Raw genomic sequence first — 57,671 nt, 5'->3', positions numbered from 1 at the left:
GATTCACCCTAAAATCTTTATCACTATTTATGGAAGGCACAAATAGTGTTTCATTCATTGAATTGTCTGCACTGTTATAGCACACATATTGTCTAGTTTTCGTTGCAATAGAAAAATTTCTGTTTTTCAGCCGTATAAGCTTTTTTAACATTAATAAAGCATGTCTGGATATACATACTTTAAGTAAAATCAATCTCTCGGCTAGAGAGAATGTCTATTACAAAACATGACGGTTATTCGAAGGGTGATCAAATAATCGCATATAAAACTAAAGGAAGCATTTTTGTTGTTTAATTCACTAAAGTCAAGATTAAAGAAAAGGTTTTTCCATAAAAATTTTTAGCTGCTTCTTTTTTAATCTAAAATTAAATCATAAATTTGGTAGTTCCAATCCCTTTTATTAAAAATAATTATTCTTTTTTATATAAAACCATACATTGTAAATTGCTTATTTATAAACTTTATTTAAATATAGTCAGTTTTTTGGGGAAGATCTGATATGAATTTATCTTATTTAAAAACAAGCTTGTATACAGCAGTAACAACAGTAATTTTAATTTGCTCAAGTCAAAGTCAGGCACAGCAATATTATAAATGGATGGATAAAAGTGGCTCTACACATTACACCACGACTCCGCCACCTAAGAGTGCAAAACATTTGAACAAAGTTTCGACTTACGGCAGCCAACCATCCGTAAAAAATTCGACACCCACCTCAGAACAACAACCTCAAGATAAAACAGATAAAGTAGTGCAAGAAACAGCTAAGGTAGAACAGGAAAAAGGCGTACCCGCTGTACCAGTTCCGCCCGCCCCATCCGCAGCAGCACGGTAACCACAATGAGAGTGGTGAATATTTTCACTACTCTTCTATTATTTAAAATAAAGAAGAATAGATTGAGAAATGTTTATTGCTCATATTAAAAGATAAAATCCTGATCTAAAAACTGACATTTCCCCTTATTTTGCGCTATGCTGTGCAGCAATCTTTCATTTCAATTTTCGTTGTATAGCTTACGTCTATGACTATTTCTCACATTGACCCCGAATATCAAGCAAACACGATTGAACCATCAGTTCAACAAGATTGGGAAAATCGTAAAGTCTTTAAAGTTGCCGACACTGTCGAAGGTAAACATCGCTACATCCTTTCAATGTTTCCTTACCCAAGCGGCAAGCTGCATATGGGGCATGTGCGTAACTATACAATTGGCGATGTAATTAGCCGTTTCTACCGTTTAAAAGGCGAAACCGTGCTACAACCTATGGGTTGGGATGCATTCGGTCTACCTGCTGAAAACGCAGCAATTGCTCATAAAGTTGCTCCAGCAAAATGGACATTTGAAAACATCGCTTACATGCGTGACCAATTAAAAAAATTGGGTCTATCTGTAGACTGGGATCGCGAGTTCGCAACTTGTACACCAGAGTATTATCACTGGGAACAATGGTTATTTGTTCAGCTTTATAAAAAAGGCCTGATCTACCGTAAACTTTCAACAGTAAACTGGGATCCGGTTGACCAAACAGTTTTGGCAAACGAACAAGTTGAAAATGGTCGTGGCTGGCGCTCAGGTGCATTGGTTGAAAAACGCGATATTCCAATGTACTACTTCCGTATTACGGATTATGCACAAGAATTATTAGACGATCTTGACACCCTACAAGATGGCTGGCCTCAACAAGTGTTGACCATGCAACGTAACTGGATCGGTCGCTCTACTGGCATGGAAATTACGTTCCCATCTGCCAATACTGAAATTTATGCTGACGGTTTAACTGTTTATACAACTCGTGCCGACACGCTTATGGGTGTGACTTATGTTGCCGTTGCGGCAGAACACCCGCTTGCACTTAAAGCTGCTGAAACTAACCCTGAATTGGCTGCATTTAATGAAGAATGCCGCATGGGTTCAGTTGCAGAAGCGGACTTGGCGACAGCTGAGAAAAAAGGCATGGCAACAGGCTTGTTTGTAAAACATCCTGTAACTGGTGAAGAGCTTCCTGTTTGGATTGCAAACTACGTATTAATGTCTTATGGCTCTGGCGCTGTTATGGCTGTGCCTGCACATGACGAACGTGATTTTGAATTTGCTAACAAGTTTAATTTATCAATCAAGCAAGTCATTGATGCTAAAGGCGCTGACGATGCAGACTACTCTGCAACCCAGTGGCAAGAATGGTACGGTTCTAAAGAAGGTAAACTTGTTAACTCTGGCGAGTTTGACGGTTTAGAATTCCAAGCTGCTTTTGATGCATTCCTTGCAAAATTAGAACCACAAAATTTGGCAAATTCTAAAGTTCAATTCCGTTTACGTGACTGGGGTGTATCTCGTCAACGTTATTGGGGTTGTCCAATTCCAATGATTAACTGTGACACTTGTGGTCAAGTCACAGTACCTGAAGATCAACTTCCTGTTGTATTACCAACAGACGTTGTACCAGATGGTTCAGGCAATCCGCTTAATAAAATGCCTGAATTCTATGAAACTAAATGTCCTTGTTGTGGCGGCGATGCACGTCGTGAAACAGATACTTTAGATACTTTCGTAGAGTCATCTTGGTACTATGCACGTTATGCTTCTCCAGACTTTACTGGTGGTATGGTTAAACCTGAAGCAGCTCAAAACTGGCTTCCTGTGAACCAATACATCGGTGGTGTTGAGCACGCGATTCTTCACTTACTTTATGCACGTTTCTTCCACAAATTAATGCGTGATGAAGGCGTTGTACAAGGTAATGAACCATTTACCAACTTGTTAACTCAAGGCATGGTGCTTGCAGATACCTTCTACCGTGAAGCAGAAAATGGTAAGAAAACTTGGTTTAACCCAGCTGATATTGAGTTAGAGCGCGATGAAAAAGGTCGTATTCTTTCTGCAAAATATTCAGGTGATGGTCAAGAAGTGGTCATCGGCGGACAAGAAAAAATGTCTAAGTCGAAAAACAACGGTATCGACCCGCAAGCGATTATTGATCAATACGGTGCAGATACTGCTCGTGTATTCATGATGTTTGCTGCACCACCAGATCAATCTTTAGAATGGTCTGATGCAGGTGTTGAAGGTGCAAACCGTTTCTTGAAACGTGTATGGCGTCTTGTAGCAGGCTTCCTTGAAAAAGGAAACTCAACTTCTACAATCGATACTGCAAACTTGTCTAAGGATGCTCAAGATTTACGTCGTAAAACACACGAAACCATTCAAAAGGTAAGTGATGATATTGAACGTCGTCATGCATTCAATACCGCTATTGCTGCTTTAATGGAGTTATTAAATGCGAGCAACAAGTTTGAAGCAAAAGATGACAACGACATTGCGGTAGAACGTGAAGCGATCACTACACTTTTAACTTTGCTCGAACCGTTTGCACCACATTTAAGCCAAACTTTATTGGCTCAATTTGGTACAGATGTTACAGCAGCAACGTTCCCTGAAGTGGATGCTTCTGCGTTAACACGTAATACACAAACGATTGTTGTACAGGTTAACGGTAAACTTCGCGGTAAACTTGAAGTTTCTGTTGATATTTCTAAAGAAGATCTATTAGCTCAAGCTAAAGCTCTACCAGAAGTTCAACAATTCTTAACCGGACCAACAAAAAAAGAAATTGTGGTTCCAAATAAACTAGTTAACCTCGTGGTTTAATTAAAGTTATTAATGAGAGGATCAAGCATGCACTTAGCCAAACGTTTAGCCGCTGTTGTTTTAACCTTAGGCCTTAGTGCAGGCTTAGTCGGGTGTGGATTTCATTTAAAAGGAACCAACCCGACTGCGACTCCGCTTGTTTATAAAAAGTTAAGCCTTGAGTTACCAGCTAAAACTGATGATTTGGAAACGCAGTTAAAAGTGTATTTGGCTGCCAATGGTGTTCAATTCAGTAATGATAGTGATGCCTATGTACTTCGTGTTTTGGAATACACACCACGTCGTCAGCTTTTAAATGGAAAACTGACAGAAGTATTATTACGCCTAACCGTAACCTTCCAGATTGAAGATCGTCAGGGTAATAAAATTACTGAACCACGCTCATTAACTGCATCTCGTAGTTATCAATATGACTTGGCAACAGTCAACACTGAAAATCAGCAAGAAACTTACTTACAACATATTGTGATTGATGATATTGCACAACAAATTACTCGTCAGATTTCAGCAAATCGTTTACCAAAAGCTCAGCCTTAATCTGTATTTTTGCCTGCAATGAAAATTGACTATTTACAAGCCTTAAAACGTACTCCGGAAGCTCGGGGTGCGTGGATTTTGCATGGGCAAGAGCCCTTATTAGAACAAAATTTATTAGATGCCTTTCGCAAAAGCTGGCAACAACAAGAAGTTGAAAGACAGCGCTATGATATTAGTAGCGTGAGCGACTGGAAAAATGTCTTTAACGCACTTAATAGCTTATCTTTATTTTCTCAACAGCTTGCTATTGAAGTACATGGCAATATAAAACCTGATGCGAATGGCTTAAAACAACTTAAAAGTTATATACAACATAATGAACATAATCTGCTGTTAATTGTTTTACCCAAACAAGATAGTAGCAGCTTAAAATCTGCTTTTTTTCAAGTTGTTGAAGCAAATGGTGTTGTTGTTTCCTTAACGGCAAACTACCCACAAGACCGTCAACGTATTTTAAACGTAGAAGCAGAAAAGTTAGAGATCCAACTCGACAATGATGCTTGGCAGTGGTTAATGCAACATCATGAGCACAACTTATTAGCAGCTAAAAACAGCTTGATGCGTGTAAGAGATACTTTCCCAGATCAGAAACTTATTCAAATTGAGCAATTGTATGCTTGTTTACAAGATCAATCTCGTTATACCACCTATGATTTAAGTGATGCCTTATTAGAAGGCAACCTTGGCCAATCTATTAAGATTTTTCAATATTTAATTGCAGCAGGCGAACCAGATAGTCTGATTTTATGGACTTTAAGTAAAGAAATGCGCTTGTTGATGCAATTGTTTGAACAACCTCATAACGCCCTACAGCTTGGTATATGGAAAACAAAGGTTGGTTTATATCAACAAGCCTTAAGAAGACTAAATCCGCAACAGTTTCTAGGCTGGTCTACCCTTCTATTGCAAATTGATGCAGCAATTAAAGGAATGTCGAACGAAAATGCAGAACATTTAATGCAGCAAGCGATTGCTGAATTATGTGGGAAAACACTATTTATACAATAATTCGGCTCAATCATTTTTCATCATTCCTGAAATATCATAAAAATTCACGTTTTATCCTCATTTCGCTTTTATACTAAATTAAATTTTAAACTTTTCGACCTCTCGCCATGCCAAAAATAAAGCCAATCAAACTTGTTATTATCATCGTCTGTATAGTCATTATTGCTGTATTAGCCTGGAAGTTTTTCAAGCCAAAACAGCAGCAGCCACAATATATTACTGCCGAGGTAACGCGCGGGGATATTGAAAATAATGTACTTGCAACGGGTACACTTGATGCAACCAAACTGATTAGTGTCGGTGCACAGGTATCTGGTCAGGTTAAAAAGATGTATGTACAACTAGGCGATCAGGTTAAGCAAGGTCAACTTATTGCGCAAATTGACTCAACGACCCAAGAAAATAGTTTAAAAACTTCTGATGCGAATATTAAGAATTTAGAAGCGCAGCGTCTTCAACAAGTTGCTTCTTTGAATGAAAAACAACTTGAGTACCGCCGTCAGCAACAAATGTATGCGCAAGATGCAACACCACGCGCAGATTTAGAATCAGCTGAAGCAAGCTATAAAACAGCTCAAGCACAAATCAAAGCATTAGATGCGCAAATTGAATCTGCAAAAGTGACTAGATCTACGGCGCAAACCAATATTGGTTATACACGTATTCTTGCTCCAACTGATGGTACGGTTGTCGCAATTGTGACTGAAGAAGGTCAAACGGTAAACGCAAACCAAAGTGCGCCAACAATTGTCAAAATTGCAAAATTACAAAATATGACGATTAAGGCTCAAGTCAGTGAAGCTGACATTATGAAAGTTGAGAAAGGCCAACAGGTTTATTTCACTACCTTAGGTGAAGACACTAAGCGTTACGCAACCTTACGTCAAATTGAGCCTGCTCCAGATTCAATTTCTAGCGAATCAACAAATACCACCAGTTCAACTACAAGCTCAGCCGTTTACTATAATGCTTTGTTTGATGTGCCAAACACGGATGGTAAATTGCGTATTGATATGACTGCACAAGTTTATATCGTATTAAACTCGGCTAAAAATGCCTTGCTCGTTCCTTCATCAGCGCTCAGCTCTAAACAATTTTCAGGTCAAAGAAAATCAGGTCAGTCTTCTGATAAAGCAAGCTCTACACCTGAAGCAGCTAAAAAATCTCAAGGAAATGGGGCTCGTTTAGAGCGTCTTAACCTAACTGCTGAGCAAAAACAGTTAATTGAACAAGGTAAATTAACTTTAAGCGTTGTCCGCATATTACAAGCCGATGGCACAACTAAACCGACTCAGATTTTGGTTGGCATTAACAACCGGGTAAATGCGCAAGTTCTTGCGGGCTTAAAACAAGGTGATCAAGTTGTGATTGCCGATAGTGCAGATACTTCTGCTGCATCAGCAAATAGTAGTAATAACCGTCGCCGTAGTGGCCCAATGGGAATGTAAGCATGACAAAACAAGCTTTGCTTGAAGTCAGCAATCTGGTCCGGGAATTCCCTGCTGGCGAAAGCACAATACAAATTTTAAAAGGCATTGACCTTACCATTTACGAAGGTGAACTGGTTGCCATTGTCGGCCAGTCTGGTTCGGGTAAGTCAACGCTCATGAACATTTTGGGCTGCTTAGACCGCCCTACTAGTGGTAGTTACAAAGTCAGTGGACAAGAGACTGGTAAGTTAGAGCCAGATCAGCTCGCTCGATTACGCCGTGAATATTTTGGTTTTATTTTCCAGCGCTACCATTTGCTTGGTGATTTATCTGCTGAAGGTAACGTTGAGGTTCCAGCAGTTTATGCAGGTGTTACCCCTTCTGAGCGTAAACAACGCGCAACAGCTCTACTTACTGAATTAGGGTTAGGCACTAAAACACTTAATAGACCAAGTCAGCTTTCTGGTGGTCAGCAACAACGTGTTTCTATTGCCCGTGCCCTCATGAATGGTGGAGATGTCATCCTTGCGGATGAACCAACAGGAGCACTCGACTCTCATAGTGGCGTTGAGGTTATGCGTATTTTGCGTGAACTCAATGCTGCTGGTCATACTATTATTCTGGTGACACACGATATGCAAGTTGCAAAAAATGCAACTCGTATTATCGAGATTAGTGACGGAGAAATTATTAGTGACCGTCCTAATATTCCAGATCAAGCAGCCGAACCGATCAAGTCTGATCCTGATGCCGCTCCTGCTTTACAAGGTAAACAGAAGAAAGGCAAAAGTATTTCTGCATGGCGTTCTACTTTAGACCGTTTATCCGAAGCTTTTCAAATGGCTTTACTGTCTATGAATGCTCATCGCATGCGTACTTTTTTAACCATGCTTGGGATCATTATCGGTATTGCATCTGTTGTTACGGTGGTCGCTCTAGGTAAAGGCTCTCAACAACAAATTTTAAGCAATATTAGTAGTCTAGGAACCAATACGATTACCGTATTTCAGGGCCGCGGGTTTGGTGACAACTCTAAAACCGCAAGCTTTAAAACATTGGTTCCTGCCGATGCTGATGCATTAATGACTCAACCTTATGTTAGCGCAGTCAGTCCGATGGTCAGTACATCCAAGACTATGCGCTATCAACAGAATGAAGCAAACGCCACCATTAATGGTGTGAGTAATGATTATTTCGATGTAAAAGGTTTGGTCTTTAAAGATGGGCAAACTTTTGATCAACGTAGTGTGCGTGATCGCTCACAAGATGTGGTGATTGATACCAATACGCAAAAACAATTCTTTGGCGATGGTAGCAATCCAATTGGCCAAGTAGTCCTACTCGGTAGTGTACCAGCGCGCATCATTGGGGTTGTAGAACCGCAAACAAGCGGCATGGGCTCAGACGACACGTTAAATGTCTATATGCCTTATACAACCGTAATGAGCCGTATGTTAGGTCAGTCTAATGTCCGCAATATCGTGGTTCGTATTAATGACAAATATTCAACTACAGCCGCAGAAAACGCGATTGTAAACTTATTAACCCAGCGCCACGGTGCACAAGATATTTTCACTATGAACAGTGACAGTATCCGTCAAACCATTGAGAAAACGACCAGCACAATGACCCTTCTGGTTTCAGCAATTGCTGTAATTTCACTGGTCGTTGGTGGTATTGGGGTAATGAATATTATGCTGGTTTCTGTGACTGAACGTACTCAGGAAATTGGTGTACGTATGGCTGTAGGCGCACGTCAAAGTGATATTTTGCAGCAATTTCTTATTGAAGCAATTTTAGTCTGTTTAATTGGTGGTGTGCTTGGTGTCTTACTATCCCTAGGCCTTGGACAACTTATTAATAAATTTGCTGGCGGTAACTTTAGCGTGGCTTATTCAAGCACTTCTATTATTGCAGCATTTGTGTGTTCAACACTGATTGGTGTCGTTTTTGGTTTCTTACCAGCCAAGAATGCCGCAAAACTCGACCCAGTTGCAGCACTATCACGAGAATAAGGAAAATTGCATGTCTTTCTCTATGACTAAACTTAGCACAGCACTTCTCCTCACAAGCTCTCTTGTTGGATGTGCTGCTGTGGTAAAAACACCTTATGAAACACCTGCGGTACAAGTTCCGGGTAGTTTTCAGTATGACGCCACAAAAGCAAAAACCATGTCTGCCGATCAATATTCTGACCGTTGGTGGACACTTTTTAGTGATGCACAGCTTAATCAGCTCGTAAATAATGTATTAGAACGTAACAGTGACTTAGCTGTCGCAGGGATTACCTTAAAACAAGCACGTTTACAAGCTGACCTAACCGCAAATAAGCAAGGCTTACGTACTAGCTCTAGTGTTTCAACGGGACATTCTTTTGATTTGAACTCAGGAGATGACAGCGCTAAAGGTCTATCAATGAGTGCTGGCGTAAGCTATGAGGTTGATTTGTTTGGTAAGCTTGCACGCCAAACTGAAGCAAGTAAATGGGAAGCTTTAGCGACTGAACAAGACCTACAAGCCACTGGACAAAGTTTAATTGCAACCACGGCTAAATTATATTGGCAACTCGGTTATTTAAATGAACGTTATGCGACTGCTCAGCAGAGTCTAGCAACCTCACAAAAGCTTTATCAACTGGTACAGATTCAGTATAAAGCTGGTGCGGTTTCAGGTGTAGATCTTACTCAAGCAGAACAATCTGTACAAAGTCAAAAAGCGAGCCTAAGCCAGATTGAGCAACAACTGGTTGAAACACGTACTGCCATTGCAGTGCTCTTACATGAACCATTGCAACAGTTAAACATTCAAGAACCCAAACGTTTGCCTCGCAATGCACTACCAGCAATTGGTGCAGGCTTACCTGCCGATATTTTATCGCGCCGTCCCGATTTACAAGCCTCTGAGCTTCGTTTGAAAAAGGCGCTCGCGACTAAAGATGCTACTAAGGCGAGCTACTATCCATCGATTAGCTTAACCAGTAGTTTGGGTTCAACAAGTACATCGTTGACAGAACTGTTACGTAACCCTGCCCTAACTTTAGGTGCAAGTTTAAGCTTACCGTTTTTGCAATATAACGATATGAAAAAAGATATCGCGATTAGCAATCTGGATTATGAAAAAGCGATTATTCAATATCGCCAGACGCTTTATCAGGCTTTTGCTGATGTCGAAAATGCTTTATCAAGCCGGACCGAACTCGACAAACAAGTAGCGTTACAAGAACGTAATGTTGAACTTGCAGAGAAAACTGAGCGTTTAACTGAAGTCCGTTATCGTTATGGTGCTGTCGCATTAAAAACACTTCTTGATGCCCAGCAAACTACACGTACTGCACGCTTAAGCCTTGTTGAAACTAAACAAAGCCAATACAACGCGTATGTCACCCTCATGCAAACTTTAGGTGGTTCACCTGTAAAAGAACTTCCTCAATAACTTGCGCCCAGTAAAAAAGCCGTAGTCCTTCAACTACGGCTTTTTTTATGTCTGAATAAATTTTAAAACTTATTCATCATCCATCATAGATTGGCTCATACCAACAGTATTGAAACCAGCATCTACATATAGAATTTCACCAGTGATACCTGAAGCCCATGGTGAGCAAAGGAATAATGCTGCATTACCCACTTCGTCAATGGTTACATTACGCTTTAACGGTGCAACTTTTTCATTGGCATCTAACATTTTACGGAAAGATTTAATACCAGAAGCAGCCAATGTACGGATTGGACCCGCAGAAATCGCGTTTACACGAATACCGTCAACACCTAAGCTTGATGCCAAGTAACGAACACCTGCTTCTAAAGAAGCTTTTGCCATACCCATAACATTATAGTTAGGCATAACGCGCTCAGAACCTTGGTAAGTCAAAGTCAATAAACAACCTTGGCGAGCTTGTAGTAATGGTTTTGCAGCACGTGCCATCGCAATAAAGCTGTATGCACTGATGTCATGAGCAACTTTAAAACCGTCACGGTCAGTCACGTCAGTAAAATCACCATCAAGTGTATGTGCAGGAGCAAAGCCGATAGAGTGAACTACGCCATCTAGACCATCCCAATGTTTTGCAAGTTCTGCAAATGCATTGTCAATTTCGCTATCAACTGCAACATCACATGGGAACACAAGCTTAGAACCGAATTGCTCAGCAAATTCATCCACACGTTTTTTTAATTTTTCGTTTGGATAAGTAAACGCAAGCTCTGCACCTTCGCGGTGTAATGCTTGGGCAATACCAAAAGCAATTGATAATTTACTAGCAACGCCTGCAATCAAAAAGCGTTTACCTGCTAAAAGTCCTTGTGTCATGCCGATCTCACTCAAAACAATTTAAAGCATAATGCCAATATTCAGCGGTTTTCGAAATTGCATAATGCATCTTTTTTCAAAAATCGCACGAAAAAAAATCGCCCCTCATGAGGAGCGACTTCTAAATGAATATAATTTTAGTCGTCAGATAACAAACCAATCAAACGTAAAAAAGAGATATACATCCAAACTAAAGTTGAGAGTAATGCGATACCACACAACCATTCCATGAATTTTGGAGCACGATAAGCTGCGTTGGTTTCAATTAAATCGAAATCTAAAATCAGGTTAAGTGACGCAATCACCGCAATAAATGCAGCAAAGCCAATGCCTAACCAGTTACTTTCAAAAATATAAGGAACACTAGAACCAAATGCTAAACGCATGATCATCTGCACGATAAACACAAGAAAAATAGCCAGAGATGCAGATATCACAACTGACTTAAATTTTTCTGTTGCACGTACAATCTGAAATTTATATAGACCAAACATCACCAATGTTGTCACGAAAGTGGCAAGTAATGCTTGTAAAGGCACACCTGGGTACTTGATTTGAAAAGTAAATGAAATACCGCCTAAGAATGCACCTTCAAAGAGTGCGTAAGGAATTGCCAAGGTTGGTGCAGTCGTCGGTTTAAATGTGGCAATCAAAGCTAAAACCAGGCCACCAATTGCACCAACAATAGCACCTGCATAGGCAATACCAAAATTTGCAGTAAAAGCTGCGTAGAAAAATAAAGCAATGCCCACAGCCGCTGCAATGACTGTCAGCATAATAGATTTTTGAATCGCACCTTGCACGGTCATTGGTTGACTATAGTCACTGACCGTTTCGACACGCGTCAGTATCGGGTTATTACTTTGCATAAATACTCTCTTTTTATAATAAAAAATTTAAAACATCATTTTAAGCAAAATGAATATGAAAGCCAAATCAGGCTCTCGATATTATTGTAACAATGTCCTTTAAATAATAAAAAAGGAGCAACAGCCCCCCTTTTTATTATTTCGGCAAGGAATTAATCTTTACCATCAGTATTCATAATAAAGAAATATTCACGGTAATATTTCAACTCAGAAATTGAGTCACGAATATCATCCATTGCTAAATGTGATGCATTCTTTTTCAGACCGCTCATGATTTCAGGGCGCCAGCGTTTTGAAAGTTCTTTTACGGTAGACACATCAAGATTACGGTAATGAAAATACTGCTCAAGTTCAGGCATAAGACGATGTAAGAAACGACGATCCTGACAAATCGAGTTACCGCACATCGGTGAAACTTTTGGATTGACCCATTTTTTTAGGAATTCTAAAGTCTGTAGCTCAGCATCACGAGCTGTCAATTTGCTACGACGAACTCGCTCAACCAACCCAGATTGTCCATGTTGGCGGGTATTCCACTCATCCATTGCATTTAAAATACGATCAGGTTGATGGATAGCCAAGACCGGACCTTCGGCAAGTACATTTAAATTATCATCTGTAATAATTGTTGCGATTTCAATGATTTGGTCATTATCGGTATCTAAACCGGTCATTTCCAGATCAATCCAAATTAATCGTGTATTTAAAGTACTGCTCATGTATGTACGTTCTAAAATGCCGTAAAAACATCAATAGTAGCAAATTTCTTGCATCTGCGCTGTAATTCTATAGCCGCTTCATGCTATTTTTGCCATCTTCAAACAGTGGTTTTTTTGGGATATGAATGGCTTTAATTCGTAAGCGTCGTTTAACTGAACAGCAGCAACGTCGTATTGAAAAACAGCACAAAACTCGCCAAGAAGAGGCCGATACTTCACAAGATCTGGACGGACTCGTTGTACAACATTATGGCCGCCAACTCGAAGTACAGGCACTCTCTGTACCTGAGCATCACCCAGAAAAACCTCAAGTTGCCGAAGGAGAGCCAGAACCATTCTGGAAACCTATCGAGCTCAAAAGTGTATGGCGATGTCATACTCGAACTAACCTTGAGTTACTTGTGACTGGTGACTGGGTTAAATGGCAAGCAGACCCGAACACAGGTTTAGGCATTATTACTGCCATTCATCCACGCAACTCATTACTTACCCGTCCAGACCGTTATCACAAGGTTAAACCAGTTGCAGCAAATATCAGTTTGATTGTAATTGTATTTTCTCCCCTTCCTGAGCCAGCTCCGACATTAATCGACCGTTATTTAGTGGCTTGCGCAGACGCTAACATTCCTGCACTTTTAGTCTTAAATAAATCAGATTTACTCACTGAAAATGACCCAATTCTCACGCTATTAGAAGAATATAAAACTTTGGGTTATGAGGTGATGATTTGTCAGTCTAAAAAGGGAGATATCTCTGCTTTATCTGAACGTTTAGATGGTGAAACGGTAGCTTTCGTTGGTCAATCGGGTGTAGGGAAAAGTTCTTTAATTAATGTATTAATTCCAGATGCAGAGCAAAAAACAAATATTATTTCTGAAAACTCTGCACTTGGTCAGCACACAACAACCTCTACACGTTTAATGAATTTCGGTAAAAATGGCGCGTTAATCGACTCACCGGGAATTCGTGAATTTGGGCTTTGGCATCTTGATTTAGAAAAAATTCGTATGGGCTTTCCAGAAATTGAAGCACATTTGGGTTCTTGCCAATTCCGTAATTGCACCCATACTCATGAAAAGAACTGTGGGTTAAAACACGCTGTAGAATCTGGTGAAATTTTACCACGGCGCCTAGATAGCTTTTTGCGTTTAAATGATGAGATTCAAGAAGCACAGCAAAAAAACTAATTTTCTGTCCGCTTTGCACTTGAAGTGGTGATTTTGATCACCATCTATATACGCTATACTCTAGGTCAATTTTGTTTTTAATTTTTTTTAGGTGACTTGTGGAACGCTGGTTAGAGTTTATGGGGAATCACCCCATTTTGTTTGGTACGCTCGGAGTCTTGGTCGTGTTGTTCTTCATTTTTGAAGGTCAACGTAACGGTCGTAAAATTTCACCACAGTCGCTTGGTATTTTAGTGAAAGCGAAAAATGCCATACTGATCGACTTGCGCGATAGTAAAGACTTCCGTGAAGGTCATATTAGTGGCAGCCGCAATATTCCTTTCAGCCAAATTGCAAGTCATGCTGATGAATTAAAAGCAAGTGAGCGCCCATTAGTATTTATTTGCAACCTCGGGCAAGTTGCTGGGAGTGCTTTGCAAAAAGTTGCTCACCATGACAGCTATCGTCTTGATGGTGGTATTAGTAACTGGAAAGCACAAGGCTTACCTCTTGTAAAAAGCAAACCAAAAGCTTAAGGAGAATTATTATGACTGCAAATGTCATTGTTTACTCAACTTCTGTATGCCCGTATTGCGTTCGTGCTAAACAGTTACTTGAGCGTAAAGGTATTGCTTACAAAGAAGTAAATCTTTCTGTTGAAGCACCGGAAGTACGTGTTGAATTAATGCAACGCACGAATCATCGTACTGTCCCACAAATTTTTATTAACGATCAGTTTATTGGCGGTTTTGACCAACTTTATGCTTTAGAGCGTGAAGGTAAACTCGACGAATTATTGGCTTAACATCGCATCCATATTAAGGAAAAAACAATGAGCGAAGAACAACAAGTTCAACCACAATTAGCTTTAGAGCGTATTTATACAAAAGATATTTCTTTTGAGGTTCCAGGGGCGCAGGTTTTTACTAAACAATGGCAACCTGAACTCAATATCAATCTTTCTTCTGCTGCAGAAAAAATTGATCCAACTCATTTTGAAGTTTCTTTAAAAGTTGTGGTACAAGCCGATAACGACAACGAAACAGCGTTCATTGTAGATATCACTCAATCAGGTATTTTCTTGATTGATAACATCGAAGAAGATCGCTTACCGTATATTTTAGGCGCTTATTGCCCAAATATTTTGTTCCCGTTCTTACGTGAAGCGGTAAATGATTTAGTGACTAAAGGTAGCTTCCCACAGTTACTTCTTACTCCAATCAACTTTGATGCAGAGTTCGAAGCAAATATGCAACGTGCTCAAGCTGTTGAAGGTCAAGCTTAATTTTCTAGCTTCTCCTTGAGTAAAAAACCGCGTTTATCGCGGTTTTTTTATGTTTTGAATAATTAAAAATTAATGATCAAGAGAAATAAGCTGAATAGTAGGAAACTGAAAACCGCGGCAAGATAATTCTGAGCGCCATGCCACTGTTAGCATCATATTACCTAGAACGAAGTTTTGATAAGCAAATGTCCCAATAAGTGGATGAGAACATATTCCGCCATTGTCTGTAGGATGTGCTTGAGTATTTAAAGTATTTAAATCTAGCCGTATGCCGAGGCCCGAGGCTTTTAGAACAGCCTCTTTAGTCGTCCAAACTTTAAACCAGTATTCTCTGTCTTGCTCTAAGCTTAACCACGTTTCATATTCATTAGGATGAAATGCATGCTGGGCTAAAGCTTCCAAACGAACTTTACGGTCTAGTTCTTCAACATCTACACCGATATCTTTAACATGCGGGCTCATTGCTAAAGCATAATACTGTTGGCTATGAGAGTGATTGAAATGCAAAGCGTGATTCAACAAATATGGCTTGCCATGCTCATGCTTTGTAAACTCTAAATCCGTTATTGTAATTTGTAATTTCTGTGCTATTAGCTCATTTCTAATGTTATGTATTTGCTGTTTTTTATAATGATTAAATGTACGAAAGTCAGGGAAATCTTGTTTAGATTTTAAAAGAAGCTGGGACAATGTCTGTGTGTAGACTTCAATATTACGCTTAGACATTATCCCGACCTTATTTTAAATTAATTAGAATTTAACCACGTCGCCTTTTAAGGTAACGCCCGCCATCATGGCACCTTTATAGCAATCGTAAGTTGTCGTGCTCGTGGTTTCATTGGCTTTAAAATAACTCACAATATTGGTAACCGCGTTTGCACCTTGTGCTTTAGCATTGTTTTGCATTTGGATGAGCGCTGAACGTAAAACCCAATCACAAGACGTTGCAGCTGACTTACCAAAACCATTGGTCTTTTTATTGGTCACCGCATCTTTTTGAATGACTTTACCACCAGACTTTGTACCCTTTAAATAAAACTTTACTGAACCATCTAAAGTGCCATCTGCAACTGCACGGTCTACAGCTTCTTTAAAATTTAACTGATGTACTTCATCTCCAGCCTGAACAGTGGCAGTAAAACCCGCACTTAGCATTGCTACAAATAAAAGTTTTTTATTTAACATTGTTGTGTTCCTTATTGTTTAACACGTTTAAAAATAAGCGAAGTATTAATTCCGCCAAAAGCAAAGTTATTGCTCATAATAATGTCAGCATCCAGAGTTCTTGGCTGCTGAACGATATAATCCAGATCGCCGCACAGTGGATCGACTTCATCTAGATTTAAAGTTGGAATAAAGCGACTACGATTCATCATTTCAATGCTCAGCCAAGCTTCAATAGCTCCACACGCCCCCAGCGTATGTCCAAAGTAGCTTTTTAAAGAGCTGATCGGCTTACGTCCCAAAACTGCTGCTGTCGCCTGACTTTCTGCTACATCGCCCTGATCAGTTGAGGTGCCATGCGCATTTACATAAGCAATGTCTTTAGCTTCTACAGATGCATCTTTAAGTGCCAATTGCATACAGCGACCCATCATTTCTGACTCGGGGCGAGTGACATGTTGACCATCAGTATTGCTACCGTAGCCAATCACTTCTGCATAGATATGGGCACCTCGAGCTTTGGCATGTTCGTATTCTTCTAAAATTAAACAGCCAGCCCCTTCACCAATCACCAATCCATCTCGCTTAGCATCAAATGGTCGTGGTGTTTTTTCTGGTTGGTCATTCATTCCACTGGTCGCGAACAATACATCAAAAACCGCAGCACCTGCTGCACTGAGTTCTTCTGCACCACCAGCAATCATGACCTGTTGTTTGCCATATTTAATCGCTTCATAGGCTTGCCCAATGGCCATAGAACCAGAGGTACATGCACTTGATGTCGGTAAAGTTAAGCCTTTTAGACCAAAATATACGGTCATGTTCACCGCACTTGTATGGGCCATCATGCGGATATAGGTTGTTGCATTGATTTTACTCATGCTCTGATGAAGCAACATGCTTGCAAACTCACCCACGGCCTCTACGCTACCCGCAGAAGAACCAAAGGCAACCCCCGCTTCACCACTAGACAAAATTTCGTGTCCAAGCAAGCCAGCATTTTGCAAAGCAGTTTCGGCACAGACCACAGACATGAGCGCAACACGGCCCATACCACGGGTGACTTTACGGTTAAAATGTTTTGGAACATTAAAAGTTTCAACAGGTCCAGCAAGCTTGGTCCGAAGGTCAACATATTGCTCCCACTCCGGCATGTAGCGTATACCGCTTTTGGCAGCTTCAAATCGAGCAAAAATCTCATCAGAGGTTTCACCTAAAGAGGTAATCCCAGCCATTCCTGTCACAACCACACGTTTCATCAGATGAGTCCCCCATTCACAGAAATAACCTGTCGGGTCACATAAGAAGCTTCATCTGAACACAAGAATTTCACCACGCTAGCAACTTCATCGACTTGTCCCATGCGTTGTAACGGAATCATTTTAAGTGCATGTTCTTTGACTTCATCTGTCACCATTTCCGTCTCAATCAGACCAGGTGCTACACAGTTCACGGTAATTTTTCGCTTAGCCAATTCCAGTGCCAAGGCCTTGGTCGCACCAATCAATCCTGCTTTTGCAGCACTGTAGTTAACCTGACCACGATTGCCCATAATGCCAGAAACCGAAGATAACGTGACGATACGGCCACCTTTACGCAAATGAATCATTGGCATAACTAATGGTTTTAATACGTTATAAAAACCATCTAAGGAAGTCGAAATAACTTCATCCCAGTCTTGATCTGTTAAAGCTGGGAAAGCACCATCATGGGTAAGACCAGCATTCAATACAACACCATAGAATCCACCATGCTGTTCTACATCTTGTTCTAAAATCTGTTGAACGGTTTGGCGTTCAGTTACATCAAACATTAAATAATGGCTATTTTGTCCTAGCGCTTGAATCTCTTGTACGACTTGTTCTGCATCTGCCTGACGCGAACGGGCATGCACAGTTACATCAAAACCAGCCTTTGCAAGTTGTAATGCAATCGCTTTCCCAATTCCTCGACTTGAACCCGTTACTAAAATTCGTCTTGTCACAATGTATTCCTAATTCTTTGTGGTTATTCAAATGGTGTTTCTGTTGGCTCAAATACACTTAACGTTGCCTGAATGCAGTGTTCAGCATATTGGATTTCACAGGAAAATTGCCCAAGTCCTTCATGAAAATATTGTTGTTCTATTTGAATGATCAATCGAGAACCTAAAGCGAAATAAGGGATCGGTAAATTTAACTTACGTGTTCCCAATAAAAAACCGACTTTTGGCGCTTGTTTTGACTGCTGACCTTGCCAGCCTGAATAAGCGCTGATGGTTTGTGCCATAATTTCAATACTTGCCCATGTCGGCAAGCCTTCTGCTTCACAGAACATGAGCTCGGGTGTAATCGTGAGTTCGGCTTGTGCCCGCCCTTCTGCAACATCAGTTAAATGGTCAATAAAAACCATAGGCTGCTCATGAGGAATATATTGAATTGCATCAAGTTTCATCAGGGCTTCACTCCAAAAACAAGACTAATATTACTTCCCCCAAAAGCGAAAGAATTACTCATGACATAGCGGATGGGTTGTTTTAGCTCGGCATCTCGTACATAGTTTTGGTCAGCCAAATCTGGATCAATCTCAACATTTTGATGCACTGGCAACCAACTTTGATCTTTTAGAATCTGTTCACAAATAAAAGCTTCTATAGCGCCAGCTGCACCGAGGCAATGTCCGGTTTTGTGTTTGGTACTACTTAAAGCAACCTGATAATCACCAAAAACTTGTCGTACTGCCTTAATTTCCATTGCATCATTTTGTGGAGTTGCTGTGCCGTGCAAGTTGATATAACCAATCTCTTGAGCTGAAATATGAGCCATATCTAGTGCACGTTGCATAGCTAAAGTTGCACCTTTGCCTTCAGGATGTGGAGCCGAAATATGCCATGCATCCATCGACTCACCAGCACCCATTAACATCACAGGAGCAGTGGCTTTACTTAATACAAAAAATGCAGCAGCTTCACCAATATTAATGCCATCACGTTTCACGCCGCAGGGTTGGCAAGTCTGTTCAGATAAACTTTCTAGGCTATTAAATCCATTGAGTGTCAACTGACACAAGGTATCGACGCCACCCACCAATACAACATCGGCTAAATCTGCATGAAGTAAACGCTGACCTGCAGCTAATGCTTTCGCGCTTGAAGAGCAAGCGGTCGAAATAGTATATGCAGGTCCTTCCCATCCTAAGTACTGCTGCAATGCTTTTGCTAAGCAGCCCATTTCCTGAGGATAGTGAGATATTGAAAGATCAGTTTTCCCTTGGAAATATTGCTTAAGTAATAATTCATTATCTGCAATACCAGAAGTAGATGTACCTACCACAATGGCCAAACGTTTATTTTCAAAGGATGCCGTATAGTCTCTTAACGCTGCCTCGATTTCGGATAATGCGGTTAATGCAAAACGTAGATTACGTGAATCTACAAACTGTAAGGTGTCTGGTACATTCGAGCATAATGGATGTGTAAATTGCCCCACCCAAACATTACGATCAGCAATTAAATCATCTCGCAAACTTAAGGTTTGCTGTGGCTGTTGTAATGCCTGTTTGATTTGATTAAGTTCGCAACCTAATGCAGATAAACCGACACTTAATTGTATGCCTACTGCCATTGTGGCTGCATTTTCTGAAGGTAAATGTTTCATGGTGTAGGACTTTCTTCTGTCTGCAACGTATTTTCAATCGAACTCAGCGTCATGGTATAAGGGACTTGTTGATTAATCAATTCAATGCTTCCTTGTCCCTGTTTAAGCTGCAACACAGGCTGCTTTTCAATATAGACAACTTGCATGCCAGCTTGTTGTTTCATCTCTACTGCTTGTTGTCCTAAATGTGAAAATTGAGGGTATGTAGCAAACAGAAGATCCCGTACCACAAACTCAAAAGGCAATAAACGCATTTGATCAATACGCTGTTCAACATGAACACGATGTCCATCAAACTGTAACTTAAATAATTGTTGGCCTGTCAGGCTCAAAGCCACCATATCCAGTACAGCACCCTTTTGCTGTTGGTATAACAAGAAGCTAAAACTTTGCTGCTTCCACTGAACTTCAACCTGATCTTGTCGTTGATAAGCTTGTGCCTGCCATAGTGGGCTTTGTAGCCCTTTGGCATGTGGCATGACCTGACAACCATTTAAAAATAAAAAGCTACTGAGTAATATCGTTGCCCATTTGCGTTGCATGATTAGCCCTCAAGTGCCTGTTCTTGCGCCAAGCCTTCACGACAATATTCTGCCAAAGTGGTGAGTCTACGTTTGGCATTTTTATGGATTGGATTTTTTTCATCCCATGCATAACCAGCCAATAATGAAGAAATCATACGGCGAATGCCTTCATTCTGATTTTGCGAGAACACCACATCTTGGAACTCGCCTTCGTACCATGACTCAACATAGGCACGAAACACCTGAATACCGCGACGTAATGGTTTTTCATACTCTTGTAACCAGTCGACTTGCTCACCTTGTAAAACTCGTTCAACCAAAGGAATAGCCAAACTTGAAGATTTAAGAGCAATCGTCACACCTGATGAAAAGACAGGGTCCAAAAACTCACCTGCATTACCTAATAGTGCATAGTTGTTGCCTGCCAAGTGTTTTACATTCGCTGAGTAACCCACCAAGGTGCGCACTGGTGTATCAAATCTTGCACGGTGCAATACATGTGACAAGCTTGGCTCATCGGCTAAAATACGCTTAAACATTGCCTCAGGTTCATTATCTTCAGCATTTTCGACCGTGTATTTGTCAAAAAAATCTTGTTCTGCAACCACACCAAAAGAAGCGCGACCATCTGCAAATGGAATCAGCCAATACCATGCGCGATGATCTTTTTCGTGCACAGTAATTAAAATTTTATTGCGGTCAAATTCAGGATCGTCTGTAATACCATCTTCAATATGAGTAAACAGTGCACGACGTACTGGAAAGTTTGATGGGCTCTCTAAATCTAAAAGCTTCGGTAAAATCCGCCCAAAACCACTCGCATCTAACAAAAACTTGGTTTGAATCTGATAACGCTGTTGTTCTTCATCTAACACAGTGAGTACGGGCTGTTCAGATGCAACATCAACACCTAAGACTTCATGTCCGAAGCGTATATCTGCGCCATAAGCTTGAACTTGCGTTGCAAGCAAATTATCAAAATCTGCACGGCGAACTTGCCAAGTGGTCCCCGGCCCATCAGTAAATTTTTCTGTAAAGTTATAAAAACTGCGTTGTTTACCGCGTAAAAAAGCCGCACCATTTTTAAATTGAAAAGCATATTGATCAACATGCTCACGGACCGTTTCGAGTAAACCAGCCTCTTCTAAAAATGCCATAGACTGCGGTAGCAATGACTCACCAATCGAAAAACGAGGGAAATGCTGTTTTTCAATGACCGTAACGGTATAACCCTTTTTTCGAAGAAGTGCCGCAGCAGAACTACCTGATGGTCCAGCCCCAATAATTACGACGTCAATTTTTTCTATAGTGCTCATAGCACAACTTCCTTTTTAATTTATTCAAATTATGAATGGTCTTGTAAATTCACGATATGTTTTTCATCTGCGGGGGTTAATAAAGTCGCATAGATAAACGAGAAAATAACCCCGAATAAAACCGTTAAACCAAAACAATGAATTGCGTAAGTATGGCTAAATGAAAGTAATCCAAAGCCAAGTAAAGTCGACATCATACATAAAAATAATGCCATTCCAACCACTTGCGGGTGATCATGTCCATGGCGGTAGAAAATTGCATAGTCGACTCCAATCCCGATAATTAGGAAAGTCGCCATAATACTAAACAGATTAATCTCGACACCTAACCATGCCTGAACAGCAAAAGTGCTCAGTAATGCCAAGCTTACAGGCAGAACCAAAGGCACAATCGAACTTAGACCATAAATAAGTGCTAAACCAACCGCCAGACCAATTAAGGCATAAATGAGAAGATGCTGAGCCTGCACTCGATGTTCGGCAAACATTTCCGACATTGCAGTAATCGGTTGCTGGAAGTTTATGTGATCATTCTGAAGCTGCTTCAACACCTCAGGTTGTTTCACCCCTGTCACCATCACTAATCGTTCATTGGCTTGAGGTTGTAAAAAAGCTAAAGGGTGATCTTTAAATACAGCAAAATCTAATAGTGGTTGTGTCGCCAGTTGCTGTTGCCACTGTAAAACATCTGTGACATTTAGCCCCATGCTTTGGGCATATTGCTGTAAAGTCGCTGTTGGAATATTTTTTAAAAGTTGTACATTGTTTTGCTGCTCTGCCAATGGTGGAACCCATTGTCCCAGAGCTTGAAATGCACTGATTTTTCCTTTTGCTTGCAACTGTTGCAATTGTCCAATCAGTTGCTGCTCTTGTTGCTGCATTTCATTTGCAGAGGCTGCTCGTACTACAAAATAATCACTGCTTTGTTGCTGGCCAAATTGTTCACGAACGGCTTGATCCTGCTGTTTCAGACTCACATCCATACCTTGTAAGTTACGGATATCATCGTTACTTTTGAGATAGAAAAGACTCACCGTACCCACTGCTAAAATGGCTGCAATGAAGCCATAACGTATTTTAGCTCGTTGTTGAAACCATAACCGTGCTTGTCCAATCCACGACAGTGCTTTTATTGCTGGCTGAGCATTTAGCGCAGGTAATCTTGGCAATAGCAGTACACTACTGATCCACGCCGCGGTTAATCCTACAATTGAAAAGACCGCAATCTGCTTGAACCCAGGAAATGGAGTAAAACTCAAAAAGATGTAAGCAACCAATGTGGTCATTAAGCCCATGAACAAGCTTGGCAATAGTGGTTTTAAAATTTGAAAACCGCCAAGCTGTCTATGCTGCGATTGCATCGCCATAAAATAAAATGAAAAATCGACACAAACACCAATAAGACTCGCACCAAACACCAATGTCATGAGGTGAATTTCACCAAACATCCAATGCGTGACTGCAAATGCTACAAAGCTTCCGGTCGAAACAGCAATAAATTCGGTTGCCAAAGGTCGCAATGAACGAAAGCCAAACCAAACCAGAAAAATTAAGCCCAATGTAGAGCCAACACCAATGGTTGAGATTTCCTGCTTAGCCGATTGCGTCCCAAAATTTGAAAATAAAATAGTTCCAGTCCAATGAGAATTTAATCCCATTGCCGCTAACTTTTGCTTAGTTTGCTCAATCCAGTTCGCTACCTGTTCTTGATAATCAATATTGTATGGGCTTTGCGTTAACTGTAATACGAAAAGCCGAGAGATACCTTGCTCATGGTGAATGGTCGCAAAGCCCTGCTCCATTTCAATATCTTGTTGTGACGGATTTGCCAGTTGCATGGCATAACGAGGGAACAATAATAGCGGGTCTTGCTTAAGTGACTCAGCAGTGACAGGCATGCCTGGACTCATCATCTGCATCAGGCTTTGTTCAGTCAGTGCAGCATAATCCTTTTTTTGCAATAAGGCTTGATCTTGGACACTCAACAACCCTGCTCGATGTTGATACAACTGCTTTGCAAACTGTTCAAAATCAAGCTGAGGTTTGAGTGGTTGCCATAGCGTACTTTGCTTCGCTTGCGCTGTTAAAAAATTGGTTGCCTGTTGTATCGCAGCTTCATCTTTGGCATCTATAACGACAAATACTTTATTGTTAAGTTGCTCATTCATGTACTGCTGAGTACGTGCAAGTTCTGGGTCTTGCTGAACTTTAGGCAATAACGCAAAAATATTGGTTTGAATATGAATATCTTTATTCAACCACGTCATGCCAAGCCCCACTGCAATAAGCAGCAGAGCAATTAACCAAAGTGCGGTGAACTTATTTTGCCAGTTGGAAAAGCGCATGCTCAGCAGCCGTTAGAGTCGTCGGTTGAGAAGTCTGGTGACTAAAACGAATGGTTGTCAAATTATTGGCTTTTTCAGTAATCACAATTTGATTAACGTACTGTTGCCCTTGCGCATCAACACGCACAAACAGCTTTTTAAATAGACTACTTTTCGGAGTTAAGCTCATGCTCCAACCCGCTGGACTATAGTTCGCACTCACTACATTAAAATTCTTTGCCAAGGCCTGTTCATTACCTGACATTAACTGCAAAAATAAAGTTGCTACAGAACTATAAGGTGATTGATCAACTTGAATTTGGCTAAATGTACGCTGCGTTTTTTGCACTAGCTTCGTTGGGGTAACAATCAAATCTGCTTGTACTGGGCGTTTGATTTGCCATGCCACGCCATAAGATTTAGCAAATAATAACGAGCCGTTCGACACAAATGTTTTATTCAACGACGGCAGTTTTTTTTGCTGTTCGAAATCAGCACGAACCGTAGGAGACTGTGACAATTGCTGAAAAATTTGAGTAATTTGTGCTGGTGCTGCATAGACCACACTTAAACTGCTCATCCAAACAGCAGCACCTAAACCTAAAGTTTTGATGAATTGAGACATCACGCATTCCTCTTCGGTTGAAACTCAGACCACGCATTCAAACGATCAAACAAAACTTGAGGTGACTGGAAACACATTTCACGAGCTTCGATATTCACCGCCACTTGAGTGGTATAACCTTTAGTTAAACGTTTCCCAGACTCAGCATCAAAAATCAGATAATCAATTTTCAAACGGTTTTCCCATTCTTTTAAAACGGCTCGCACTCGAATCTTTTGTTCAAACTCAATACCGTATGCATAGCGAACATGGCTTTCAATCACAGGCCATGCATAGCCTGATTCTTTCATCTGCATATAGTTGTAATGAAATTGATCGAGCAATTTACAGCGCGCAATCTCAAAGTATTTTAAATAGTGTCCATGCCAAACCACATTCATGGTATCGACATCATGAAATGGAATTTCAATGATTACATCTGCATGCATTGGCTCACCTTATCCCATAAATTCTGGTTGATTAAACAATTCAAGTTGGTCTAAACGATCAACAATCTGTTGTAATTCGGTTTGTAATGGTCGGTCTTCTTCGACAAATGCAAAACTTTGTAAGGTCCATTGCATAAATGCCTGCAATGTTGGGCTTAACTGTGCTGTTAAACCTTTTAAATGAATGGCCTGCACACTAGCGCAGCAGAGGGCTGCAACCACTTGTTGGGTTAAGGTGATCACGCGGCTCGCATCACGTGCAGCAATGGTACCCATACTGACTTTGTCTTGGTTATGGCACTCGGTTGAGCGTGAAAAAATCGACGCTGCTAAAGTGTTTTTTAAGGCTTCAGCTGTCCACGCCGACACCCCGATTTGCACAGCTTTAAAGCCGTGATTGAGTGGTAAACGTTCAGCCGTTGCCCCTGTTAAATTACGTGGCAAACCATGATTCATTTTATGATCGACCAATTGTGCAATCTGTCTATCCATCAAGTCAGCAATATTGGCAATCATAATTTTTAAGCTATCCATTGCTTGTGCAATGTGCCCACCGTAAAAATGACCACCATGCAACACACGCATACCTACTGGATCAATCAAGGGATTGTCGTTACTTGAATTCAGTTCATTTTCAATAAACTGACGTAACCATACTTTTGAATCTTCAAACACACCAATAATATGCGGTGCACAACGAAGCGAATAACGATCTTGCAAACGTGGACTTTGATGTGCTGTTTGTACTTCACTGTTCAGCCAGTCACGTAATTGCTTGGCAATTTGCTGCTGCCCTGGATGCGGCTTTTGTGCAAACAGTACTTCATCAAAATGGCTGGGATTACCTTCCAAGGCCAGCACATTTAGAGCTGTAATCAAAGTACTTGCGAGTGCAATCTGCTCTGCTTTTTTATAATTTAAACAAGCAATCGCCGTCATCACGGCAGTGCCGTTCATGAGCGCCAAACCTTCTTTAGGTCTGAGCGTTAATGGTTGCATACCTTTTTCGGCATACACTTGAGCAACAGGGGTAATTTGTCCATCAATATAGACATCACGCTCTCCGATTAACGTTCCAGCAATGTAAGACAACGGCGTTAAATCACCGCTTGCCCCCACCGAACCTTCAGATGGAATGACTGGAATCACATTTTCATTCAACAACCAAACCAATCGTTCAAGCAATGCCAAAGACACACCTGAATAACCACGAGCCAACGAACATAAACGCGTCACCACTACTGCACGTGCAGTGATCACATCTAGGTTTTCACCTAAACCACAACCATGAAAACGTGAAAGATGCAGTGGTAACTCATTGACCTGATGTAATGGCACTTCAACTAAACACGAGTCACCATAACCCGTGGTCACACCGTAAATGACACCTTCTTCTTCAAGTAACTGATCGAGAAAATCAGCACCTTTTTGAATTAGGCCACGCCATGAAGATGACTCAGGTAACGCAACCTGACATTCGCCTCTTGCGACCGAAACGACATCTTCAATACTCAGTGGCTGTTCACCTACGGTTAACACACGCATGTTATTTCGTCCAAAAATTATAAAAATTAAACCATTGATAAGGGGCACGTACACAATGCTGTTCTAATACGGCAACATAAGTTTTGGTCAAGGTTTGCATGCTTTCAATACGATTAGCGCGGGGTAAATTTACCTGCTCGGCAATTGAATGAATATGAACTTGAAACTGTTGTTGCACACGGTAGCAAAATACAGCTATGACAGGTACTTTCAGTAAGTTTGCCAAGATCCATGCGCCTTGTGGAAAGGCTGCTGATTCCCCTAAAAAGTCGACATGCTGTACACGATCTGACTGCACAGGTACACGATCCGCAGCAACAATCACCCACTCACCCTTTTGCATTTTGTCTTGTAAAATCATAGCGGTTTCAATACCCAACTCATCGACAGGCAATAAGCAAACATCAGCCTTATCATTTAGCTTTTTCAAAAACTCATTAAATTTGGTCGCATGTTTTTGATAAACCAGCACATTAATTTTCTGGGGATGTTCTGACTTAATTGCCCGAAGCAATTCAATATTGCCAAAATGGGAAACCACAATCAGCGCCCCTTTTTGGTAGTGCCGAGAAAAGTTTTCATGCCCAAAAACTTCTAGATTTTGCTCTGAGATATGACCTAACCAGCCCTCGATCTTATCTAAAATACATTCACCAAATTGCATTAAATGTGCATAGCTATTTGTCCAATTTGGTTGGTGACTAAATGGAGACTGTGTTCCAGCAAAATGATGCAGTTTTTGTAAATAAAGTAAGGAAGCTTGTCGTGCTGCGGCGGCAAACAGCCAATACCACATAATGACAAAGTACATCACCAACTTGCATAACCAACGTCCACCAAAACGGTAAAACCACAACATGAGCATGAGGGGCAACATGCCTCCTCGCTCTTTAATGTCATTCCATTTTGGTGAAGCTGAATGTGTCATGATTAGTTTTTCAACTTCTGTTTGAGCAATTTTGGCAACCGAATAAGCATACCCATAAACAAAGTTGCATGCGCTTTGCTCAGCCCTAAGTTATCTCGCCAAGCATGAAAATGGGAGATGCCCTGCTCTGGATAAACAACAGGTGTCGGCACATTAATAAATGAGGTATTTTCCCATTTTAAACGCACCAAAATTTCGCTATCAAAACCCATACGTGGTTGAAACTTAGCGCTGTTTAAAACTTTAATGGTGCTTTCGAGTGGATACACTCTAAACCCACACATACTGTCTTTAATTTCAAAAGACAAACTATTAAGCCACACCCAAAAATGGGTAATGTAACGACCATACAACCGTTTTTTAGGAATAGATTCATCAAAGTACGGCTGACCAATCACCATGGCTTTGGGATGTTGCTGGGATTGTTCAATAAATTTAGGAATGTCATCCCAGTGGTGTTGCCCATCGGAATCAAGTTGTAAGGCATGGCTTAAACCCAACTCATGTGCAGCACGCAGTCCTGTAATCACAGCTTGCCCTTTACCTTTATTCACTTCATGTTCAATTAAATGAATTTGGGAATATTGATCGGCCAATGCCCGTAAAATCTGGCTACAAGCATCATCACTTCCATCATTTACCAATACAATCGGCAAATGAAAGCGATCAAGATAGGCAATCAAGTCAGCTAAATAATGGGGATGGTTATAAACGGGGATAACAAAGCCATAGTTGGTCTGCATTTTTAACCCTCTACTTCCGTTTGCAAAGCGAATAATAAACGACCAGAAGCCAAAATTTGTTCTGAATCGCGTAGCTCAAAACTCACTTTATGCTCTTTTCGAGAAAGCTTAAGTTGTACAATTGCATAAGGACGGATCAGATTTTGAAATTTTAGCTGTTCATAACCCTGACACCAATTTAAGTCCGACCAAATTGATCTAGCAAAATGTTGTAAAAAACCTATTTGCCCGACCCCAGGATAAATAGGCTGTGTTGGGAAATGCCCTTTAAAACAAGCTAACTCTGGTGGAAATTCAAGGCTAAAAATATAGTCATCTGAACTTTGAGACTGCGACAAAACCACAGGTTGTAACATAGGCTTAAATAGAGTCTGCAAATAGCTTTTATTGAGTTTAGACTGCGAGTTTTGCGGTAGCTGACTTAAGAAACGCCATTGACGAGGAATTGCTATAGTTTCCAAGCTGTCTTTCAACTGTTGTTTTAAATGACCAACAAAAGCCGACTTACCTAGTTGCTGTAACTGTTCCCTTGCATCTTCTGTTAAAACAACAATACATCCCAATATTTGACGATGCTCATGTTCAAGTACCAATACATGACATTGCTGTACTGCATCTAAAGCTTGAATGCTTTGCTCGATCGCATCTAGACTCAGACGCTTTTCTTCAAGTTTAATAATTCGATCTGTACGCCCCATCAGCTTAAAAGTCTGACATGTTGCATCTGTCCATGCTGCGCCATCACCTGTCGTAATCCAGTCATCCTCATAGGCATGATTACTCTTCACCATGAGCTGTTGATCTTCAATACGAATAGCTACATTGCTAAAAGCAGTCCAAGCATCCTCATCTTTAGCACGATGGGCAATACCACCTGTTTCAGAACTTCCCAAAACTTCAATAATCGGACGATTTAATAAAGGACGAACCCCACTTTCCAGTTTGCCCCCCGAACTAAAAACCACCTGACATTGTTGTAAAATGACATCTGTGGTCCAGCGTTTTAATAATGCCGGACTTGAGATCAAATAATTGCTTAATTCCAATTTTTCTAATTGTTTTTGAGCCTGTACTACATCTTCAGGAAATGCCATTTGAGGGACATAAAAACTTCGACCCGTCGCAAGTGGTAGCAGTAATTTAAATAGTAAACCATAAATATGCTGATGACTGACCGTAGCGATCGCAATTGCGTGCTCATCGAAATTAAAGCTCTGGCTTAATCCTTGAACTTCGTTGAGTAATTGTCTGAGTGTTCTTGGGATTTTTTTAGGCTCCCCCGTTGAACCTGATGTATAAAAATACAGTTGCGCATGTTCTAAAAAGTCATCATCCAAAATTAAAGATAAAGGAACAACTTTTTCAACATCTTGACGCTTTAAAAAATAAATCTGCTGTGCTGCAAAATCTTGTTCTAGTTCACGTACTCGATTTGGTGGTAAAAGTACTTGTTTTTTCGCTAGCAAAGCAGCAAAGAATAAAACCAGAAATTCATAGCTGTCTGCTTCCCATAATGCCCAAGTTAAATTTTCCATTTGAGCAATTGCAGCAGCTTGCAAAGCAACATCCTGCCAAAATTGAGTAAAACTGGTCGAATGTAGAGCAGCATCTATACAAAGTGGCTGAGCTGAATCGATGAATTTTTGAAAATGACAGTGCATAATTTTTAATTAATGATTTGAAGAATGTAAACGCTGATGTCGCTTACGCAAAATAAATTCACCAACGAACAAAATGCCCATTAGTACATACGAAATAAAGCCATTATAAATGACCCAAACCTGAGTCGATGTAAAAAGTACAGTACTTAAAGCAATCAATGCATTACAGAAAAAGAAAATGCACCATACCTTAGTCATCTGTCTGGTCCACTGCACACCAGAAGGAGGTAAATCAGGTTCAACGAGTCGGGCAAAGCGTTCAATCATAGACGGTGGTTTTATCAGTGTCAGTGCAAAAATAACCAATGCACCCAAACTCATGCCAACCGGATATAACTTTAACCAAGCATGATTATGTGACAGCAAGCTAAGACTGCCACAAACAATGGCAAAACCAGTTAAAGGCCATAATAATGAGTTGCCTTTACTAAAAAGTCTGACCACACCTAATCCGATGAGTAACATACTCACCCAAACAAATTGACCGCGTGTCAAACTCCAACCCACAATAAAGGGATACAACACAAAAAGTGCTGTAATCAACCCTTTAATCACGAGCTTCATTCAGCAGTCATATTCCGAATAACCGTCACAACATCCAGTACAGTTCGCACATTTTTAAAATCTTCAGGTTTTACTTGCTTACCCGTTAACTCTTTAATTTTTACAACTAAATCAACTGCATCAATACTGTCTACATCAAGGTCTGAATATAAGTTTGAATCGAGTTGAACAGACTCTGGTTCAATTTCAAACAAATCTTCCATCCATTCGCGGAGTTTAGTTAATACTTGTTCTTGAGATAACATCATCACGCTCCTTATGACTTCTGCTGTGCTTCAACTAAAGCAACTAAACTCTGGATTGATTTAAAATGCTGTTTGGTTTCATCCGACTCCGCATTTAAATGAATGTTGTAACGCTTTTTCAAAGCCAGTCCCAACTCCAGTGCATCAATCGAGTCTAATCCTAAACCTTCTCCAAATAATGGAGCTTCTGTATCAATATCTGCAATAGTGATATCTTCTAGTGCCAAAACATCAATAATCATTTGCTTTAGTTCATCAGCAAGATTGCTCATTTCACGATAACTCTTCATCAAAAATTTTATAAAAACTACGACTTAACTGACGAACTTGTTTAGGTCCTACTGTTAAATCATCTAACAGATCTGAAACTTGTACAGCATCGAGTACTTTCACTTCGATATGAAATGGTCGAGATGGTACGTGGTACCATTTTTCATTCTTGGTTAATGTCGATGGTGTACAGGTAATAATTACTGGGCGAATTGGTACATTTGCACGAATGGCAATGTTGGCTGCACCGCGCTGAAATTCGTTTAGGGTCATCCCTTTTTCAGTACGCGTTCCTTCCGGAAAAATTAAAAGAGAAGCCGCATTATTTTCTTTCAGACGCGTCACACAGTCTTCAACAAATTGCTGAGAGCCTGCGTTCAAAATATAGCCTGCGCTTTGTACGGGTCCTTTGGTAAAGGGATTCGACCAAAGAGACTGCTTCACCACACAATTAGCCTGCTGCATCATACCAATTAGTACTACAACATCAATCAAACTCGGATGATTGGCGATGACTAGCTCTTGGCGACTATTCTGTAGCTTTTCCAAACCGTCTACCGAATAAGTCATGATGCCCAGTTTAACCATCATTTCGGTAAAGCCTTTAAAACTATACTTAATCACATTTTGTGCACGCTGCTGACGCTTTTCAGAGTCAGAGGTTGTTGCTTTTAGTACTGGCGCGATAACTGAAGCAATTGCCATACCGCCCAGCCCAAAACTGGCAAAGCTAAAACCAGTTGCAGCTACACGCCAGCAATAATTACTTTTTTGCTTGAGGTTTTTAAGATTTAGCATTTGTTCCACCCAAATGCAGATGTTAACTGGTCAGCATCCTGCCAAAAATGAGCAAAAGCAGGAGCATCTGCTTCATCTGTATGCGTCCACGCAGTAATTTGTAAATTAGGTTGCTCGAGAGTAACGACCGCAGCCATCGCATAGGCAGGAAAATCGACTGCCTCAGCATAAATATTAGGTAATGGCTCATCATATGCAACGACTAATACCCGCTTGATATCAGTCATTGACTTTAAAAGTGCATAAGCCTCAATCAAACTTTCAGTCCATGAACAGCTTAGGCTTGTAGCGGGAGTATCATCCTGACATAAAATAGAATAAAGCCCAGAAATTGCATTATGAACAGACGTTGAAAATTGTGTGGGTGATGGGGTTTGCTCACTTAAAACGTCTTGCAAGATATTCAACGTTTTACACTCGTCACCATATCGTGATACCCAAACTATATAATCAGCTTTACTGCCATCTAATGCACCAAGCGCACTATTTAAAGCAAGTTTAGCTAATGGCGATAACCGTCTACGCTGCATAGCTGGAATACAGTCAAGGGCTGTATATGAGGGCTGAGCATGTGTAAATGTGAGCTGAGCAAGATGTAATGTTACCATGCTAAAAGTGAACCCTAAGCAGCATTATTCTGTCGAAATATAAATTATTTTATAAAGATGCTGATTATAGCATTCGTTATGAAATTTACAAAAAATTACGTTTATCATTCACACTTTTTCATAACTCTTGGCACATGCTCATTTATTTGCAATAAAAAACCCAAAGAAGACTTTGGGTTTTTGAACTTTAAAAAGCTTAACGTTTAAACTTTTTCTCAGCTTTTTTGAATTTCTGTACATAACGACGTTTACGTGCCGCAACGCGCTCATCCACTTGTGACTTACGTCCTTCAAATGGGTTTTCCGACGTTTTAAAATCGACACGCACTGGCGTTCCTTCCAGTTTGTAAACTTTGCGGAACACATTCTCAAGGTAACGACGATAATCCGCTGGGGTTTTGTCGACTTTATTACCGTGAATTACGATCGTTGGTGGATTTTGTCCACCCATATGCGCATAACGCATTTTAATACGTTTACCACCCACCATTGGCGGTTGATGTGCATCTGTAGCATCATTCAAAATTTGGGTTAATTTCGCAGGTGAAACTTTTAAATGTGATGAGTCATAAGCACGATGGATAGTTGGGTACATTTCCCCTACACCAGTGCCATGCAATGCCGAGATTAAATGGACTTTCGCCCAAGGAATAAAGTCAAAACGGCGATCAACATCCAGCTTACACTGTTTACGATCGTATTCGGTCATGTTGTCCCATTTGTTAATGGCGATCACCATGGCACGACCTGCTTCAAGTGCGTAACCAATCAAATGTAAATCTTGTTCAACCACACCTTCACGGGCATCAAGAACCACCACAATCACATGTGCATCTTTAATGGCTTGTAGCGTTTTCACGATTGAGAATTTCTCAATCATTTCATCAACTTTACCTTTACGACGCACACCCGCTGTATCAATTAAGGTGTACTGACGACCATCACGTTCAAATGGGATATAAATAGAGTCGCGAGTTGTACCAGGTTGGTCAAATGCCACTACACGATCTTCGCCAAGCAATCGATTGACCAAAGTCGATTTACCCACATTTGGACGACCAATAATCGCTAAACGCAAACCTGTTGCTTTGTCATGCTCTTCTGGATTTTCATCTTCAGGTACGTCTACTAAGACATCCTCAAGCATTTGCTGTACACCACGTCCATGGCTGGCAGCAACTTGTAAGGGTTCACCCATACCAAGTTTGTAGAACTCAACCAACGCAGCTTCTGCATGAACACCATCAACTTTATTGGCAACCAAGTAAACTTTTTTACCCAAAGTACGCAGTTCACGGGCGATTTGTTCGTCCGAAGCCAATAAGCCAGCACGCGCATCAACCACAAAAATGATGATATCTGCTTCATTGATCGCTGTTTTTGACTGCTCAGCCATGTAGTTATCAATACCGCCTTCATTTTCACCAATACCGCCAGTATCAACAACAATGAAAGACTTATTCTGATAAGTCGCATCACCATATTTACGGTCACGAGTCAGGCCCGCGAAGTCGGCTACAAGTGCATCACGACTCTTGGTAATCTGGTTAAATAACGTTGATTTTCCGACATTCGGACGACCAATGAGCGCAATAACGGGTTTCATACAATAACCTTAATCCAAGACCAGCCATATCTCATGGCATGAGCATTAAAAACAGTACAGGAGATATATTTTAAGGTCAGAGATGACCATAATAAAAGACGGGGCTTTGAACTGATTTAATTCAAACACCCCGATATTTTTAACAGCGTAATTTGTTAAGCGCTTATTTTAGCACAAGCGAACGAAATTAACGATTCTGCCAAATACTTAAATCACCTTTTCTGGTCGAAACATAAAGTTGGTTCTCGATAACACGTAATGTATTAACTTCACCACTTGTTTTTGAACGACCAATTAATTTACCTGTTGCTGGTTCAACAAGATGTAATACACCATCTAAATCGCCAACAACAAGATCTTGTCCTAGCACAACCGGATTACTTAAATGACGGTTTAACAAACTATCATTTTCCCAGATTTTTTCACCAGACGCTAAATCGTAAGCTGTTAACTTACCATCTGCTGAAGAGACAAATACTTTGTTATCATAAACTTCTGGACGTTTAGTACTGCTCGAATCTTCACTCCAAACTACACGTTGAGAAGCAAGATCGGTAACAGTCACTTGACCTTGGAAACTGGTCGTTACCATAAACTGTCCAGCTACAGTAGGATCACCATCGATATCAATTAAACGTTGAATATCAGAACGACCTTCGCTTACTGCAACACGACGTTGGAAACGTGGAATACCACTAATCGTATCAATTGCATAAACATACGCATTCGCAGATGCAATTAATACAGTACGAGGATCAAGGCTCACCGGTGATGCCTGACCACGTAAACTAAATTGGACATTGGGTAATTTATAAGCCCAAACTTGTTGACCAGAAGCGGCATCATGCGCAAATACAGTACCATCATTTGCAATGGTAATAACGCGTCCAGATTGAACCAATGACGGGCTTAACAATGCACCCGATAACTGTGCAGTCCACTTCTGTTCGCCTGTTGCCTGATCTAGTGCAAAAAGTTGCCCTTTACTATTACCAACAACAACAAGTCCTTCAGCAGCTTCAACACCAGAGCTCAAGCCTAATTTGCTGACTTTTTTCTCCCAAATGCGTTGTTTACCACGATATGCAGCTACTTCGCCTTTTGGATCAAGAGTGAAAACCACACCGTCGCTTGCATCAAGTTGCAAACGTAATGGATCAGCCTTATCAGTAGAAGAAACACTACGCGAAAACACTGGCGTTAAGGTCTTTTTCGACTCGGTCAATTTCGGTAGAGGATTAGGTTTAACTTCTTTTACTTTATTACTCGAACATCCCACCAGTACAGCCGATGCGATTGCAATTGCCAAAGGCAGTTTGAATTTATGATTCATTAAGACTCTTCCACCTGTGTTTCCAAAATTGGGCGCTCAATCTGTGGATCTTCAACTAAAACGCCAACACTTTCGAGTTTAATTTGTAAAATTTGTCGCTCTTGTTTACGTTCTAGTAACGAATTCCAGGCTGCCTGATACGCTTTTTTAGCAGAATCAACATCTTTCTTAGCAACAAAGATATCACCACGTAACTCTTCTACCGTTGCTTTAAATGCTGGATCGACGTTACCAGACAAGGTTTTTAGTGCTTCATCATATTTGTTTTGCGCCAATTGTGCATCTGCTAAACGCAATTTTACAACCTGAATCAAACCTTCATCTTTTACTTTTGAATTTTCAACTTTCTTTAATGCTTTTTCAGCAGCAGCATAGTCCTGTTTTTCATAGGCTAATTTTGCCAATACAAACTGAGTCTGTATTGCCTGAACAGAATCGATATCATCTTTTACAATTTTATCTGCCGACGCAGTTACCGAACTTAAGGCGTTTGGATTATCAGCACTCGCATTTGCCTCATCCATTAACTGCTGTACTTTTGCAGTTTCTACTTGGCTAGTTGCCAGATTCTTTTTTTGCCAGTATGTCCACCCAAAAAAGGCAATCAACGCAATGAGAATTCCGCTAATCATGGCAGAACCATATTTTTTGGCGAACGACTTTAAGCTGTCGAATTGTTCTTCATCACTTACGCTCATGTGATTGTCCTTTTCCAGATGTTTCAGTTTATTTTGTAAATTTTTGGATTAAAAATGGTACGAGGTCAGCAATCGCGACTTGTGACTGTTCAGCTGTTGCTAGTTCTTTTACTGCAAGCTGCTGTGCATCCCACTCTCGTTCCCCTAAAATCAAAGCAAAGATTGCTCCAGCCTGATCAGCTTTTTTCATCTGGCTTTTCATGCTGCCTTGCGAACCTGTTTTGATTCGAATACTGCTATTTGCAGCTTCTAACTGGTCACGTAATTGTTCCGCTAAAATCAAAGCTTTGGTTTGATAAGCAGGCTCTGCAACCAAAAAGACCTCACAATCACGAATAACTTCGGCCTGTTCAACTTGCTCAAGTAGAAGCAATAAACGCTCCATACCCATCGCAAAACCAACAGCTGGTACTGATTGATCTGGCTTACCTTTTAACTGGCCAACTAAACCGTCGTAGCGTCCACCGGCACATACTGTACCTTGCGAACCAAGTGCAGTTGTTGTCCATTCAAAAACAGTCTTGTTGTAATAATCCAGACCACGCACTAACTTCTGGTTAATTACAAACTGGATACCAGCAGCAGTCAAATAATCTTGTAACTGCTTAAAATGATCCAAACTATCTTCTTTTAAGAAATCATGCAATTTCGGTGCATTTTCCAGAATTTTCTGGGTAGATTCAATTTTAGAATCTAAAATGCGTAACGGGTTTGTTGTTAAGCGACGCTGAGAATCTTCATCCAACGCATCTTTATGCTCGTTTAAAAAAGCAACCAATGCATTGCGGTATTCAGTACGCTCATCAGCCTCACCTAAAGTATTCAACTCAAGTTGAACCTTATCGGCAACACCCATACGTTTCCATAAACGTGCTGTCAACAAAATCAATTCGGCATCAATATCAGGTGTTGCCACGCCAAAAGTTTCCACGCCAAACTGGTGAAACTGACGGTAACGGCCTTTTTGTGGCTTTTCATAACGGAACATAGGTCCCATATACCACACACGCGGTGTAGCACCACGCAACAAATTATGTTCGAGCATCGCACGAACACAACCTGCCGTACCCTCTGGACGTAAGGTTAACGACTCAGGTGGATTACCTTTATCGAAAAAGGTATACATTTCTTTTTCAACAATATCGGTTGCATCACCAATAGTACGTTTAAACAATCCCGTTTGTTCAATAATCGGCAAACGAATTTGTTGATATCCATAAGCATCCATTAAAGATGCTAAATATTGCTCGAGACGTCTCCACGCTACTGTTTGCGTTGGCAAGACGTCATTAAAACCTTTGATTGCGACAATTGAACTCATGATGAACTACGAATAATTTCTTTAGATTTAGCTTCTTCAAGCTCTTGGACACGTTGACGAACCATTGTTTCGATTTCATCAACCAATTGATCGGTATCGATTAAATGGCTTTTTTCACCATTACGATAAACCAATGAACGAGGCGCAGCCCCGACAACCCCGATATCCGCCTCTTTTGCTTCACCCGGGCCATTTACTTTACAACCAATCACTGACACATCCATTGGAGTACGAATATCTTCTAAACGCTCCTCCAAAGCTTGCATCACCTGAATAACATTAAATTCTTGACGAGAACAACTCGGGCAAGCAATAAAGTTAATCCCGTTAGAGCGAAGTCCCAATGATTTTAAGATATCAAAACCAATCTTGATTTCATCTTCTGGTTCAGCAGCAAGCGAAATACGCATCGTATCGCCAATACCTTCCATCAATAATCCGCCAAGGGCAATCGCTGATTTCACAGTACCAGTACGGTAAATACCCGCTTCAGTTACACCAAGATGTAATGGATTATCGATTTGTTTTGAAAGTAAACGATAAGCATCCATCGTTAAAAATACATTTGAGGCTTTTACGCTAACTTTAAATTCATGGAAATTGAGTCGATCTAAAATATCAATATGACGTAAAGCTGATTCAAGAAGTGCTTGCCCAGTAGGCTCACCATATTTTTTCTGTAAATCTTTTTCTAAAGAACCACCATTGACGCCAATACGCATTGAAATGCCATGATGACGTGCAGCAGCAACGACTTCACGAACTTTCTGGTCAGACCCGATATTCCCCGGATTAATACGCAAACAGTCTGCACCATAATCTGCAACTGCTAAGGCAATTCTATGGTCAAAATGAATATCGGCAACTAATGGTACTGAAACGCGCTTACGAATTGCGCCAAATGCTTCAGCAGCTTCCATAGATGGGACCGAAACACGCATAATATCAGCACCTGCTTCAGCGCAACGTTCAATCTGAGCAACGGTTGCATCAACATCGCAAGTTTCAGTGTTTGTCATACTTTGCACGCTAATAGGTGCATCACCACCGACATACACCGACCCAACACGGATTTTACGTGTTGGTCGACGTTTAATTGGGTTCTCTATCATTGTATCGCTCAACTCATGGTATTAGCGGGATAAACGGAATTCAGCTTTACCGTTTACCGTATATGGAGACAATGAAATCTGTTCTTGGTTTAAACTTAATGACACAGCAGTTGCATCATCAAGACGAATCTGAAATGGAGACTCACCATTTAAATTTAAAGTTGATGACTGACGACCTGTCGCCAAAACTTTACCTGTTGCATCAACAATATGAACAGAAGTTGGTCGGTTAAAGTTTAGCACCAATTGATCACCCACTGTTGAGGTGGTATTTCCTTTCATAGGTAAAACTTCAACGTTAGATTGATTTACTTTAGGCAAATCAACATCTTCTTTCGTTGAAGTCCACTTTTGAATACCCATAACAATCAATGACACAACAGCAATAACCAAAATTGCAAGCAGTGCGCGCTTTAACCATTTCTTATTACGGTCACTATTAGAACCAGGGAGTTTACCCATGATTTTAATTGGTGAGTTATTTAAGGCATGATTTGGTAAAAGCCCGGTATCATTTGCATAAATCTCATCAAAGCGCTGAATAATTGCCGTCGCATCTGTATTTAGATATTTTGCATATGAACGGTAATAACCCTTGATAAAAGTCGCTTCTGGCAATGACTTATAATCATCTTGCTCTAAAGCGGTTAGAGTTTTGACCGGCATGTTTAAATCTGAAGAAACTTGCCCTAACTCTTTATTCTGAGCAACTCGAATTTGACGTAAATACTCACCAGGACGTTGAATATTTCCTAAAGCAGAAGTCGGTAAGCTTGAGCCAGTTGGCTGCTGTGAATTAGGATTTATTTCCATACGGCCTCAGTACTATACTGTAATTGCAAATAACGTTGATATTCTGGACTTTCTGGGAACAAGGCACGTAATTGGTTTACTAACACTTGCATTCCCATTTTATCCGCATTGGCTCGAGCCACTCTTACACCAATCCAAAGTGCTCTTGCACCCTGATTTTTCTGCCCCACTGTACGAACATATTGCTCATACATTTGTGTAGCAGCCGGAATCTGCTGCTGCAAATAAAAAATTTCCGCTAACTCTAACATTGAAATATAAGAGTCGCGGTTAGCAAGGAGTGATTGCTTGAATGTTTTTTCAGCATTCGCAACATCACCCAATTTTAAATAAATACGCCCCAGATTTTCTAACGCCTGATAGCGTTGGTCATAACCTAATGTTGTGCCAGCAATACGAAATTGCTCGATCGCATCATTATAGCGTTCCATTTGGTATAAATAAGTACCATAATTATTATGTGCTTGAGCATTATCTGGTTCAGATGAAATTGCTCGTTTAAAATAATGTTCTGCTTTTTCTAAGTTCGGCTTACTACCTTCTTGCTGTAGTAAAATACCCATCATCATATTTGCCGTTGCATCACGGCTATCTACACTTAAAGCTTGATCAAGAGCTCGCTTTGCCGAATCCAAGTCACCTGAACGGATATGTTCAGCAGCAAGTTGTGTACGCACCTTTACCGCTTTTTCTGGGTCTTTTTTTTGCGTATGCGTTGTCTGGCAACCACTTGCCAAAAGCGCAACTGCAACTCCCATACAAAATACCGTTTTTAACTTTGGAGTACTCAAAGCCTGCCCTCAATTTATCCTTGTGTCCGCAAAATCTCTTGACGCTGTGTGACTTTCTTCTGCCACTGTTCAGCACGACGAGTTCTATCAGCCACTTGACCGACTAACTGTCCACATGCAGCGTCAATATCATCACCACGTGTTTGACGAATCGTACACACAAATCCAGCATCAGACAAAGTTTTTTGGAACGAGATAATTCGATTTCGGCTTGAGCGACCATATGGCGCATGCGGGAACGGATTAAATGGAATTAAATTAATTTTACTTGGTAAGTTTTTTAATAATTTAATCATTTGCTGTGCATGTGCAGGATGATCATTTACCCCCTCCAACATCACATATTCAATCGTCACATGTTTACGCGAACTTTCATTACCATCTTTGGCAATATAACGCTGGCATGCTGCAATTAGCTGAGCCAATGGATATTTTTTATTAATTGGCACTAATTCGTTACGTAATTCATCGTTTGGTGCATGTAAAGAAATTGCTAAAGCAACATCAATGTCTTTTGCAAGTTGGTCAATTTTCGGTACAACACCTGACGTTGACAAAGTCACACGGCGCTTAGACATGCCATAGGCAAAGTCATCAAGCATAATCTGCATGGAGCTTAATACGGCATCATAGTTGAGCAATGGCTCACCCATACCCATCATCACGACATTGGTCACTGAACGCTCGCGCTCGGCAACAGGCACTTCTTCCATATAAGAATAGTTTGCCATCCAGAGTTGTCCAATGATTTCATCTGGCGTTAAATCACGTTGGAAACCTTGTTTACCTGTTGAACAAAATGAACAGTCCAATGCACAACCCACTTGTGACGAAATACACAAAGTTTTGCGTAAGCCTGTTTTATCTTCAGCAGGAATTAATACAGTTTCAACCAAAGACCCTGCACCATCACCCACGCGAAAAACCCACTTACGTGTGCCATCTTTTGAATAATGACGGTGAACAACTTCAGGCGCCTTGATTTCACAAATCTGTTCAAGCTTCTCACGTAATTTGCCTGAAATATTGGTCATTTCAGCAAAATCAGTAATGAAGTATTGATGAATCCATTTCATGACTTGTCCAGCACGAAACTTTTTCTCACCAATGTCTTCAAAGAATTTTTCTAATTCAGTACGAGACATGCCGAGTAAATTCACTTTATTTTCGGCAGCAGGGATTACCAGCGTGGACGAAGATTGCTGCTGTCCATCAAGATTTTCAGATGAAACGACCTCTGCAGAACTCATGTGTATTTACCTAAACCATGTCAAAAAACTGAAGATATTGTTCAAGAATCAAACAATATTCTCTTGAGAGAATAAAAAAACCAGATAAGTAGTATACCACTTATCTGGTTTGAATGCTTTCGATTAACGAGTGCGTGGGCAGATCTCGTTGTCAGCAAAGAAGTAAGCAATTTCACGCTCTGCAGAAGCAACTGAGTCAGAACCGTGAGCAGCGTTTTCGTCGATGCTTACAGCAAAGTCAGCACGGATAGTGCCAGGAGCTGCTTCTTTAGGGTTTGTAGCGCCTAAGATTTCACGGTGTGCAAGAACTGCATTTTCGCCTTCAAGAACAGATACAACAACTGGACCAGAAGTCATGAATGCAACTAAGTCACCAAAGAAACCACGTTCTTTATGCTCAGCATAGAAACCTTCAGCATCAGCTTGAGAAAGGTGTTTCATTTTAGTCGCAACAATTTTTAAACCCGCTTTTTCAAAACGAGCAAAAATATCACCGATGTGGTTTTTAGACACTGCATCAGGTTTTACGATAGACAAAGTACGTTCAATAGCCATGAGTGGCTCCTTTATTTTAAGATTTAAACTTTAAAAAATTTGCCGCATTATACCGATGTCATAGGCAATAATCAGCTTTGTATGTGTAAAAGTTGCGATTTTTTCTACTGTTTTTAGCGAACTTCGTCTATCCAGGCCATTTGGATCCCTTCTAGCAATCCTTCTGTCGATTTATTGGGGTCATCATTAAAATCTGGTAAAGCACATACCCATGCATGTAAATCGGTAAAACGAATCCATTGCGGATCAACTTCTGGATGTGCTTCTGACAATTCAATGGCAATATCAATCGTATCTGTCCAACGTAAGCCCATAGCGGCTCCTATCTGTTTAATCTGCTAAATCATGAACTGTGTACTTTAGCAAATCCACAAACCTAATCGTTAGCTTAAGCTGATAAAAATTACCGATGCTTATAAAGCGATGTTCAATAAAGGTGCAGCAAAAATAATCAAACTTGCCACAGCGGCGCCAATTAAAGCCCCTACAATCACATCACTTGGGTAGTGAAGACCAAGCACCATACGAGACAATGCCACAAGCACCATGAAAGGAAACATCGCCGCAAGCAGGACTGGCTGGATATAGCCCAAGACAATCGTGACCATCACGGCATGAAGCGTATGGCCAGATGGAAAGCTGAAATGATCGAGTGGTCTTTCACCGAGCACAATCACCTGATGCACCTGATAAGGGCGAGGTCGCGTTGTTTTATGTTTTAAGAATTTATAGATTGCCGTTCCAAGAGAACCACCCAGTAATAAATAGATGATTTGCAGGCTATAGGTGATGCCTTGCATCCCCCATACGATTGCCAGCATGAGATACCAAAATGGTCCATCACCTACACGACTAATGATTTTGAAAAAAAGGGCAACACGTTGTGAATGAGAGAAATTGTTAAGATATAAACAGCCTCTCAAATCTAAATCGAGTATTTTTATTTTTGCATTCTTAAGTTTCATGGTCATTCTCCTATTTTAGGATACTTAGGTGAAGTCCACAGAGGGCTCCTTCACTACCTGATAAAATGCCTGCTCCAATTGCTGAACCGGAAGTTGCCAACCGCTTTGCTGTACTTTATGACAGGCTTGTACGCCCATTTCTCTAAGTTGTTGTACTGAAGGAAGCTGATAAATTTGTTGTATAAAGTGACTTTTTTGTCCAAGTGGGCTTAACCAGCCATTCACACCATGGGTTAAGTATTGATGTGCACATGCATAATCATACGCGATAACTGGCAAACCGCTTGCCATTGCCTCTAAAACTACGTTACCAAACGTTTCAACTTGACTCGCAAATACGAATACATCCGCACTCGCATAGGCAGTTGCCAAATCTTGACCTCTCAAACTTCCGGTAAAGATAACGCCCTTCGCTTCAGGCAATGATTTTAACCGAGCAAAATCTGGGCCATCTCCCACAATAACTAACTTAGTTTTATGTGGCTGAACAGTTTGTAAGTTGGCATAACTTTCAATCAGCACTTGCACTTCTTTCTCAGGCGACAAACGTCCCACATAGAGCATAACGCGAGTATTCTCATCAGCATCCCATTGCTTTCGCAAATTTTCAGAACGATGCTTTGGTGAAAACCTTGTCGTATCTACGCCGCGCCCAACAACAACCAGTGGACACGTAATACCGAAACCTCGTAATGCTTCTTGTGTATCTTTACTCGGCACACAGGTCACTTGAGTATTGTTGTGAAACCAGCACAGGTATTTTTGAATCGGTTTGACTAAAAAAGCCAAATCAAAGAATCGGCTAAAATCTTGAAAGGGTGAATGAAAGCCGCTAGAAACCGGAATAGCTTTTGCTTTTGCAGCCTGCATGGCAGTTAAACCTAAAGGCCCTTCTGTCACAATGTGGACTACATCTGGCACAAACTTTTCAAAAGCTTTCAATACTTTTAAATATTGTGGCCAACCAAACTGTAATGTTGGATATTTTGGAATCGCTTGCGACATGACCAGACATTCTTGCTCTGGTGTAAAGTCATGACATTTTGCTTTTTGTTCTGGGCGAATCAGTAAAATCTTATGCCCCTGCTTTTGTAAGCCTTGGCATAACTGTAATAATGAAAGTGCCACACCATTAATTTCAGGTGGCCATGTTTCGGTAACAATCGCAATTTTTAAACGCGGGCGAACCAACTCATGTAATGAGTGGGTATTAGACAACTGCTGCTTTTGTTTAAAATAGAATTGGAAGCTTTCAGGAAGTTGCTGTTGTTTTAATAGTGCTGTCGCGTATGAGCTTTGCATAGCGCCATCCATCAATGTATTTATTTTCATGCTTAAAGATTAAGCAGTTTTTTTGACACTTTGATGATAAATGCATGACAGTTTACTGACATGAAAAATAAAAAAAAGCACACTGATGACAGTATGCTTTTCTCTTAGAACTTAATAACGCTTAGCGATTTTGCAATTTTGCATAGTCCATGAGTACATTTGCAGCTTCAGTCACAAAAGTTTCTTCTTCTGGCAATGCAGGACGTTGCGATGCTTTCATTTTAGCGCGAGATTCAGCTAGAGCATCTAATGAAGCTTGATAGCTTTCCCAATTTGCAAAAGGCTTTTGGCCACTTGCTGCACGGCGTTCATTTTCTGCATCTAGAGTCTGTTTCTCTAAACCAAGCAATTCTGCACGGCGTTTATCAATATCAAGTACGACTTGCTTTTGCTCACTTGTAACCTTAGCAATCGCAGTACGTTTATTTAAATATTTAAACTGAGGATCGACAGCAACACGTTGTTCAGAAGACTGAGACAACTTCGCGACATATGGCTGAACAGAACCTTCACGCTTAAACGGTGCAGTCGGAATCGTATCCCATTTCAACGCATTCTTCGATTTACGTTCACCAAACTCTTCGTTATAGATATCGACAAGTTTAATATCTGGCACTACACCTTTATTTTGTGTACTACCACCCGTAATACGGTAGAACTTACGCTGAGTTAAAGTCGCTTGACCGTATGCCAGAGTATCAAGTTGTACCTGAGCTGTACCCTTACCAGTTGTTGTGCTACCAATAATAATACCGCGCTCATAATCTTGAATTGCAGCAGAGTAAATTTCACTCGCTGACGCTGACGCTAGGTTAACCATTACAGCAAGAGGACCAGTGTAAATTTGCTGACCGCCATCGTTGTCTTCAAAAACGCTTACGTTGCCATTACCATCACGAATTTGCACAACTGGACCTGACTTAATCACTTGACCCAGCATACGTGCAACTTCTTCTAATGAACCACCTGGGTCATTACGTAAGTCAATGATAATACCTTCTACTTTCTTCGCTTTTAACGCTTCAAAAGCATTTGCAGTATCTTCCGAAACTGAACGGTACTGTTGACCAGCACGACGTGAACGGTAATCAAAATAGAATGATGGAATTTCAATTACACCCAACAGGTGCTTTTTACCATCACGGTTAACTTCAACTGTACGTGAACGAACACCAGCATCTTCTTCTTGAATGACATCACGCACTAAGGTCACATTACGTGCCTGACTCATTGATGCACCAGCACCAAGAAGTTTTAATGTTACTTTCGTTCCGCGTTTACCACGGATGAGTCCAACAATTTCAGAACTTGACCAACCAACCACATCAATCATTTTCTCGCCTTCTTGGGCGACACCAACGATTCGATCTCCTGATTTCACTTGACCAGACTTACTAGCAGGACCGCCTTCTACAATGGTTTCAATCTTGGTGTAATCTTCATTGCCACGCTCTGGACGAATCGATACACCAATGCCTTCTAGTTGCAAGGTCGTTTGGCGATTCAATTCTATCGCATCAATTGGCGGGTAATAGTTACTATGTGGATCATAGGTCGCCAACATTGCATTTAATGTTTTGTCCAACACATCATCGCTTTTCACACGACTAATTCTTTCAAGCTGACGTGTATAACGTTTAGTTAAGGTCTGAGCTGGCGTTAGATCTTCTGGGCCAGTTAAGTCTTGACCATCAGCAAGTGAAGGGTTTTCTTTTAGCGCTTTTTGTTTAGCCTGCTCTTCTTCACGACTAATGGTTAAGTTGATTAACTGGGAAACCAACATTTTACGCCAGTGGTTTTGTTGCTCAGCTGTCGTTTTAAAATATGGCGCTTTTTCACGATCAACTTCGATATAGCTATTTGGCTGTTTTAAATTTTGCTGTTGTTTTAACTCAGCCAACATGAACTCATAAAACTGTTTTAAACGTTCACGATATTGCTGATGAATAGCAAATGGCCCTGTTAAGTTCCCCGCCTTTAATGAAGCACCAAAATTTGAACCATATAGTTTTTTATAGTTTTGAACTTCAGCGTCTAAAAATAATGAGTGATCTGGGTCAAGATTATCTAAATACATATCGAGAATACGATTTGATGTCGTCGCATCCAAACGCATATTCAAATAATGTTGGCGATCAACTAAAGTTGCCAGTTGGCGGGCTACCAAAGCCTGCTCTTGCGTTGGCTGGATCGATTGAGAAACCACAGCAGTATTCGTTGCTGCTCTCGCTTCATTCATCGTATGAGAGAAGAATAAACCGCCAGTCGCGATCGCTACTGCACAAGCTATAGTTTGAAGTTTCATAAATTTTTAATACTTCCTTGGGTGTTCCTATCTTACATGCTCTGTTTTCGATATGAACTAAGCAGATTCAAAATCTTAACCAACTAAATTGTTTATACCGTGTAGTTTTATCATATTCTGTACTGACAAAATGTAGCAAAACATTGCAAAATTCGCTTATTGTTTTTCAATCAAAATTCAAATGGAACCAATATGATTGGCGCATTGATGCTGGATATCGCCGGCACAGAACTTACTCAAGAAGATATTGAACTATTACGCGCTCCGCAAGTCGGTGGCATGATTTTATTTGCACGGAATATTGAATCTCCGCAACAAGTGCGTGCTTTAACAGACCACATGCGTCAAATTCGTCCAGATATTTTAATTGCTGTCGACCAAGAAGGTGGTCGAGTTCAGCGCCTAAGATCTGGTTTCACCTTATTACCGGCCATGGGCCGTTTTGGTGAACTTTATATTACCCAACCTCAAAAAGCACTTGAGCTAGCTGAACAGTGTGGTTGGCTCATGGCAACCGAAGTCCTTGCAGTCGGCATCGATTTTAGTTTTGCACCAGTTTTAGACCTTAATGCAATTAGTGACGTCATTGGTGACCGAGGTTTCTCTAAAAATATTGAGGATATCGCACCTCTTGCTGGCGCATTTATGCAAGGCATGAAAAAAGCAGGAATGGCAAATACGGGCAAGCACTTCCCAGGCCATGGTTCAGTGAAAGCAGATTCACATGTTGCAGCAGCAATTGACAGCCGTAGCTATGACGAAATCTATAATCATGACATGCAAAGCTTTATCAAGCTCATGCCTCAGCTTGATGCACTCATGCCAGCACATGTGATTTATGATCAGATTGACCCAAATCCAGCTGGTTTTTCACTTTTCTGGATTCAAGAAGTTCTACGCAACCGTTTGAAGTTTGATGGTGTACTTTTCTCTGACGACTTAAGTATGCAAGCTGCATGTGTAGCAGGTGGCGCGGATGCACGTATTCAAGCCGCGCTTTCTGCGGGTTGTGATATGGGGCTTGTGTGTAATGACCGTGATGCGGCATGCACAGCACTAGAAGGTATCGAAAAACTTGCTCTACCAAACCAAGAACGCTTAGAACGTATGCGCGGTCAAATTCCACAAATTCAGATTGGTGAAACCTTATCGCTTGGAAATGAGTGGCAAGCTGTCAAAACAGCCATTGAAGAGTTTAAAAATTCATTCTAAATTATGGATACGTGGAAGCGTCATCTGCAACCTGCGTAGTTCTTAAATAAGTATTGTATTTGCAATATATAAGACAGATGGATGCATCTAACAGGTTTTGCAGATGACAATGGTTTTGCCTACTTTTGCCAAAACAAAAGTAGGTCGAACCGAAGGTTACTCCCGAAATGAAACATTTACACAGTAAAACTCCGCCGTGATGTACTAGTAAGCTTAAATGACATAATTTCAATACAAGATCTTATGTCAGGCAATTAAGATCACAGAAAAACAATAAACCGAGTTCAGGACGAATGACACAACAACTTTCTAAACACCGCCATATTTCTTTTACTGCACACTATACCGGCTATATCTGGTACCAAATGGGGATCTCTCACGAAGCACTTGCTACAGCTAAAGGAAAATCACTGGCGTATTTGGTTCACCCAATAGAATCTTGGGCCGAGAAATATGTGGGTGGCAGCATGCGCACCACACTCAAACAACGCCATACCATGCTTGATCATCATTTAGAGAAGTTAATTCAAGAAAATCCTGATCTACAAGTCCTTGAAATAGCATGTGGCCTGTCCCCTCGTGGATGGTGGTTTAGACAGCATTACCCTTCAATTACCTATCGGGAGCTTGATTTACCCGATATGGCACAAACCAAACAAAATGCACTTCAGCAAATTGAAAAAAATGCGCCTGAAATTTTATCGGTTGATTTATTTACAGAAGCCTTTGCACAAGCATTTGAAGTGTTTGACCCGAACCGCCCATTGGTTGTAATTAGTGAAGGTTTAATTAACTATTTTGATAAAGATTTATTAAAACAACTCATTCAATCGATCGCGCACTACGGTACTGCTTTTAAAACGTTCCACTATTTAACGGATCTGTACCCTGAACCAATTAAAAACAAACTGGCGACCCTGATCTGGAACAGTAGTAAGCTACTTAAATTAATGTCCCGTAGTTCCTTTAGTTTTCATTTTAAAAGTCCTCAAGAAGTGCAGGATTTTTTTAAAGATGCGGGGTTTCAACAAGTCACAGTTGAACAACCACAAATATTTTTTGGGCAAGTTCCTTCCGATGATCATGAGCAACATTTAGGTGATTTGGTCTGGATCATTCACGCGCAAACAAAATAATAAGCATAAAAAATTGGAAGCTCGAAAATTACGAGCTTCCAACTATAAGCAATAGATTAAACAGTTTGTTTTTGACGAGCAATAAAACGGCTTAAACGATCAGCAAGTTCAAAACTACCGTGTTTGAACAAAGCTCGAATCCCCTGCTCTGTACTTTCAAAAATTAAACATTCAATTGAAAAAGTACCTTCTTCATCTTCTAAATGCAGTGCTAAATCACGTGGATGTTCATTTACAAAATCAAGCTTCGAAACATCATCCATTTTTAGATACATGCCAAAGAATGTGACATCAACAATCGTCACTGGCACCTGTACATCAGGTTCGCGATGAGTAAGTTGAGTTTTTGGCTGTAAAACCCGAACCCGTTCTTCACCACGGCGTTCCATCTTTTGCATTTGTTCACGTGTCATGGGAATAATACCATCCAGATTATGGATAGATTCCCCTTTCAAGAAAGTAGTGAACAAACTCATAGTTTCTTTACGGCGTTGCAACTGAGGTACATGATCAGCATTTGCAATAAGTGCAAATTCCATATCCGGACATTGCAAAGCAAAATTTGCATTTTCATGTGGCAGAGTGAAACTGTCATACTGCCCTGCAGCAACGAGAGTTTTACACGCTGGAATTGGCACGTCAGTTAAACGCAAAAGACGATTACAGTTAATTTCATAACGCTCTCGCTCTGTGCCCGTAAACTCAGCCATTTGCCTAAAAAATAATTTTTTAGCTGTAGGCGACATGCGGGTTTTATCTAATTTGGCATGATTCACCAAATATAAAATCACAGCTTGCCCAAACTCTTCCATGCGGTTTTCTTGCATGAGCTTAAGAGACTCTTCCAAAATCATTCGCCAACTTTTTCGGGTCTTTTGCATGACACCCATCAAAATCATGCGATCCATTAATTCTGGACGATGGTAAGCAAAGCAAGATGCTATTACCGACCCCAAAGACATTCCCATAACAGAAACTTTTTGTAGTCCAACAATATCCAGCCAGCGTCCCAACATTTTAGATAAATCAGGTAATTCTAAAGTACCTGCAGATACTCCTGTATCCCGATTGGTAATTTGCTGATTTGCGCCCATAGAAGGTAAATCAATTAAAATGACCGGACCGCTTTCAAACAATTGTTCAACACAATATTTATAAGAATTAAAATTCTGGAAAGCACCGCCCACAATCACAATTGGCGTATTGTGAATCGTTTTTGGATCGGCAATCGCCATATATTCAATCTTCCAGCCGTCAATCCATGTTGTACGAGCAGGTTGTTTAAAACTATCTCTATGGTAGATATCGAAAAAGCCAAAACCGGCATAAGCTTGGTTGATCTCCGAATCCATTTGAATAATGGAATTCATATCCTTGCTTCCTCCTTGCTGTAATTTTTTTATGCTGCAAGAGTTCCTTCTTGAACACGTAATCTTTTATGCACAAAACTTTAAATTTTGTATTAGTTTGTATTGCACAATAACATTCTAAACAATTGTGTGAAATATACGCAATCGCTCAAATGACCGCTCATCTTGTTTAAGTCGCTAATAGTTTGCAAAATATTTAAATGTTTTTTTATGGCGGTCACATTTTTCAAAAAAAGCCATTCATTGTTCCGCATTTGACTGCTACTATCGTAGTCATTGGTAAACGATTAAAAACGGCTATGCAAGATTCAATTGAACAATATATGCAAAAAGTCGGGCAACAAGCACGTGACGCCTCACGCGTCTTAACAAGTGCTTCTACCTCGCTTAAAAATCATGCACTCTCTGCTATTTATACTGCTTTGGAAAATAATCAGGCAGCAATCTTGGCAGCGAATCAAGTGGACATGGATAAAGGTCGTAGCAATCAGCTCGATAGCGCATTGCTTGATCGTCTTGAACTTACGCCCGCACGTTTTAAAGGAATGTTGCAAGGTTTAAAAGATGTGATCGCGCTTGTCGATCCTATTGGGGAAATTACTGATCTTGCATACCGCCCAACAGGTATTCAAATTGGCAAAATGCGTGTACCTCTAGGGGTCGTTGGGATGATTTACGAATCGCGTCCAAATGTCACACTAGAAGCAGCATCTTTAGCCATCAAATCGGGCAATGCCATTATTTTACGTGGTGGTTCAGAAGCACTTGAGTCGAATAAAGCAATTGCAGAAGCCATTAAGCATGGCTTAAAAGTAGCAGGTTTACCTGAACATTCAGTGCAAGTAATTGATACGCCTGATCGTGCAGCAGTTGGCCATCTTATTACCATGGCTGAATATGTGGATGTCATTGTTCCACGTGGTGGTAAAAGCTTAATTGAGCGTGTGACGAATGAAGCACGTATTCCGGTTATTAAGCATCTTGATGGTAACTGTCATGTATTTGTCGAAGCACAAGCAGACCTCCACAAAGCCTTACCTATTACATTGAATGCAAAAACTCATCGCTATGGGGTTTGTAATGCGATGGAAACTCTGCTTGTTGATGAAAGAATTGCAGACGTTTTCTTACCACGTATCGCCGAACTTTATGCAGAAAAGCAAGTTGAACTTCGAGGCTGCCCAGAAACACGTCGAATTTTAGGCCCATCTGTTAAAGCTGCAACGGAAGAAGATTGGTATACCGAATATTTAGGGCCAATTCTTGCAATTAAGGTTGTTAGTGGTTTAGACGAAGCAATTGACCATATCAACAAATATGGTTCACATCACACCGATGCGATTGTGACCGAAAATTATAGTTTGGCGCGTCAATTCTTGGCTCGTGTAGATTCGAGTTCAGTGGTTGTCAATGCTTCGACTCGTTTTGCTGATGGTTTTGAATATGGCTTGGGTGCAGAAATTGGTATCTCTACAGATAAAATCCATGCACGTGGTCCGGTTGGTTTAGAAGGTTTAACTTCTCAAAAATGGATTGTGTTAGGTGACGGTCAGATTCGTCAATAATCGATCTACTATTCCAAACAAAAACGCCTGATATTAATCAGGCGTTTTTATTTATTTTATTATTCAAATTTTTACAATCATAAAAAACCAGCCCGATGGCTGGTTTTTTTAAGCACATACTACTTAGAAAATAAAGTCGGTATTTACAAATTTAGAATAGTGCTCAGACACCATAGAGGCCAGCATACCTTTGCTGTCATCAGTCTGTTTAGCAGCAATCATAGAACGGATAGAGAATGCACGCAGCGCATCATGCACAGACAATGTACCTTCCGCAGAATCTTTACGACCACCGAATGGAAACACATCTGGACCACGTTGGCACTGACAATTAATATTCACACGACAAACCTGATTGACCAGCGGATCAACCAAATGACCAATTTGCTCAGGGTCGCTACCAAAAATACTCACCTGCTGACCATGATCAGAAGTAGTGACATATTCCAGCACAGTTTCAATGTCATCATAAACAGAGACTGGTACCACTGGACCAAACTGTTCTTCACGATACAGTCTCATGCCTTCAGTCACTGGATAAACTACGGCTGGATAGAACATAGTTTTGCAGAATTCACCACCTTCTACATTAACCACTTTTGCCCCTTTAGCCACGGCATCTTCAATGACTTCAGTCATGTAGGCCGTACGGTGCATGCCTGGCAGCGGAGTAATAAATACACCTTTTTCCCACGGCATACCCACTTTCAGCTTGGCCAGTTCAGCCGTTAAGCGGTTAACAAATTCATCGGCTATCGAGCGATGTACCATCAGCATCTTGAGCGCAGTACAACGCTGACCATTAAACGACAATGCACCCAGCAGACACTCTTTCACTGTCAGATCCAAGTCGGCATCCGGCAGAATAATGGCAGCATTCTTCGCATCCAGCCCCAAAATCGCACGTAGACGGTGAGATTTAGGATGTTGCTTTTTCAAGTAATCGGCCACTTTGCTAGAACCAATCAGCGCCAATACGTTGATTTTTCCAGATGCCAACAGATGCGGCACCACCAGTGAGCCTGGTGCATAGATGGTATTGATCACACCTTTCGGGAATGATTCACGGAATGCTTCCAGCAATGGTTCAAACAACAAGGTACCAAATTGAGGTGGTTTGAAGACGATGGTATTGCCCATTAGCATAGCCGGAATTAGGGTAGCAAAGGTTTCATTCAGCGGGTAGTTGTATGGCCCCATACACAACACGACACCCAACGGGGTACGACGGATTTGACCAATGGTACCTTCAGCAATCACAAAGCGAGAGTTGGCATTGTCTAGGTCTTTCAGCGCATCAATGGTTTGACGCATATAGGTGACAGTGCGGTCAAACTCTTTCTCAGAGTCAGCCAAGCTCTTGCCAATTTCCCACATGATCAGTTTAACAATCAGGTCTCGTCGCTCCACCATACGCTGAATGAAATTCTGCATACAGGCGATGCGCTCACCAACTTTCATCATTGGCCATTCACCACGACCATTGTTGTAGGCCCGCACTGCTGCTTCTAGTGCTTCGTCGCTTTCTTTCTCACCCATGACTGGATAACTGCCAAGCTCAACTTGCTGCAAACTACCATCAGGCTGCTGAGTCCAGATTGGGGACAATGTTTTCTTGGTTGCACCAGCCCACAACTTCAGCTCACCATCTACTAATGAGACACGCTGATGAATCTGGGATGGCAGACGCACGTTCTCAGGAATACTATCTACTACGGGAAATTTCTGCTGCAAATTATTTGAATGACTCATTCTTGTTATCTCCAAGTTTTATATATTTATGTATTTATATATTCGAACCTAGCCCGCTATGATCAGGCCTTGTTCCTGTGAATACCAGTACCATTACTGGTATTCACTTTGCTTGAGCCGCACCACAAATCAATCAAGACTTTGCAATGTTTCTAAATGAGGTTAACCCCGACACACACTGTCAGTTACCCCTAGTTTCTGCATGACCTGCACAACTATTTGTTCAGGTGTCAATGCGATATCAATCGTAATTGCCTCATGAACGTCAGGTTCTTCTAAAGTATCAAGCTGAGTCTGCAATAATGAAGGGTCGAAAAAATGGCCTGCTCGCTCAGCAAGGCGCTGTTTTAACAACTCATATGACCCTTTTAAATATACAAACTGCACATTCTGGTCATGGCCGCGTAAAATATCTCGGTAGACCCGCTTGAGTGAAGAACAAGTAAATACTGCGGTCTCACCTGCCTGCTGCTTCTCTTCAATAGCTTTACGAATCGCGTGTAACCAAGGCATGCGATCTTCATCAGTTAAAGGAATACCCTGACTCATCTTGCTTTTATTTGCAGTCGAATGCAGTGTATCTCCATCGAGAAACTCACAAGCCAAATGCTCCGACAGCAACTCACCAATCAGTGTTTTGCCTGTTCCACAGACACCCATTGCAATCACAATCATGGATTACTTACCTCTAATTATAAAATAGTGCTAAGAAGTAGCGTGAAAGACAAACCCAACACCGAAATAATGGTTTCTAATACTGACCAAGTTTTGAGTGTCTGCCCTACTGTCATACCAAAATATTCTTTGATTAACCAAAATCCTGCATCATTTACATGGGAGAAAACTAATGAACCTGAACCTGTGGCAAGTACTAAAAGTTCCGGTCTAACGACGACACCAGCTGTAGCTGCAATCGGAGCGACAATACTACAAGCAGTAGCCATAGCGACTGTTGCCGACCCTGTTGCTAAACGAATCAATGCTGCAACTAACCAGCCCAACAATAACGGTGACAAATTTGCCTTCAAGGCTGTAGAAACGATCTCATTAGAAATACCACTGTCACGTAAAATGCCGCCAAAACCACCACCAGCACCGACAATCAACATGATTCCGGCAATAGAAGCCAAACAACCGCCACAGAATTTTTCGATCTGTTCACGGTTAAAGCCCTGCATCGTACCAAAAGTAATAAAGCTGACCAGTACGGCAATAAGCAATGCGATATCAGAAGTACCAATGAAACGTAGTAAGTCGTTTGCGAAAGTTTGTGGTGCAAAGAAAAGATCAGCCCAACTTCCGATTAACATTAATACGACAGGCAACATAATCGTAAATAAGGTAATTCCAAAGCTTGGTAGCTCACGAGTTTCTTTCTTATCTACCTCAACAAATTGCTTAAACAATGGATTGTTCTCAGGCAATTTGACATATTTGTTGATCCATAATGCATACAACGGCCCTGCAACAATCGCCGTTGGTACGCCTACTAATAAGCTGTAGGCAATGGTTTTACCAATATCAGCGTGATATGCCTGTACTGCCAACAATGCTGCTGGATGTGGTGGAATCAAACCATGCACAACGGACAACCCTGCAACCATAGGCAAACCTACGACCAATAATGACTTGCCTGTTCTTTTGGCAATGTTAAAAGCAATTGGAATAAGGAGTACGAAGCCCACTTCGAAAAATACGGGCAGCCCCACAATAAGGGCAATGAACATCATGGCCCAGTGAATATTTTTCTCACCGAACCATTTAATTAAAGTAATTGCTATTCGCTCTGCGCCACCCGACTCGGCCATCATTTTACCGAGCATTGTTCCGAGTGCGATTACAATCGCAAGGTGACCCAAGGTTTTACCAGTACCAGCTTCGTAGGATTTAACAATATCGCCCATTGGCATGCCAACAGCTAAGGCTAAACCGAGTGAAACAATAATAAGAACTAGAAATGGATAAATTCTGAACTTCGCGATCATGACAACTAAAGCAATAATCGCGATTACAGTATAGATAAGCAACATGCCACCCTGAACCGTCTCCATGTGACATTTCTCCTTGGAGTAACTATCTAGGCAACTAAGCCCAAATAAAGGTCTTCAACCAGGATAATTCCTACTGTTGAGACACTAATTTTTTATATTTAGGTATGACCAGCATCACTACTGGTCATATCGACACAAGCTCTAAAGCACATCAAACGCACTTCATTTTTATAAATATTTACTACATTTAATCAGCTCTCAACTGACTAGCGAATTGTGCCAAGCGAGTAATTTCCGCCCAATCTTGTGAAGCAACTGCCGCTTTCGGTGTTAACCACGAACCACCAACACACACCACATTTGGTTGCTTCAAGAAATCCGGAGCTGTCTCTACAGTAATGCCACCTGTAGGGCAAAAACGTAGGTTTGGAAATGGACCATAAAATGCTTTTAGCATCTCGACTCCACCCGCTTGCTGAGCCGGAAAGAACTTCACAATTTCATAACCTAATTCAATTGCCTGAATCAGGTCACTTGGCGTCATCACACCCGGCAATAAAGGCAAACCTGCATCTTGCGCAGCCAAATGTAAATCTTTAGTTAAACCCGGTGACACACCAAATTGAGCACCGGCTTTTTTGGCTTGGGCACAATGTTCTGGCTTGGTAATCGTACCTACACCGACCACAATGTCATCAGCCAACTGGCTCGCACGCTCAATAGCAGCAAGGCCAGCAGCGGTACGCAACGTAATTTCCAATACTTTTACGCCACCAGTGTGCAAAGCACGTGATACATGTTCACCTTGTTCGGCAGAATCAAATGCCAGTACCGGAATCACGGGTCCTAATTGAACAACATCTTCAATCTTAATCATTACTTTTCTATTCCTATTATTATTAAAGTCTAAGGTTGAACACTTTCACCAACTAATGCACCAAACACAGAAGCACCATGCTCAGCTGGTGCAGCAGCGGCACGGAACACACCAAATAATTCACGACCAAAGCCGACTTCGTTTTCTGCCTGATGTTCTGGCTGTGCAACAGGGCGTGACTGCCAAACAGCTTCATCTATCTCAACATCGAGTACGCCAGCCTCAGCATCAATCACCAACATATCTCCCGTTTGCACTTTAGCAATCGGACCGTTCAACAAAGCCTCTGGAGATAAATGAATCACTGCTGGAACTTTGCCTGAAGCACCTGACATACGCCCATCAGTTACTAATGCCACATGGAAGCCTTTATCTTGTAAAACACCTAATACAGGGGTTAAACGATGTAGCTCTGGCATACCATTCGCACGCGCGCCTTGGAAGCGAACAACAGCAATGAAATCACGGTGTAACTCACCACGATCAAATGAAGCTTGCACTGCTTCTTGAGAATCAAACACGATTGCAGGTGCTTTAACTTTACGATGTTCTGGAGCAACGGCAGAGATCTTGATCACACCACGTCCCAAACGCCCTTGCATTAAACGCAAGCCACCATCTGGTTGGAATGGCTCATCGAAACTACGCAAAACTTTGTCATCAAGGCTTTTAACCACGCCATCAACCCAAGTGAGCTTACCGTCGATCAGTTTTGGCTCTTTGGTGTAATGGTATAAACCCTTACCTGCAACGGTAGTCACATCGTTATGTAGCAACCCAGCTTCAAGCAAATTACGAATGAGGAAAGCAACCCCACCCGCAGCCTGAAAATGGTTTACATCGGCTTTGCCATTTGGATAGATTTTGGCTAACAATGGAACAACGGCAGACAATTCATCAAAGTCGTCCCAGTCAATCAAGATTCCAGCAGCACGGGCAATCGCAATAAGATGCAAAGTATGGTTAGTTGATCCACCTGTGGCTAATAACGCCACAATGCCGTTTATAATTGCTTTTTCATCAACTACATGACCAATCGGCGTGTAGTTTCCGCGCTCAACAGTTAAGTCAAGTACACGAATGGCAGCTTCTGCTGTGAGGGCATCACGTAACGGTGTGTGAGGATGAACAAATGCAGCACTTGGAAGGTGTAAACCCATCACTTCCATCAACATTTGATTACTGTTGGCTGTACCGTAAAACGTACAGGTACCTTGACCATGATAGGCTGCTGATTCAGCTTCAAGTAAGGCATCTCGCCCAACTTCGCCGGTTGCGAACTGCTGACGGATTTTGGCTTTATCATCATTAGATAAACCACTTGTCATTGGGCCCGCAGGTAC

The 57,671-nt window shown here is 41.0% G+C and carries 56 protein-coding genes (1 of these 56 only partly in view); 14 read left to right on the top strand and 42 right to left on the bottom strand.

Translation table 11 applies throughout. The annotated features are described in order from the left end of the window. The first annotated feature begins 499 nt into the window (after window positions 1-499). The 7 genes from BMW38_RS09000 to BMW38_RS08970 all read left to right on the top strand — a co-directional run bounded on the left by BMW38_RS09000 (window position 500) and on the right by BMW38_RS08970 (window position 10,054). On the top strand, window positions 500-835 hold the full coding sequence (locus tag BMW38_RS09000; RefSeq protein WP_092707362.1) for a DUF4124 domain-containing protein: 336 nt from the start codon (window positions 500-502) through the stop codon (window positions 833-835). A gap of 187 nt (window positions 836-1,022) precedes the next feature. Continuing rightward, a complete protein-coding gene (leuS, locus tag BMW38_RS08995; protein WP_092707360.1) occupies window positions 1,023-3,647 on the top strand; it encodes a leucine--tRNA ligase in 2,625 nt (874 codons plus the stop codon). Window positions 3,648-3,674: 27 nt separating this feature from the next. Next, window positions 3,675-4,184: an LPS-assembly lipoprotein LptE gene (gene lptE / locus BMW38_RS08990; protein ID WP_092707358.1), complete on the top strand. Its 510-nt coding sequence runs from the start codon at window positions 3,675-3,677 to the stop codon at window positions 4,182-4,184. An 18-nt stretch (window positions 4,185-4,202) separates the two neighbouring features. Beyond that, a complete protein-coding gene (gene holA, locus BMW38_RS08985; protein WP_092707356.1) occupies window positions 4,203-5,192 on the top strand; it encodes a DNA polymerase III subunit delta in 990 nt (329 codons plus the stop codon). 107 nt (window positions 5,193-5,299) lie between these two features. Next, window positions 5,300-6,640 carry a MacA family efflux pump subunit gene (locus BMW38_RS08980; RefSeq protein WP_092707354.1) on the top strand — a complete coding sequence of 447 codons (1,341 nt, stop codon included), beginning with the start codon at window positions 5,300-5,302 and terminating at the stop codon, window positions 6,638-6,640. Between the two features lie 2 nt (window positions 6,641-6,642). Continuing rightward, window positions 6,643-8,637, top strand: coding sequence for a MacB family efflux pump subunit (locus BMW38_RS08975; protein WP_092707352.1), 1,995 nt, complete (start codon window positions 6,643-6,645; stop codon window positions 8,635-8,637). 22 nt (window positions 8,638-8,659) lie between these two features. After that, window positions 8,660-10,054, top strand: coding sequence for an efflux transporter outer membrane subunit (locus BMW38_RS08970; protein WP_092707463.1), 1,395 nt, complete (start codon window positions 8,660-8,662; stop codon window positions 10,052-10,054). Between the two features lie 69 nt (window positions 10,055-10,123). Here BMW38_RS08970 and BMW38_RS08965 read toward each other — a convergent pair whose 3' ends face one another. The 3 genes from BMW38_RS08965 to orn all read right to left on the bottom strand — a co-directional run bounded on the left by BMW38_RS08965 (window position 10,124) and on the right by orn (window position 12,515). Then, on the bottom strand, window positions 10,124-10,927 hold the full coding sequence (locus BMW38_RS08965; protein ID WP_003654938.1) for an enoyl-ACP reductase FabI: 804 nt from the start codon (window positions 10,925-10,927) through the stop codon (window positions 10,124-10,126). Between the two features lie 137 nt (window positions 10,928-11,064). After that, the gene (locus tag BMW38_RS08960) at window positions 11,065-11,796 is read right to left on the bottom strand and encodes a Bax inhibitor-1/YccA family protein (RefSeq protein ID WP_092707350.1); all 732 of its coding nucleotides are present in this window, start codon (window positions 11,794-11,796) and stop codon (window positions 11,065-11,067) included. Window positions 11,797-11,948: 152 nt separating this feature from the next. Next, on the bottom strand, window positions 11,949-12,515 hold the full coding sequence (gene orn, locus BMW38_RS08955) for an oligoribonuclease (protein WP_005036888.1): 567 nt from the start codon (window positions 12,513-12,515) through the stop codon (window positions 11,949-11,951). A gap of 125 nt (window positions 12,516-12,640) precedes the next feature. Between orn and rsgA the strand changes: the two genes are divergently transcribed. From rsgA to secB, 4 genes are all read left to right on the top strand, one after another. Further along, a complete protein-coding gene (gene rsgA / locus BMW38_RS08950; protein ID WP_092707348.1) occupies window positions 12,641-13,702 on the top strand; it encodes a ribosome small subunit-dependent GTPase A in 1,062 nt (353 codons plus the stop codon). Window positions 13,703-13,800: 98 nt separating this feature from the next. After that, the gene (locus tag BMW38_RS08945; protein WP_003654928.1) at window positions 13,801-14,217 is read left to right on the top strand and encodes a rhodanese-like domain-containing protein; all 417 of its coding nucleotides are present in this window, start codon (window positions 13,801-13,803) and stop codon (window positions 14,215-14,217) included. Between the two features lie 11 nt (window positions 14,218-14,228). After that, window positions 14,229-14,486, top strand: a complete 258-nt coding sequence (gene grxC / locus BMW38_RS08940) for a glutaredoxin 3 (RefSeq protein ID WP_003654926.1) — start codon at window positions 14,229-14,231, stop codon at window positions 14,484-14,486. A gap of 27 nt (window positions 14,487-14,513) precedes the next feature. Continuing rightward, the gene (gene secB, locus BMW38_RS08935; protein WP_003654925.1) at window positions 14,514-14,966 is read left to right on the top strand and encodes a protein-export chaperone SecB; all 453 of its coding nucleotides are present in this window, start codon (window positions 14,514-14,516) and stop codon (window positions 14,964-14,966) included. Between the two features lie 69 nt (window positions 14,967-15,035). Here secB and BMW38_RS08930 read toward each other — a convergent pair whose 3' ends face one another. The 33 genes from BMW38_RS08930 to BMW38_RS08770 all read right to left on the bottom strand — a co-directional run bounded on the left by BMW38_RS08930 (window position 15,036) and on the right by BMW38_RS08770 (window position 46,425). Further along, window positions 15,036-15,692 (bottom strand): 4'-phosphopantetheinyl transferase family protein, encoded by a 657-nt coding sequence (locus BMW38_RS08930; protein WP_092707346.1) that lies wholly within the window; start codon window positions 15,690-15,692, stop codon window positions 15,036-15,038. Window positions 15,693-15,716: 24 nt separating this feature from the next. Then, complete coding sequence (locus BMW38_RS08925) at window positions 15,717-16,151, bottom strand: hypothetical protein (protein ID WP_005036894.1); 435 nt, start codon at window positions 16,149-16,151, stop codon at window positions 15,717-15,719. A gap of 11 nt (window positions 16,152-16,162) precedes the next feature. Continuing rightward, window positions 16,163-17,389, bottom strand: a complete 1,227-nt coding sequence (locus tag BMW38_RS08920; RefSeq protein ID WP_092707344.1) for a beta-ketoacyl-ACP synthase — start codon at window positions 17,387-17,389, stop codon at window positions 16,163-16,165. Next, window positions 17,389-18,114, bottom strand: a complete 726-nt coding sequence (locus BMW38_RS08915) for a 3-ketoacyl-ACP reductase FabG2 (RefSeq protein WP_005044822.1) — start codon at window positions 18,112-18,114, stop codon at window positions 17,389-17,391. Before BMW38_RS08915 ends, BMW38_RS08920 begins: the two co-directional genes overlap by 1 nt. A gap of 23 nt (window positions 18,115-18,137) precedes the next feature. Beyond that, window positions 18,138-18,563: an ApeP family dehydratase gene (locus tag BMW38_RS08910; RefSeq protein ID WP_000762336.1), complete on the bottom strand. Its 426-nt coding sequence runs from the start codon at window positions 18,561-18,563 to the stop codon at window positions 18,138-18,140. Continuing rightward, window positions 18,563-19,765 (bottom strand): beta-ketoacyl-[acyl-carrier-protein] synthase family protein, encoded by a 1,203-nt coding sequence (locus BMW38_RS08905; protein ID WP_092707342.1) that lies wholly within the window; start codon window positions 19,763-19,765, stop codon window positions 18,563-18,565. Before BMW38_RS08905 ends, BMW38_RS08910 begins: the two co-directional genes overlap by 1 nt. Further along, a complete protein-coding gene (locus tag BMW38_RS08900) occupies window positions 19,762-20,307 on the bottom strand; it encodes a DUF3261 domain-containing protein (RefSeq protein WP_092707340.1) in 546 nt (181 codons plus the stop codon). Before BMW38_RS08900 ends, BMW38_RS08905 begins: the two co-directional genes overlap by 4 nt. Window positions 20,308-20,309: 2 nt before the next feature. Beyond that, the gene (locus tag BMW38_RS08895; protein ID WP_092707338.1) at window positions 20,310-21,605 is read right to left on the bottom strand and encodes an NAD(P)/FAD-dependent oxidoreductase; all 1,296 of its coding nucleotides are present in this window, start codon (window positions 21,603-21,605) and stop codon (window positions 20,310-20,312) included. Between the two features lie 29 nt (window positions 21,606-21,634). Then, window positions 21,635-23,950 (bottom strand): MMPL family transporter, encoded by a 2,316-nt coding sequence (locus BMW38_RS08890; protein WP_244524339.1) that lies wholly within the window; start codon window positions 23,948-23,950, stop codon window positions 21,635-21,637. Next, a complete protein-coding gene (locus BMW38_RS08885) occupies window positions 23,925-24,554 on the bottom strand; it encodes a LolA family protein (protein WP_092707335.1) in 630 nt (209 codons plus the stop codon). Before BMW38_RS08885 ends, BMW38_RS08890 begins: the two co-directional genes overlap by 26 nt. Then, on the bottom strand, window positions 24,554-24,982 hold the full coding sequence (locus BMW38_RS08880; protein ID WP_092707333.1) for an acyl-CoA thioesterase: 429 nt from the start codon (window positions 24,980-24,982) through the stop codon (window positions 24,554-24,556). Before BMW38_RS08880 ends, BMW38_RS08885 begins: the two co-directional genes overlap by 1 nt. A gap of 9 nt (window positions 24,983-24,991) precedes the next feature. Then, window positions 24,992-26,527: an HAL/PAL/TAL family ammonia-lyase gene (locus tag BMW38_RS08875; protein WP_092707331.1), complete on the bottom strand. Its 1,536-nt coding sequence runs from the start codon at window positions 26,525-26,527 to the stop codon at window positions 24,992-24,994. A gap of 1 nt (window position 26,528) precedes the next feature. Beyond that, complete coding sequence (locus BMW38_RS08870; RefSeq protein WP_092707329.1) at window positions 26,529-27,455, bottom strand: LpxL/LpxP family acyltransferase; 927 nt, start codon at window positions 27,453-27,455, stop codon at window positions 26,529-26,531. Between the two features lie 2 nt (window positions 27,456-27,457). Beyond that, the gene (locus BMW38_RS08865) at window positions 27,458-28,198 is read right to left on the bottom strand and encodes a glycosyltransferase family 2 protein (RefSeq protein WP_092707327.1); all 741 of its coding nucleotides are present in this window, start codon (window positions 28,196-28,198) and stop codon (window positions 27,458-27,460) included. A 2-nt stretch (window positions 28,199-28,200) separates the two neighbouring features. Beyond that, a complete protein-coding gene (locus BMW38_RS08860; protein ID WP_092707325.1) occupies window positions 28,201-29,859 on the bottom strand; it encodes an AMP-binding protein in 1,659 nt (552 codons plus the stop codon). A gap of 9 nt (window positions 29,860-29,868) precedes the next feature. Continuing rightward, window positions 29,869-30,423, bottom strand: coding sequence for a COG4648 family protein (locus BMW38_RS08855; RefSeq protein WP_139193534.1), 555 nt, complete (start codon window positions 30,421-30,423; stop codon window positions 29,869-29,871). Further along, window positions 30,420-30,674 carry an acyl carrier protein gene (locus tag BMW38_RS08850; protein ID WP_080592314.1) on the bottom strand — a complete coding sequence of 85 codons (255 nt, stop codon included), beginning with the start codon at window positions 30,672-30,674 and terminating at the stop codon, window positions 30,420-30,422. The genes BMW38_RS08855 and BMW38_RS08850 overlap by 4 nt, the downstream gene beginning before the upstream one ends. Window positions 30,675-30,679: 5 nt before the next feature. Continuing rightward, the gene (locus BMW38_RS08845; protein ID WP_000067033.1) at window positions 30,680-30,940 is read right to left on the bottom strand and encodes a phosphopantetheine-binding protein; all 261 of its coding nucleotides are present in this window, start codon (window positions 30,938-30,940) and stop codon (window positions 30,680-30,682) included. A 1-nt stretch (window position 30,941) separates the two neighbouring features. Beyond that, entirely contained in the window at window positions 30,942-31,745 is an 804-nt protein-coding gene (locus tag BMW38_RS08840) for a lysophospholipid acyltransferase family protein (protein ID WP_092707323.1), read from the bottom strand. Continuing rightward, complete coding sequence (locus BMW38_RS08835) at window positions 31,730-32,344, bottom strand: beta-ketoacyl synthase chain length factor (RefSeq protein WP_092707321.1); 615 nt, start codon at window positions 32,342-32,344, stop codon at window positions 31,730-31,732. The genes BMW38_RS08840 and BMW38_RS08835 overlap by 16 nt, the downstream gene beginning before the upstream one ends. A 196-nt stretch (window positions 32,345-32,540) precedes the next feature. Beyond that, window positions 32,541-33,950 (bottom strand): ribosome biogenesis GTPase Der, encoded by a 1,410-nt coding sequence (der, locus tag BMW38_RS08830; RefSeq protein WP_003654885.1) that lies wholly within the window; start codon window positions 33,948-33,950, stop codon window positions 32,541-32,543. A 187-nt stretch (window positions 33,951-34,137) separates the two neighbouring features. Further along, window positions 34,138-35,283 (bottom strand): outer membrane protein assembly factor BamB, encoded by a 1,146-nt coding sequence (gene bamB / locus BMW38_RS08825; RefSeq protein ID WP_092707319.1) that lies wholly within the window; start codon window positions 35,281-35,283, stop codon window positions 34,138-34,140. Further along, window positions 35,283-35,981 carry a YfgM family protein gene (locus tag BMW38_RS08820; protein WP_004641116.1) on the bottom strand — a complete coding sequence of 233 codons (699 nt, stop codon included), beginning with the start codon at window positions 35,979-35,981 and terminating at the stop codon, window positions 35,283-35,285. Before BMW38_RS08820 ends, bamB begins: the two co-directional genes overlap by 1 nt. A 28-nt stretch (window positions 35,982-36,009) precedes the next feature. Then, window positions 36,010-37,302: a histidine--tRNA ligase gene (hisS, locus tag BMW38_RS08815; protein WP_017388395.1), complete on the bottom strand. Its 1,293-nt coding sequence runs from the start codon at window positions 37,300-37,302 to the stop codon at window positions 36,010-36,012. Next, complete coding sequence (gene ispG / locus BMW38_RS08810; RefSeq protein WP_092707317.1) at window positions 37,299-38,414, bottom strand: flavodoxin-dependent (E)-4-hydroxy-3-methylbut-2-enyl-diphosphate synthase; 1,116 nt, start codon at window positions 38,412-38,414, stop codon at window positions 37,299-37,301. Before ispG ends, hisS begins: the two co-directional genes overlap by 4 nt. A gap of 21 nt (window positions 38,415-38,435) precedes the next feature. Continuing rightward, window positions 38,436-39,227, bottom strand: a complete 792-nt coding sequence (locus BMW38_RS08805) for a helix-turn-helix domain-containing protein (protein WP_092707315.1) — start codon at window positions 39,225-39,227, stop codon at window positions 38,436-38,438. Further along, complete coding sequence (gene pilW, locus BMW38_RS08800; RefSeq protein ID WP_003654874.1) at window positions 39,218-40,018, bottom strand: type IV pilus biogenesis/stability protein PilW; 801 nt, start codon at window positions 40,016-40,018, stop codon at window positions 39,218-39,220. The genes BMW38_RS08805 and pilW overlap by 10 nt, the downstream gene beginning before the upstream one ends. Window positions 40,019-40,032: 14 nt before the next feature. Next, the gene (rlmN, locus tag BMW38_RS08795) at window positions 40,033-41,268 is read right to left on the bottom strand and encodes a 23S rRNA (adenine(2503)-C(2))-methyltransferase RlmN (RefSeq protein WP_092707313.1); all 1,236 of its coding nucleotides are present in this window, start codon (window positions 41,266-41,268) and stop codon (window positions 40,033-40,035) included. A 123-nt stretch (window positions 41,269-41,391) separates the two neighbouring features. Next, window positions 41,392-41,823, bottom strand: coding sequence for a nucleoside-diphosphate kinase (gene ndk / locus BMW38_RS08790; protein WP_003654870.1), 432 nt, complete (start codon window positions 41,821-41,823; stop codon window positions 41,392-41,394). Window positions 41,824-41,936: 113 nt separating this feature from the next. Next, window positions 41,937-42,137, bottom strand: a complete 201-nt coding sequence (iscX, locus tag BMW38_RS08785; RefSeq protein ID WP_003654869.1) for a Fe-S cluster assembly protein IscX — start codon at window positions 42,135-42,137, stop codon at window positions 41,937-41,939. Window positions 42,138-42,236: 99 nt separating this feature from the next. Further along, entirely contained in the window at window positions 42,237-42,788 is a 552-nt protein-coding gene (locus BMW38_RS08780; RefSeq protein ID WP_017391286.1) for a phosphatase PAP2 family protein, read from the bottom strand. Between the two features lie 24 nt (window positions 42,789-42,812). Further along, window positions 42,813-44,102 (bottom strand): glycosyltransferase family 4 protein, encoded by a 1,290-nt coding sequence (locus BMW38_RS08775; protein WP_092707311.1) that lies wholly within the window; start codon window positions 44,100-44,102, stop codon window positions 42,813-42,815. 139 nt (window positions 44,103-44,241) lie between these two features. Then, a complete protein-coding gene (locus tag BMW38_RS08770; protein ID WP_080026275.1) occupies window positions 44,242-46,425 on the bottom strand; it encodes a carboxy terminal-processing peptidase in 2,184 nt (727 codons plus the stop codon). Window positions 46,426-46,617: 192 nt separating this feature from the next. Here BMW38_RS08770 and nagZ point away from each other — a divergent pair, with 192 nt between their 5' ends. Together nagZ and BMW38_RS08760 are read left to right on the top strand one after the other, a co-directional pair. After that, complete coding sequence (nagZ, locus tag BMW38_RS08765) at window positions 46,618-47,637, top strand: beta-N-acetylhexosaminidase (RefSeq protein ID WP_092707309.1); 1,020 nt, start codon at window positions 46,618-46,620, stop codon at window positions 47,635-47,637. Between the two features lie 293 nt (window positions 47,638-47,930). After that, the gene (locus BMW38_RS08760; protein WP_092707307.1) at window positions 47,931-48,773 is read left to right on the top strand and encodes a class I SAM-dependent methyltransferase; all 843 of its coding nucleotides are present in this window, start codon (window positions 47,931-47,933) and stop codon (window positions 48,771-48,773) included. Window positions 48,774-48,829: 56 nt separating this feature from the next. On the opposite strand, the gene BMW38_RS08755 is transcribed toward BMW38_RS08760, so the two are convergent. After that, on the bottom strand, window positions 48,830-50,143 hold the full coding sequence (locus tag BMW38_RS08755) for an alpha/beta fold hydrolase (RefSeq protein ID WP_213031131.1): 1,314 nt from the start codon (window positions 50,141-50,143) through the stop codon (window positions 48,830-48,832). Between the two features lie 299 nt (window positions 50,144-50,442). Here BMW38_RS08755 and BMW38_RS08750 point away from each other — a divergent pair, with 299 nt between their 5' ends. Continuing rightward, window positions 50,443-51,708 carry a glutamate-5-semialdehyde dehydrogenase gene (locus BMW38_RS08750; protein WP_092707454.1) on the top strand — a complete coding sequence of 422 codons (1,266 nt, stop codon included), beginning with the start codon at window positions 50,443-50,445 and terminating at the stop codon, window positions 51,706-51,708. A 123-nt stretch (window positions 51,709-51,831) separates the two neighbouring features. Here the strand turns inward: BMW38_RS08750 and BMW38_RS08745 are convergent, their stop codons facing one another. From BMW38_RS08745 to edd, 5 genes are all read right to left on the bottom strand, one after another. After that, on the bottom strand, window positions 51,832-53,460 hold the full coding sequence (locus tag BMW38_RS08745; RefSeq protein ID WP_092707305.1) for an NADP-dependent glyceraldehyde-3-phosphate dehydrogenase: 1,629 nt from the start codon (window positions 53,458-53,460) through the stop codon (window positions 51,832-51,834). 162 nt (window positions 53,461-53,622) lie between these two features. Further along, complete coding sequence (locus BMW38_RS08740) at window positions 53,623-54,135, bottom strand: gluconokinase (RefSeq protein WP_005036944.1); 513 nt, start codon at window positions 54,133-54,135, stop codon at window positions 53,623-53,625. Window positions 54,136-54,152: 17 nt separating this feature from the next. Further along, window positions 54,153-55,511: a GntT/GntP/DsdX family permease gene (locus BMW38_RS08735; protein ID WP_005036945.1), complete on the bottom strand. Its 1,359-nt coding sequence runs from the start codon at window positions 55,509-55,511 to the stop codon at window positions 54,153-54,155. A gap of 187 nt (window positions 55,512-55,698) precedes the next feature. Beyond that, entirely contained in the window at window positions 55,699-56,328 is a 630-nt protein-coding gene (gene eda / locus BMW38_RS08730; protein ID WP_092707303.1) for a bifunctional 4-hydroxy-2-oxoglutarate aldolase/2-dehydro-3-deoxy-phosphogluconate aldolase, read from the bottom strand. Between the two features lie 29 nt (window positions 56,329-56,357). Further along, window positions 56,358-57,671, bottom strand: the 3' portion of a protein-coding gene (gene edd, locus BMW38_RS08725) for a phosphogluconate dehydratase (RefSeq protein WP_092707301.1). 534 nt of this gene lie beyond the right edge of the window; 1,314 of the gene's 1,848 nt are visible here — the last part of the coding sequence; its start codon lies off the right edge, out of view; the stop codon is at window positions 56,358-56,360.

It is taken from the genome of Acinetobacter sp. yr461 (assembly GCF_900110445.1).
GTDB classification, from domain to species: Bacteria; Pseudomonadota; Gammaproteobacteria; order Pseudomonadales; family Moraxellaceae; genus Acinetobacter; species Acinetobacter calcoaceticus.
The sequence above is the reverse complement of the archived record's forward strand: the minus strand, read 5'-3'. Positions and strand labels throughout refer to the sequence as shown.

Excerpts from the sequence above, each read along its gene's own strand:
- BMW38_RS09000 (WP_092707362.1), top strand. The coding sequence starts at position 500 with ATGAATTTATCTTATTTAAAAACAAGCTTGTATACAGCAGTAACAACA.
- leuS (WP_092707360.1), top strand. The coding sequence starts at position 1,023 with ATGACTATTTCTCACATTGACCCCGAATATCAAGCAAACACGATTGAA.
- lptE (WP_092707358.1), top strand. The coding sequence starts at position 3,675 with ATGCACTTAGCCAAACGTTTAGCCGCTGTTGTTTTAACCTTAGGCCTT.
- holA (WP_092707356.1), top strand. The coding sequence starts at position 4,203 with ATGAAAATTGACTATTTACAAGCCTTAAAACGTACTCCGGAAGCTCGG.
- BMW38_RS08980 (WP_092707354.1), top strand. The coding sequence starts at position 5,300 with ATGCCAAAAATAAAGCCAATCAAACTTGTTATTATCATCGTCTGTATA.
- BMW38_RS08975 (WP_092707352.1), top strand. The coding sequence starts at position 6,643 with ATGACAAAACAAGCTTTGCTTGAAGTCAGCAATCTGGTCCGGGAATTC.
- BMW38_RS08970 (WP_092707463.1), top strand. The coding sequence starts at position 8,660 with ATGACTAAACTTAGCACAGCACTTCTCCTCACAAGCTCTCTTGTTGGA.
- BMW38_RS08965 (WP_003654938.1), bottom strand. The coding sequence starts at position 10,927 with ATGACACAAGGACTTTTAGCAGGTAAACGCTTTTTGATTGCAGGCGTT.
- BMW38_RS08960 (WP_092707350.1), bottom strand. The coding sequence starts at position 11,796 with ATGCAAAGTAATAACCCGATACTGACGCGTGTCGAAACGGTCAGTGAC.
- orn (WP_005036888.1), bottom strand. The coding sequence starts at position 12,515 with ATGAGCAGTACTTTAAATACACGATTAATTTGGATTGATCTGGAAATG.
- rsgA (WP_092707348.1), top strand. The coding sequence starts at position 12,641 with ATGGCTTTAATTCGTAAGCGTCGTTTAACTGAACAGCAGCAACGTCGT.
- grxC (WP_003654926.1), top strand. The coding sequence starts at position 14,229 with ATGACTGCAAATGTCATTGTTTACTCAACTTCTGTATGCCCGTATTGC.
- secB (WP_003654925.1), top strand. The coding sequence starts at position 14,514 with ATGAGCGAAGAACAACAAGTTCAACCACAATTAGCTTTAGAGCGTATT.
- BMW38_RS08930 (WP_092707346.1), bottom strand. The coding sequence starts at position 15,692 with ATGTCTAAGCGTAATATTGAAGTCTACACACAGACATTGTCCCAGCTT.
- BMW38_RS08925 (WP_005036894.1), bottom strand. The coding sequence starts at position 16,151 with ATGTTAAATAAAAAACTTTTATTTGTAGCAATGCTAAGTGCGGGTTTT.
- BMW38_RS08920 (WP_092707344.1), bottom strand. The coding sequence starts at position 17,389 with ATGAAACGTGTGGTTGTGACAGGAATGGCTGGGATTACCTCTTTAGGT.
- BMW38_RS08910 (WP_000762336.1), bottom strand. The coding sequence starts at position 18,563 with ATGAAACTTGATGCAATTCAATATATTCCTCATGAGCAGCCTATGGTT.
- BMW38_RS08905 (WP_092707342.1), bottom strand. The coding sequence starts at position 19,765 with ATGAAACATTTACCTTCAGAAAATGCAGCCACAATGGCAGTAGGCATA.
- BMW38_RS08900 (WP_092707340.1), bottom strand. The coding sequence starts at position 20,307 with ATGCAACGCAAATGGGCAACGATATTACTCAGTAGCTTTTTATTTTTA.
- BMW38_RS08895 (WP_092707338.1), bottom strand. The coding sequence starts at position 21,605 with ATGAGCACTATAGAAAAAATTGACGTCGTAATTATTGGGGCTGGACCA.
- BMW38_RS08890 (WP_244524339.1), bottom strand. The coding sequence starts at position 23,950 with ATGCGCTTTTCCAACTGGCAAAATAAGTTCACCGCACTTTGGTTAATT.
- BMW38_RS08885 (WP_092707335.1), bottom strand. The coding sequence starts at position 24,554 with ATGTCTCAATTCATCAAAACTTTAGGTTTAGGTGCTGCTGTTTGGATG.
- BMW38_RS08880 (WP_092707333.1), bottom strand. The coding sequence starts at position 24,982 with ATGCATGCAGATGTAATCATTGAAATTCCATTTCATGATGTCGATACC.
- BMW38_RS08875 (WP_092707331.1), bottom strand. The coding sequence starts at position 26,527 with ATGCGTGTGTTAACCGTAGGTGAACAGCCACTGAGTATTGAAGATGTC.
- BMW38_RS08870 (WP_092707329.1), bottom strand. The coding sequence starts at position 27,455 with ATGACACATTCAGCTTCACCAAAATGGAATGACATTAAAGAGCGAGGA.
- BMW38_RS08865 (WP_092707327.1), bottom strand. The coding sequence starts at position 28,198 with ATGCAGACCAACTATGGCTTTGTTATCCCCGTTTATAACCATCCCCAT.
- BMW38_RS08860 (WP_092707325.1), bottom strand. The coding sequence starts at position 29,859 with ATGCACTGTCATTTTCAAAAATTCATCGATTCAGCTCAGCCACTTTGT.
- BMW38_RS08855 (WP_139193534.1), bottom strand. The coding sequence starts at position 30,423 with ATGAAGCTCGTGATTAAAGGGTTGATTACAGCACTTTTTGTGTTGTAT.
- BMW38_RS08845 (WP_000067033.1), bottom strand. The coding sequence starts at position 30,940 with ATGAGCAATCTTGCTGATGAACTAAAGCAAATGATTATTGATGTTTTG.
- BMW38_RS08835 (WP_092707321.1), bottom strand. The coding sequence starts at position 32,344 with ATGGTAACATTACATCTTGCTCAGCTCACATTTACACATGCTCAGCCC.
- der (WP_003654885.1), bottom strand. The coding sequence starts at position 33,950 with ATGAAACCCGTTATTGCGCTCATTGGTCGTCCGAATGTCGGAAAATCA.
- bamB (WP_092707319.1), bottom strand. The coding sequence starts at position 35,283 with ATGAATCATAAATTCAAACTGCCTTTGGCAATTGCAATCGCATCGGCT.
- BMW38_RS08820 (WP_004641116.1), bottom strand. The coding sequence starts at position 35,981 with ATGAGCGTAAGTGATGAAGAACAATTCGACAGCTTAAAGTCGTTCGCC.
- hisS (WP_017388395.1), bottom strand. The coding sequence starts at position 37,302 with ATGAGTTCAATTGTCGCAATCAAAGGTTTTAATGACGTCTTGCCAACG.
- ispG (WP_092707317.1), bottom strand. The coding sequence starts at position 38,414 with ATGATAGAGAACCCAATTAAACGTCGACCAACACGTAAAATCCGTGTT.
- BMW38_RS08805 (WP_092707315.1), bottom strand. The coding sequence starts at position 39,227 with ATGGAAATAAATCCTAATTCACAGCAGCCAACTGGCTCAAGCTTACCG.
- rlmN (WP_092707313.1), bottom strand. The coding sequence starts at position 41,268 with ATGAGTTCTGCAGAGGTCGTTTCATCTGAAAATCTTGATGGACAGCAG.
- ndk (WP_003654870.1), bottom strand. The coding sequence starts at position 41,823 with ATGGCTATTGAACGTACTTTGTCTATCGTAAAACCTGATGCAGTGTCT.
- iscX (WP_003654869.1), bottom strand. The coding sequence starts at position 42,137 with ATGGGCTTACGTTGGACAGATACGATTGATATTGCCATTGAATTGTCA.
- BMW38_RS08780 (WP_017391286.1), bottom strand. The coding sequence starts at position 42,788 with ATGAAACTTAAGAATGCAAAAATAAAAATACTCGATTTAGATTTGAGA.
- BMW38_RS08775 (WP_092707311.1), bottom strand. The coding sequence starts at position 44,102 with ATGGATGGCGCTATGCAAAGCTCATACGCGACAGCACTATTAAAACAA.
- BMW38_RS08770 (WP_080026275.1), bottom strand. The coding sequence starts at position 46,425 with ATGAAACTTCAAACTATAGCTTGTGCAGTAGCGATCGCGACTGGCGGT.
- nagZ (WP_092707309.1), top strand. The coding sequence starts at position 46,618 with ATGATTGGCGCATTGATGCTGGATATCGCCGGCACAGAACTTACTCAA.
- BMW38_RS08760 (WP_092707307.1), top strand. The coding sequence starts at position 47,931 with ATGACACAACAACTTTCTAAACACCGCCATATTTCTTTTACTGCACAC.
- BMW38_RS08755 (WP_213031131.1), bottom strand. The coding sequence starts at position 50,143 with ATGAATTCCATTATTCAAATGGATTCGGAGATCAACCAAGCTTATGCC.
- BMW38_RS08750 (WP_092707454.1), top strand. The coding sequence starts at position 50,443 with ATGCAAGATTCAATTGAACAATATATGCAAAAAGTCGGGCAACAAGCA.
- BMW38_RS08745 (WP_092707305.1), bottom strand. The coding sequence starts at position 53,460 with ATGAGTCATTCAAATAATTTGCAGCAGAAATTTCCCGTAGTAGATAGT.
- BMW38_RS08740 (WP_005036944.1), bottom strand. The coding sequence starts at position 54,135 with ATGATTGTGATTGCAATGGGTGTCTGTGGAACAGGCAAAACACTGATT.
- BMW38_RS08735 (WP_005036945.1), bottom strand. The coding sequence starts at position 55,511 with ATGGAGACGGTTCAGGGTGGCATGTTGCTTATCTATACTGTAATCGCG.
- eda (WP_092707303.1), bottom strand. The coding sequence starts at position 56,328 with ATGATTAAGATTGAAGATGTTGTTCAATTAGGACCCGTGATTCCGGTA.